47 protein-coding genes and 1 pseudogene (2 of these 48 running past the window's edge) are annotated in these 57,671 nt (G+C 69.1%); 30 read left to right on the top strand and 18 right to left on the bottom strand.

All coding sequences use genetic code 11. From position 1 onward, the window contains the following. The 3 genes in view from AB8M46_RS24330 to AB8M46_RS24320 are tightly spaced (at most 60 nt apart) and all read left to right on the top strand, a layout consistent with a single transcriptional unit that may run on beyond the window. A protein-coding gene (locus tag AB8M46_RS24330; protein WP_394361694.1) for a glycosyl hydrolase family 95 catalytic domain-containing protein crosses the window boundary here: on the top strand, positions 1-1,874 show its 3' portion. Its footprint begins 406 nt before the window's first position; only the last 1,874 of its 2,280 coding nucleotides appear in the window; the start codon falls outside the window, past its left edge; the stop codon is at positions 1,872-1,874. A gap of 2 nt (positions 1,875-1,876) precedes the next feature. Further along, positions 1,877-4,168, top strand: coding sequence for a glycosyl hydrolase family 95 catalytic domain-containing protein (locus AB8M46_RS24325; RefSeq protein ID WP_394361693.1), 2,292 nt, complete (start codon positions 1,877-1,879; stop codon positions 4,166-4,168). 60 nt (positions 4,169-4,228) lie between these two features. Beyond that, complete coding sequence (locus AB8M46_RS24320) at positions 4,229-5,197, top strand: peptidylprolyl isomerase (RefSeq protein ID WP_037348201.1); 969 nt, start codon at positions 4,229-4,231, stop codon at positions 5,195-5,197. A 43-nt stretch (positions 5,198-5,240) separates the two neighbouring features. Here the strand turns inward: AB8M46_RS24320 and AB8M46_RS24315 are convergent, their stop codons facing one another. Beyond that, a complete protein-coding gene (locus AB8M46_RS24315) occupies positions 5,241-5,861 on the bottom strand; it encodes a DUF3159 domain-containing protein (protein ID WP_394361692.1) in 621 nt (206 codons plus the stop codon). Between the two features lie 116 nt (positions 5,862-5,977). Between AB8M46_RS24315 and AB8M46_RS24310 the strand changes: the two genes are divergently transcribed. Then, positions 5,978-6,586 carry a TetR family transcriptional regulator gene (locus AB8M46_RS24310; protein WP_394361691.1) on the top strand — a complete coding sequence of 203 codons (609 nt, stop codon included), beginning with the start codon at positions 5,978-5,980 and terminating at the stop codon, positions 6,584-6,586. A 43-nt stretch (positions 6,587-6,629) separates the two neighbouring features. After that, complete coding sequence (locus AB8M46_RS24305; protein ID WP_125736198.1) at positions 6,630-7,343, top strand: MerR family transcriptional regulator; 714 nt, start codon at positions 6,630-6,632, stop codon at positions 7,341-7,343. Here AB8M46_RS24305 and AB8M46_RS24300 read toward each other — a convergent pair. Continuing rightward, on the bottom strand, positions 7,325-7,759 hold the full coding sequence (locus tag AB8M46_RS24300) for a MarR family winged helix-turn-helix transcriptional regulator (RefSeq protein WP_394361690.1): 435 nt from the start codon (positions 7,757-7,759) through the stop codon (positions 7,325-7,327). The two genes, AB8M46_RS24305 and AB8M46_RS24300, sit on opposite strands and share 19 nt — an antisense overlap. Before the next feature lie 57 nt (positions 7,760-7,816). On the opposite strand from AB8M46_RS24300, the gene AB8M46_RS24295 reads away from it, so the two are divergent. From AB8M46_RS24295 to AB8M46_RS24285, 3 genes are read left to right on the top strand one after another with little or no spacing between them, the layout of a single operon-like run. Further along, a complete protein-coding gene (locus tag AB8M46_RS24295; protein ID WP_394361689.1) occupies positions 7,817-8,323 on the top strand; it encodes a DUF6790 family protein in 507 nt (168 codons plus the stop codon). Positions 8,324-8,345: 22 nt separating this feature from the next. Next, positions 8,346-8,948: a TMEM175 family protein gene (locus tag AB8M46_RS24290; RefSeq protein ID WP_394361688.1), complete on the top strand. Its 603-nt coding sequence runs from the start codon at positions 8,346-8,348 to the stop codon at positions 8,946-8,948. Positions 8,949-8,968: 20 nt separating this feature from the next. Then, complete coding sequence (locus tag AB8M46_RS24285; protein ID WP_394361687.1) at positions 8,969-9,469, top strand: HIT family protein; 501 nt, start codon at positions 8,969-8,971, stop codon at positions 9,467-9,469. Positions 9,470-9,649: 180 nt separating this feature from the next. Here the strand turns inward: AB8M46_RS24285 and AB8M46_RS24280 are convergent, their stop codons facing one another. Beyond that, positions 9,650-10,474: an NAD(P)-dependent oxidoreductase gene (locus AB8M46_RS24280; protein WP_037348212.1), complete on the bottom strand. Its 825-nt coding sequence runs from the start codon at positions 10,472-10,474 to the stop codon at positions 9,650-9,652. A gap of 37 nt (positions 10,475-10,511) precedes the next feature. Then, positions 10,512-11,318: an IclR family transcriptional regulator gene (locus tag AB8M46_RS24275; protein ID WP_037348214.1), complete on the bottom strand. Its 807-nt coding sequence runs from the start codon at positions 11,316-11,318 to the stop codon at positions 10,512-10,514. A 154-nt stretch (positions 11,319-11,472) separates the two neighbouring features. Here AB8M46_RS24275 and AB8M46_RS24270 point away from each other — a divergent pair, with 154 nt between their 5' ends. The 8 genes from AB8M46_RS24270 (at position 11,473) to AB8M46_RS24235 (ending at position 22,788) form a co-directional block, all read left to right on the top strand. Further along, positions 11,473-12,984 carry a sodium:solute symporter family protein gene (locus tag AB8M46_RS24270; protein WP_037348217.1) on the top strand — a complete coding sequence of 504 codons (1,512 nt, stop codon included), beginning with the start codon at positions 11,473-11,475 and terminating at the stop codon, positions 12,982-12,984. A gap of 46 nt (positions 12,985-13,030) precedes the next feature. Next, positions 13,031-13,975, top strand: a complete 945-nt coding sequence (locus AB8M46_RS24265; RefSeq protein WP_037348219.1) for a 5-dehydro-4-deoxyglucarate dehydratase — start codon at positions 13,031-13,033, stop codon at positions 13,973-13,975. 2 nt (positions 13,976-13,977) lie between these two features. Further along, entirely contained in the window at positions 13,978-15,234 is a 1,257-nt protein-coding gene (locus AB8M46_RS24260; protein WP_394361686.1) for a glucarate dehydratase family protein, read from the top strand. A gap of 4 nt (positions 15,235-15,238) precedes the next feature. Beyond that, a complete protein-coding gene (locus tag AB8M46_RS24255) occupies positions 15,239-16,384 on the top strand; it encodes a hypothetical protein (protein WP_378423901.1) in 1,146 nt (381 codons plus the stop codon). Between the two features lie 13 nt (positions 16,385-16,397). Beyond that, entirely contained in the window at positions 16,398-17,858 is a 1,461-nt protein-coding gene (locus tag AB8M46_RS24250; protein ID WP_394361685.1) for an aldehyde dehydrogenase (NADP(+)), read from the top strand. A gap of 106 nt (positions 17,859-17,964) precedes the next feature. Beyond that, positions 17,965-20,307 carry a polysaccharide lyase 8 family protein gene (locus AB8M46_RS24245; RefSeq protein ID WP_394361684.1) on the top strand — a complete coding sequence of 781 codons (2,343 nt, stop codon included), beginning with the start codon at positions 17,965-17,967 and terminating at the stop codon, positions 20,305-20,307. Positions 20,308-20,772: 465 nt separating this feature from the next. Continuing rightward, positions 20,773-21,921, top strand: a complete 1,149-nt coding sequence (locus AB8M46_RS24240; protein WP_394361683.1) for an epoxide hydrolase family protein — start codon at positions 20,773-20,775, stop codon at positions 21,919-21,921. A gap of 69 nt (positions 21,922-21,990) precedes the next feature. Beyond that, positions 21,991-22,788 (top strand): alpha/beta fold hydrolase, encoded by a 798-nt coding sequence (locus tag AB8M46_RS24235; RefSeq protein WP_394361682.1) that lies wholly within the window; start codon positions 21,991-21,993, stop codon positions 22,786-22,788. Here the strand turns inward: AB8M46_RS24235 and AB8M46_RS24230 are convergent. Then, a complete protein-coding gene (locus tag AB8M46_RS24230) occupies positions 22,769-23,680 on the bottom strand; it encodes a LysR family transcriptional regulator (protein WP_394361681.1) in 912 nt (303 codons plus the stop codon). The two genes, AB8M46_RS24235 and AB8M46_RS24230, sit on opposite strands and share 20 nt — an antisense overlap. Positions 23,681-23,776: 96 nt before the next feature. Between AB8M46_RS24230 and AB8M46_RS24225 the strand changes: the two are divergent. Next, a pseudogene (locus AB8M46_RS24225) lies at positions 23,777-24,781 on the top strand (MFS transporter); the annotation flags it as partial. Between the two features lie 20 nt (positions 24,782-24,801). Here AB8M46_RS24225 and AB8M46_RS24220 read toward each other — a convergent pair. After that, positions 24,802-27,609: a BTAD domain-containing putative transcriptional regulator gene (locus tag AB8M46_RS24220; protein WP_394361680.1), complete on the bottom strand. Its 2,808-nt coding sequence runs from the start codon at positions 27,607-27,609 to the stop codon at positions 24,802-24,804. Positions 27,610-27,733: 124 nt separating this feature from the next. On the opposite strand from AB8M46_RS24220, the gene AB8M46_RS24215 reads away from it, so the two are divergent. Beyond that, positions 27,734-28,219 (top strand): hypothetical protein, encoded by a 486-nt coding sequence (locus AB8M46_RS24215; RefSeq protein ID WP_394361679.1) that lies wholly within the window; start codon positions 27,734-27,736, stop codon positions 28,217-28,219. A gap of 84 nt (positions 28,220-28,303) precedes the next feature. On the opposite strand, the gene AB8M46_RS24210 is transcribed toward AB8M46_RS24215, so the two are convergent. Further along, complete coding sequence (locus tag AB8M46_RS24210; protein ID WP_037348237.1) at positions 28,304-29,116, bottom strand: SAM-dependent methyltransferase; 813 nt, start codon at positions 29,114-29,116, stop codon at positions 28,304-28,306. Between the two features lie 171 nt (positions 29,117-29,287). Here AB8M46_RS24210 and AB8M46_RS24205 point away from each other — a divergent pair, with 171 nt between their 5' ends. The 5 genes from AB8M46_RS24205 to AB8M46_RS24185 all read left to right on the top strand — a co-directional run bounded on the left by AB8M46_RS24205 (position 29,288) and on the right by AB8M46_RS24185 (position 37,418). After that, positions 29,288-30,631: a cytochrome P450 gene (locus AB8M46_RS24205; protein ID WP_394361678.1), complete on the top strand. Its 1,344-nt coding sequence runs from the start codon at positions 29,288-29,290 to the stop codon at positions 30,629-30,631. A gap of 76 nt (positions 30,632-30,707) precedes the next feature. After that, positions 30,708-31,757 carry an alpha/beta hydrolase gene (locus AB8M46_RS24200; protein WP_394361677.1) on the top strand — a complete coding sequence of 350 codons (1,050 nt, stop codon included), beginning with the start codon at positions 30,708-30,710 and terminating at the stop codon, positions 31,755-31,757. Positions 31,758-31,862: 105 nt separating this feature from the next. Beyond that, positions 31,863-33,977 (top strand): putative bifunctional diguanylate cyclase/phosphodiesterase, encoded by a 2,115-nt coding sequence (locus AB8M46_RS24195; protein ID WP_394361676.1) that lies wholly within the window; start codon positions 31,863-31,865, stop codon positions 33,975-33,977. Between the two features lie 103 nt (positions 33,978-34,080). After that, positions 34,081-35,664 carry a substrate-binding and VWA domain-containing protein gene (locus AB8M46_RS24190; RefSeq protein ID WP_394361675.1) on the top strand — a complete coding sequence of 528 codons (1,584 nt, stop codon included), beginning with the start codon at positions 34,081-34,083 and terminating at the stop codon, positions 35,662-35,664. Positions 35,665-35,672: 8 nt separating this feature from the next. After that, positions 35,673-37,418, top strand: coding sequence for a hypothetical protein (locus AB8M46_RS24185; RefSeq protein ID WP_394361674.1), 1,746 nt, complete (start codon positions 35,673-35,675; stop codon positions 37,416-37,418). Here AB8M46_RS24185 and AB8M46_RS24180 read toward each other — a convergent pair. Continuing rightward, complete coding sequence (locus tag AB8M46_RS24180) at positions 37,412-38,116, bottom strand: class I SAM-dependent methyltransferase (RefSeq protein WP_394361673.1); 705 nt, start codon at positions 38,114-38,116, stop codon at positions 37,412-37,414. The genes AB8M46_RS24185 and AB8M46_RS24180 overlap by 7 nt on opposite strands. Before the next feature lie 40 nt (positions 38,117-38,156). Here AB8M46_RS24180 and AB8M46_RS24175 point away from each other — a divergent pair, with 40 nt between their 5' ends. Next, on the top strand, positions 38,157-42,083 hold the full coding sequence (locus tag AB8M46_RS24175) for an alpha-(1->3)-arabinofuranosyltransferase (protein ID WP_394361672.1): 3,927 nt from the start codon (positions 38,157-38,159) through the stop codon (positions 42,081-42,083). Here the strand turns inward: AB8M46_RS24175 and AB8M46_RS24170 are convergent. Then, positions 42,051-42,992, bottom strand: a complete 942-nt coding sequence (locus tag AB8M46_RS24170; protein ID WP_394361671.1) for a hypothetical protein — start codon at positions 42,990-42,992, stop codon at positions 42,051-42,053. The genes AB8M46_RS24175 and AB8M46_RS24170 overlap by 33 nt on opposite strands. Before the next feature lie 118 nt (positions 42,993-43,110). Next, positions 43,111-44,322, bottom strand: coding sequence for a lipopolysaccharide biosynthesis protein (locus tag AB8M46_RS24165; RefSeq protein WP_394361670.1), 1,212 nt, complete (start codon positions 44,320-44,322; stop codon positions 43,111-43,113). A 69-nt stretch (positions 44,323-44,391) separates the two neighbouring features. On the opposite strand from AB8M46_RS24165, the gene AB8M46_RS24160 reads away from it, so the two are divergent. Both AB8M46_RS24160 and AB8M46_RS24155 read left to right on the top strand, forming a co-directional pair. Then, positions 44,392-46,083 carry a hypothetical protein gene (locus tag AB8M46_RS24160; RefSeq protein ID WP_394361669.1) on the top strand — a complete coding sequence of 564 codons (1,692 nt, stop codon included), beginning with the start codon at positions 44,392-44,394 and terminating at the stop codon, positions 46,081-46,083. A gap of 3 nt (positions 46,084-46,086) precedes the next feature. Further along, positions 46,087-46,266 (top strand): hypothetical protein, encoded by a 180-nt coding sequence (locus AB8M46_RS24155; RefSeq protein WP_037348252.1) that lies wholly within the window; start codon positions 46,087-46,089, stop codon positions 46,264-46,266. Between the two features lie 925 nt (positions 46,267-47,191). Here the strand turns inward: AB8M46_RS24155 and AB8M46_RS24150 are convergent. Continuing rightward, a complete protein-coding gene (locus AB8M46_RS24150; protein ID WP_394361750.1) occupies positions 47,192-48,424 on the bottom strand; it encodes a glycosyltransferase family 4 protein in 1,233 nt (410 codons plus the stop codon). 163 nt (positions 48,425-48,587) lie between these two features. Here AB8M46_RS24150 and AB8M46_RS24145 point away from each other — a divergent pair, with 163 nt between their 5' ends. Next, positions 48,588-49,283, top strand: a complete 696-nt coding sequence (locus AB8M46_RS24145; protein WP_394361668.1) for a methyltransferase domain-containing protein — start codon at positions 48,588-48,590, stop codon at positions 49,281-49,283. Here AB8M46_RS24145 and AB8M46_RS24140 read toward each other — a convergent pair. Then, complete coding sequence (locus tag AB8M46_RS24140; protein ID WP_394361667.1) at positions 49,280-50,311, bottom strand: DUF3068 domain-containing protein; 1,032 nt, start codon at positions 50,309-50,311, stop codon at positions 49,280-49,282. The genes AB8M46_RS24145 and AB8M46_RS24140 overlap by 4 nt on opposite strands. A 237-nt stretch (positions 50,312-50,548) precedes the next feature. Here AB8M46_RS24140 and AB8M46_RS24135 point away from each other — a divergent pair, with 237 nt between their 5' ends. Then, positions 50,549-50,932 (top strand): hypothetical protein, encoded by a 384-nt coding sequence (locus tag AB8M46_RS24135; RefSeq protein WP_037348260.1) that lies wholly within the window; start codon positions 50,549-50,551, stop codon positions 50,930-50,932. Here the strand turns inward: AB8M46_RS24135 and AB8M46_RS24130 are convergent. Both AB8M46_RS24130 and AB8M46_RS24125 read right to left on the bottom strand, forming a co-directional pair. Next, on the bottom strand, positions 50,929-52,101 hold the full coding sequence (locus AB8M46_RS24130) for a CdaR family transcriptional regulator (RefSeq protein WP_037348262.1): 1,173 nt from the start codon (positions 52,099-52,101) through the stop codon (positions 50,929-50,931). The genes AB8M46_RS24135 and AB8M46_RS24130 overlap by 4 nt on opposite strands. A gap of 60 nt (positions 52,102-52,161) precedes the next feature. Further along, positions 52,162-52,599 (bottom strand): MarR family winged helix-turn-helix transcriptional regulator, encoded by a 438-nt coding sequence (locus AB8M46_RS24125; RefSeq protein WP_037348263.1) that lies wholly within the window; start codon positions 52,597-52,599, stop codon positions 52,162-52,164. 38 nt (positions 52,600-52,637) lie between these two features. Between AB8M46_RS24125 and AB8M46_RS24120 the strand changes: the two genes are divergently transcribed. Then, positions 52,638-53,159 carry a hypothetical protein gene (locus AB8M46_RS24120; RefSeq protein ID WP_394361666.1) on the top strand — a complete coding sequence of 174 codons (522 nt, stop codon included), beginning with the start codon at positions 52,638-52,640 and terminating at the stop codon, positions 53,157-53,159. Here the strand turns inward: AB8M46_RS24120 and AB8M46_RS24115 are convergent. The 4 genes from AB8M46_RS24115 to AB8M46_RS24100 all read right to left on the bottom strand — a co-directional run bounded on the left by AB8M46_RS24115 (position 53,149) and on the right by AB8M46_RS24100 (position 56,509). After that, positions 53,149-53,919: an SH3 domain-containing protein gene (locus AB8M46_RS24115; RefSeq protein ID WP_037348265.1), complete on the bottom strand. Its 771-nt coding sequence runs from the start codon at positions 53,917-53,919 to the stop codon at positions 53,149-53,151. The genes AB8M46_RS24120 and AB8M46_RS24115 overlap by 11 nt on opposite strands. Before the next feature lie 95 nt (positions 53,920-54,014). Then, complete coding sequence (locus tag AB8M46_RS24110) at positions 54,015-54,704, bottom strand: sigma-70 family RNA polymerase sigma factor (RefSeq protein WP_394361665.1); 690 nt, start codon at positions 54,702-54,704, stop codon at positions 54,015-54,017. 147 nt (positions 54,705-54,851) lie between these two features. Continuing rightward, positions 54,852-55,346 (bottom strand): hypothetical protein, encoded by a 495-nt coding sequence (locus AB8M46_RS24105; protein WP_378428185.1) that lies wholly within the window; start codon positions 55,344-55,346, stop codon positions 54,852-54,854. Positions 55,347-55,639: 293 nt separating this feature from the next. Further along, entirely contained in the window at positions 55,640-56,509 is an 870-nt protein-coding gene (locus tag AB8M46_RS24100; RefSeq protein WP_394361664.1) for an alpha/beta fold hydrolase, read from the bottom strand. 117 nt (positions 56,510-56,626) lie between these two features. On the opposite strand from AB8M46_RS24100, the gene AB8M46_RS24095 reads away from it, so the two are divergent. Continuing rightward, a protein-coding gene (locus AB8M46_RS24095; protein ID WP_394361663.1) for a BTAD domain-containing putative transcriptional regulator crosses the window boundary here: on the top strand, positions 56,627-57,671 show its beginning. Its footprint extends 2,036 nt past the window's final position; only the first 1,045 of its 3,081 coding nucleotides appear in the window; its start codon is at positions 56,627-56,629; its stop codon lies off the right edge, out of view.

Here is a 57,671-nt window from a genome sequence, read left to right as displayed (position 1 = left end):
CCACCACCCGCGGCTCCGTGCGCTTCTCCGCGCTGGTCCACAACGACCAGGACCTCCTCCTCGTCTCGCTCACCGGAGAGGCGGCGGCGGACTGGGGGTTCACGCCGCTCACGTCGGCCACCACCCGGACGATCCGCAAACCGCCCGAGTACACGGCCAATCCCGATCCGAAGCTCGGCGGCGCGGGCGCCGTCCGGTACTGCGAGCAGCCACTGCACGCGGGCGGCGGGTACACGACGGCGTGGCGTGAGCGGACCATCGGCACGCGACGGCTCCTGGCGGCGACGGTCGCGTACGGGTTCCCCGAGCCGACGCACACGGCGGAAGCGATCACGAGGGTCGATCGGGCGTCGGCGGCGGACCCGGATCTGCTGGTCGCCGGGCACCGGCGCTGGTGGAACGCCTTCTACCGGCGCAGTTTCGTGTCCATTCCGGACAAGCGGATCCAGCGGTTCTACTGGATCCAGCTGTACAAGACCGCGTGCGCCACCCGCGCGAACGGTCCGGTGGTCGCCGAATGGGGGCCGTGGTTCCCGGAGGTCGGCAACAGCTGGACGGCGGTGTGGTGGAACCTGAACGTCCAGGTCACCTATCCGATCGTCAACAGCAGCAACCATCCCGAACTCGACGCCGTCACCGCGACCTTCCGCCGTGACCACGCCAACCTCGAACTCTCGGTGCCTCCCGCCTACCGGGACGGCGAAACGTACGCGCTTTCGCATCCGGGCGACTGGCGGCTGCGGCCCGGCGGCACCCGCGCGGTCGGGATCCCCGGGCCCGCCACCAAGAACGACCAGACCGGAAACCTGATCTGGGGCCTCCACAACGTCTGGCTCGCGTACCGGCACAGCATGGACCACCGGGTCCTGCGCGACGTCCTGTATCCGACGCTCGCCAAGGCGCTCAACTACTACCGGCATTTCCTCGCGACGGGCCCGGACGGGGCCCTGCACCTGCCGATGACGAGGTCGCCCGAGTACGCCGACGCGGCCGACTGCACCTACGACCTGTCGTTGATCCGCTGGGCCGCGCGTACGCTCGTCGAATCGGCGGCCAAGTTGCGGATCGACGATCCCCGGGTGCCGGCGTGGCGGGAGATCGGCGAGAAACTGGTTCCGTACCACCAGGATCCCGCTCAAGGCGTGCTGATCGGCGACGGCGTCCCGCTGGCCGAATCGCATCGGCACTTCTCGCATCTACTGTGGCTCTACCCGCTGCGCGAGAAACTCTGGGACCGTCCCGGCGACCGGGACATCATGCGCCGGACCTTCGCGCATTGGTCGAGCGCGCAAGAGAAATGGCACGGCTACAGCTTCGCGGCGGCGTCATCGATGAGTTCCGTGATGGACGAGCCCGAGGAAGCCTTGCGCTATCTGAAGATCTTCCTCGACGGAACCGTCGTCGCGAACACCCAGCTGACGCCGAACACGATGTACCGCGAAGGGGCGAACCTCGCGATCGAGAGCCCCATCACCGCCGCACAGTCCGTTGTGGACATGCTTCTGCAGGGTGATCACGGCGTGCTCAAGATCTTCCCGTCGGTCTCGTCGACGTGGCCGGACGCGTCCTTCGAAAGCCTGCGCGCGGAGGGGGCGTTCCTCGTGGACGCGTCGCGGCGGAACGGCGCGACCGAATGGGTCCGCGTCCACAGCGAGGCGGGGGAGCCGCTCGTCCTGCGGCACGGGATCCCCGGAGACATCGAGGTCCGCGACGCGCGCGGAAGGCGGCTTCCTTGGCGTCGAACGGGTCCTGGCACGATCTCGATTCCGCTCCGCCGTGGCGGGACGGCCGTCGTCTCGCGACGCGGCACGCGTCCGGAACCGGAACCGCGGGACGTGCCCGGTGACCGTGGAACTCCGGCTTGGGGGATCTGAGCATGGACATCACTCGCAGGACGGTGCTCGGCGGGGCGTTGGCGGGTGTGGCCGCGGCCGGCCTCACGCCGTCCGCGTCGGCGGTGGAGAACGACTTCGCGCTCGGCGGCCTCGACTGGCCCGGTTTCCTCGGCACGGCCGACCTGATCTGGCGCCGGATGCCGAAGACCTGGTACGAAGGCCCCTTCCTGGGCAACGGTTTCCTCGGGTCGGGCATCTACGCCGAACCCGGCCGGAACGCCGTCCGGTTCAACGTCCAGCACAGCGAGGTGCAGGACCACCGGCCGGAGTTCGGCTCCCTCTTCGGGCTCGCGCGGCTGCCGATCGGGTATTTCACCCTCGAACCGGTCGGCGCCATCACCGGGATCGACTGGCGGATGGACCTCTGGAACGCCGAACTCAGGGGCACGATCACCACGGCTGCGGGCCGCCTTTCGCTGCGCGCGATCGTCCACACCGGACAGTCACTGCTGGCCGTCGAGGTCGAACCGACCGAGGGGGAGCGCGGTTTCGCGTGGGTCTTCCATCCGGCCGAGGCGGTGAGCCCGCGAACGGATCCGAAGTTCGGCAAGCCGCCGCCCGCCGGGTATGTCGCCAACCCGCCCGCGAGTCTGGAGAGCAGCGGTGACAGCAGGCTTTCCGTGCAGAGCCTGCTGGCGGGCGGCGAGCATGTCACGGCGTGGCGAGAGGTCGCCCAAGGCTCGAAGCGGACGCTGTACACGTCCGTGGCCTGGTCGTTTCCGAAGCGGACCGCCGCACGGGAGGCGTTGAAGACGATCCGCCGGGCCGAGCCGTTCTCGGCGTTGGCGGCCGGACACCGCCGCTGGTGGCACGACTACTATCGGCACGGCTTCCTGTCCATTCCGGACACCCGGCTCCAGAGCTTCTACTGGATCCAGCTGTACAAGATCGCTTCCGCCGCGCGCCGGGAAGCTCCGGTGATGGCGACCTGCGGGCCGTGGCTGGAGCCGACCCCGTGGCCCGCGACGTGGTGGAACCTCAACGTCCAGCTCGAGTACTGGCTCATCCACGGGTCGAACCATCTCGAACTGGACGCCGTCGGCCACGCGCTCGGCAAGTACCGGGCGAACCTGACGAGCCAGGTCGCCGAGCCGTACCAGCACGATTCGGCGGGCATCCCGCGGACGACGGACATGAACCTGCTCAACGGCGCGGTCGGGACGAACGCGGGGTTCCCGGTCGGGATCCCGGGCAAGGAGACGCCGACGCCGGAGGTCGGGAACCTCACCTGGGCGCTGCACAACGTCTGGCTGTCCTACCGGCACACGATGGACCGGCGGCTGCTGCGGGAGACCCTGTTCCCGTTGCTGCGCAAGGCGATCAACTACTACCTCCATTTCCTGACGCCCGGCGCGGACGGGAAGCTGCACCTTCCGGCGACGTTCTCCCCGGAGTACGGCGTCAACGCGCCTGACTGCAACTACGACCTCGCACTGATCCGCTGGGGTTGCAAGACCCTGCTGGCGGCGTCGGCGGAACTGCGCGTCGACGATCCGCTCGCGCGACGGTGGCGGGAGGTCCTGGCCACGCTCGTTCCATATCCGGTCGATGCCAACGGCTACATGATCGGCGCGGGTGTGCCGTTCGCGAAGTCGCATCGGCACTATTCGCATCTGCTGCAGATCTACCCGTTGTACGAGATCACCTGGGAGCGACCGGAGCACCGGCGGATCATCGAGACCTCGCTCGATCACTGGGTGGGCTTCGAGGGGGCGTTGCAGGGCTACACGTTCACCGGCGCCGCGTCGATGTCGGCGCAAATGCTGCGCGGCGAGAAGGCGGAGTTCTACCTCGGCGAACTCCAGCGGCGCTACCTCCAGCCGAACACGATGTACAAGGAATCCGGTCCGGTGATCGAGACGCCGCTTTCGGCCGCGCAGTCGCTGCACGACATGCTCGTGCAGAGCTGGGGCGGCGTGATCCGGCTCTTCCCAACGGTGCCCGCGAAATGGGCGGACGCCGCGCTACGCGACTTCCGCACGGAGGGGGCGTTCCTGGTCAGCGCCTCGCGGCAGGGCGGGAAGACGCGGTGGGTCAAGATCACCAGCGAGGCCGGGGCGCCGTGCGTGCTGCGGGCGGATCTCGATGGCGAGCTGACCGCCCGTGACCGGTGGGGAAGGCCGAAACGCTGGCGACGGCTGCCGAACGGGGACGTCCGGATCGACCTGCGGCGCGGTGAAGAGGCCGTCGTGCACCGTGCGGGCGACCGGCCGGATTTCGAGATCCGGCCCGTCCCGGCGAACGGGGACGGCACACCGTGGGGGATGCCGTGACCTGCTGAACGGAGATACGCAAGAGTGTTCCCGTACTTCCTCCGGACGACAGGAGCACAGATGTCCCAGCCGCCGCAGCCGGGCGAGCCCGAAGGCCAGGCGCCCGACCCAGGCCCTCAGCCGGGGCAGCCGTACCCGCAGCAGCCTTATCCGCAGCAGCCGTACCAGCAACAAGGCTGGTACGGCGCGCCGCAGCAGCCGCCGCCGTCTTCGAACAAGACGGCGCTGTGGGTCGGGCTCGGGGTGCTGGGACTCGTCGTGGTGGTCGCCGTCGTGGCGATCCTCGGGTTCGTGGCGCCTGGGTTCTTCCTGTCGGACAAGAAGGGCGAGAGCGCGGTCGCGTCGTCCTCGTCGGCTCCGGCGTCCAGCACCCAGGACACGGCGACGCCGAGCCCAGTGGACATCCCGTCCGCCCGCACCGAACTGCCGAAACGCACGACGCCGCTCGCGGATCCGACGGAGTGCGCCTACCCGGCGGACACCTCCAAGGAGCCGGCGAAGAAGGTGAACCCGCCGGCGGCGGGGCCGACTCCGGCGTCCGGCACGTCGGCGGTCACGGTCAAAACGACCGCGGGTGACATCGGACTGACACTGGACCGAGGTCTAGCACCGTGCACCGTGGCGAACTTCCTTTCGCTGGCGCAACAGGGCTACTACGACGGCTCCTCGTGCCACCGGCTCGGCGTTTCGGGGCTGCAGATGCTCCAGTGCGGCGACCCGGAGGGCACCGGGATGGGCGGACCGGGTTACACGATCCCGGACGAGATCTTCCCCCAGCTCAAATACGGCCGCGGGCTCATCGCCATGGCGAAGACGCAGAACCCGGACTCGGGTGGCAGCCAGTTCTTCATGGTCTTCGGTGAAGCGCCGCTGCCGCCGGAGTACACGGTGTTCGGGAGCATCTCCGACGAGGGCCTCCAGACACTCGACAAGGTCGCGCGCGGTGGCGTGGACGCGGAGAAGGGTTCCGGAGACGGGACGGGCCCGCCCCGGATCGAGGTGAAGTTCCAGTCCATCACGGTGGGCTGAACCCGCGGTTGCCAGGAAAGGACCTTTCCTGGCAACCGTCGTCTCACGCGGCGGTTCGCGGTTCTTCGCGCAGGATCCGCCAGCACAGATAGAGGCAGACACCCGCCGCGGGCGCGCCACCCAGCAGGGTGGCGGCGATGCCGAGCGGGATCACCGTCCCCGCCAGGTACAGCGGCACCAGCGCCGCCGTGGCGATCGCGAACTTCGCCAGGAACACCGTCGTGCACAAGTAATAGCGTCGCCGCCGAGGCCGATCACGCCGCCAGGCGAGGCGCTCGCCCCGCAGCATGCCCAGTGCCAGCCCGATCACCGGCCAGCGCACCAGGATGGACACCAGGAACAGCGCGGTGGCACCCGCCTGCACGAAGACGGTGGTGAGATAGAAGTCGGCCGCTTGCCCGGTGTTCCCGGCCAGCATCGCCGACACACCGACCACGAGCACCCCGATCGCCGGCTGCCAGACCTTGCGGTCGGTGAACAACCGCACCGCGGCCAGCACGACCACGCCGCCGACCGTGATCAGCGCCGACGTCAGCACCTGCCCGGTCGCCAGGTACGCGACGAGGAACACCACCCGTGACGCGACACCTTCGGCGACCGTGCGCCAGCCGCCCACCGCACTGAACAGCGAGAGCGACTTCCGGGTCAGCATGTCGAGACTCATCCGCCCACCTTCGCGAAACCGTTGCGGCGGACCCCATTCTTCACCGCCTGATGAAGAACACGGTACCGGTAAACTTCACCGGGTGGTGAAGAAAACGGTGTTAGGCTTCGGCCGTCATGACGGCACACGAGAACAACCGCCGCTCCGGGCGCTGGCGGACCGGTGCGGAGAGCAAGCAGCGGATCCTGCGCGTCGCTCGTGAGCTGTTCCACGAGCACGGTTACGGCGGCACGACCGTGCGCATGATCGCCACCGCCGCCGAGGTCGACCCGGCGATGGTCTTTTACTTCTTCGGCACGAAACAAGGCTTGTTCAGCGCCGCGATCGAGATCTCCGGCGACGTCCCGCCCGCTGTCGAGGCCCTTTTCGACGGCGGCCTCGACGGCATCGGCGAGCGTCTCGTCCGGACGCTGGTGGAGAACCTCGACAAATCCGACCGCACGCCGCTGATGATGCTGACGCGGTCGGCTCCCACCGACTCTCGGGCCGAAGCGCTGCTGCGCGAGTTCATCGACCGGGAGATCACCGGCAGGCTTGCGGCGCTGCTCGACACACCGGACGCCGCGGTGCGGGCGGGCATGGTCAACGTGCAGATCCTGGGGCTCGCTGTCGCCCGGTACATCATGCGCATCGAGCCGATCGCGTCGTCGTCCGTCGACGAGCTGGTCGCCACGTTCGGCCCGCTCGTGCAGCACTGTCTGACGGGGCCCGCGCCGCGCGCGTGATCGCTCTTGTATCTCCCCCGAGGGGAGGTGCGAGGGTAGGCGAATGGACGATCCCCGGTACTCGATCGGCGAGCTCTCCCGGCGGACCGGGCTGACCGTCAAGACCATCCGCTTCTACTCCGACCGAGGCATCTTGGCCCCGTCCGGGCGCACCGCGTCCGGGCACCGCCGCTACGGCGTCGACGCGCTCGCGCGCCTGGAGCTCGTGCGTACCCTGCGCGAGCTGGGACTCGACCTGGCCACGATCCGGAAGGTCCTCGAAAGCGAAGCCGCTCTTCCCGACGTCGCCGAGGCGCACCTGCGGGCGCTGGAAGCGCAGATCCACGTGCTGCGCCTCCGCCACGCGGTGCTGAAAGCCGTGACCCGGCGCGGAACCACTCCCGAGGAGATCACTCTCATGCACGACCTCGCCAAGCTGACCGAGGAAGAGCGCCGCCGTCTGATCGACGACTTCCTCGACGCCGTCTTCGGCGGTCTCGAGCATCCCGGGTTCGCCGGGATCGCCCGCTCGATGACACCCGAACTACCCGAAAGTCCCGCGGTCGAACAGGTCGACGCCTGGGTGGAACTCGCCGGGCTGACGAGGGATCCGGATTTCCGGGCTCTCATGCGACGCCTCGCCGAAGGGTACGACGCCGCCCCGCGGCGAGATCTGCCCTGGCTGGACATCGCCGACGATCCCCGGCGGGAGCGGTATCTCGAGCTGCTCGCCGTGATCAACGGGTGGGCGGCTCCGGATCAGCGCCGCGTTCCCTGATCGGGGGAGAGGATCTCGGCCAGCCGAAGGGTGTCTTCGAGGTAGCGCTCGTAGGGGAAGCCCGCCGCGATGAGCCCGGCACGGAACTCGTCGTAAAGCGGTTTTCCGGCGGAGTGGAAGGCTTTCCGGCCGACCTCGGTGAGCCGGACGAGCCGTCGGCGCGCGTGCTCGGGGTCGACGGTGATCTGTACCAGGCCGTCCGCCTCGAGTGGTCGTAGCGCCCGGCTGATCGCCGGGTCGGACACCGAAAGCGCCTGCGCGAGCCGATGCTGCGTCGCCGGCTCGATCTCCTCGAGCGTGCCCAGAAGCCGTATCTGGCTGTAGGTCAAGCCGTCGGTGTCTTCGGTGCGCCGCCGGGCGTTCTCGCCTAGCAGCATGACCACGCGGTGCAACAGGTCTGCGAGTCCGTCATCCACGAGGATCACTATACCTGATTGTTGACGAGTTAATATTAACTAGGTAAGACTGAAGATATGGACAGCTTCTCTTACCTCGCCCAATCAGCCTTCCCACTGGTCTGGATGCTGGTACCGGCCGTCGGCGCGTTCTTGCGGGCCCGCCACGCCCCGACGGCCCGGGAACGGCTGGAGATCTGGCAGCGCTGGTGGGCGATCGGCGCTTTGGGCTTCGGCAGCCTGTGGATGACGGTCGCGTTCCTCGCGTTCCCGGACGTCATGGCCACCGCCATCGGCTTCGAGCGGACGCCCTTCCTGTTCGAGATCGCCTTCGCGAACCTCGGACTGGCCGTCATGGGATTCCGCGCCGCCTCGGCGTCCGCGCGCGAACGGGTCACCATCGGGCTCGGAGCCGGGATGTTCCTCTGGGGAGCCCTGGTCGGCCACGTCTACCAGTGGTTCGCCAACGGCGTCCACAGTCCCGGCAACACCGGCGGCGTCCTCGCCAACGACCTGCTCATCCCCGCCGTGATGATCATCCTGGCCGTGTGGTCCCGGAAGCTCCGCGCGGCGACCGTCGCCTGACGCAGAGGGAGATTTCCGCATCATGGCGACTCAAGCCCCTCCTGAGCGGCTCACCATGTTCATCGACGCGGTGATCGCGATCGCGCTCACCCTGCTGGCGCTGGAACTCCCCGTTCCGGCCGGCGACACCACCGAGGCGATGCTGAGTTCGGTGGCGGACCACGGCAAGGAGTATCTGGCGTTCGGCGTCAGCTTCGTGGTGATCGCCGCCCATTGGCGCGCCCACCACGAGATCTTCGGCCATGTCCGCTCGCTGAACAGCCGTCTGATCAGCCTCACGCTGGCCTGGCTGTTCATGCAGGTGCTGACGCCGTTCGCGACCCGGGTGATCACCGCGGACGGCGCCTTCCCGCCCCGGTTCAGCCTGTACGCGATCGTGCAGGTGCTGGCGTCCGCGTCGTTCGCGCTGATCATCCGGGAGATCCGGCGCGAACACCTCTACCGTCCGGACACGCCGCCGTGGGCGTTCCGGCAGAACCTGGTGCGGAGTGTGTGCCTGGCGGCGGTGTTCGGGGTTTCGGTTCCTGTTTCGTTCGTTACTTCGGGCACTTGGGCTTACTTGTGCTGGCTGGCGGCGCCGCTCGTGTTGGCGGTGGCCGGGCGGGTTCAGGGGCGTGCGCGGTGAGGTCGGGTAGGCATGGTGGCATGACCGACCGTGTTCCATGGCAGGCCGACGCCTATCTCGATCTCGCCCGCCGAGCCTGTTTCGTCTGCGAACTTCTCGACGGCAACCCCGATTACCCGCATCACATTGCCTACCGCGATGCCGACGCGGTGGTCTTCGCCAGCCGTTTCCCGTCCGTGCTCGGGCATTTTCTGGTCGCCCCGATCAAACATCTAGAGCACGCCGTCGGCGACTTCACCGCCGACGAGTACCTGGCCATCCAGCGTGTTGTGCACCTTGCGGGCAGCGCATTGAGTGGCTTGCTGACTGTCGAACGGCTCTACGTTTTGTCCTTGGGCAGCCAACAGGCCAACCGGCACGTCCACTGGCACCTCGCGCCCTTGCCGCCCGGCGTTCCGTACGAACGGCAGCAGGCCGCGGTGTTCGATCCCGCGCGTGGCTACTTGGACGTCCCCGATGACGAATCGGCCGATCTCGCGCGCCGGCTCGGTGAACGCATGATCGCCTGCTCGACGATGTAGGAATCGGGACGCTCAACGTCCCGAATCCTCCACACTCGACCGTGCTACGGAGACGACACGCGTGACTGGATGGACGACACGAGTGACTGGATGGACGACACGCGTGTCGCCGGGGCTGAAGGCTCCTTTCGCCGCATCAGACGCGGTGAAGGGAGCCTTCAGCCCATGCGCGACAGGACGTCAGAGCGGGTTGTGCGCCCCCAGCGGCGCGGTGCAGAACGGCCCACCGACGTACTCCGCCGCCACCCCGGTCGGCGCGGGCATGTCCGCCAGTTGCTCGGCGTAGGTCTCCGCGTTGTCGAGCGATTTGTAGCCCAGTTCCTCGGCTTCGGCGAGCGAGTAGATCCGGCGCGTGTTGTCGGAGACGCCCCAGATCAGCCGGTAGCCGGGGGAGGGGTAGCTCAGGCAGGCCTCGAACAGCCGGGCGCCGTCGTCGGGGGAGAGCCACGTCGTGAGTCCGCGCGGGCCGAGGACGAGCGGGCTTTCGAAGCAGGAGCCGATCCGGATGACGATCACATCCATGCCGAACCGCGAGTGGTACAGGCTGCCGAGCGCTTCGATGGCCGCCTTGCTGACGCCGTAGTAGGTGTCGGGGCGGGGCGTCGAGTCGGCGGGGAGGCCGTCGGGGCCTGCCTCGTCGTTGCGGCGGAAACCGACGGAATGGTTGCTGGAAGCCAAGATCACGCGCGGCACGCCGGCGGCACGCGCGGCTTCGAGGACGGTGTGGGTGCCGTTGATGTTCACGTCGAGCGTGGCTTCCCACGAGTTCTCGCGGCTGTGCCCGCCGAGGTGGATCACCGCGTCGACGCCGGCGCAGGCCTTCGCCATCGCTTCCGGGTCGGTCACCGAAGCGGTGATCAGCTCGACGTCCTCGCCGCCCGAGGCTTCGGGCTGCGCGGCCAGGTCGAGCAGGCGCAGCACCCGGCCGGAACGGCGCAGCCGCGGCCGCATCAGGGTGCCGACGATACCCGCCGAGCCGGTGATCAGGACGCGCTGGTCTGCCATGGAAACCCCTTGTCAGTGAAGGAAAGGACGAATCAGGTCAGCGGATGCCGGCGCGGCGCAGTTGCTGGCCGAGTTCCGCGGTGATTTCGGCGAGGAGTTCGCCGACGCGCTGGGCGTCGGCGTCGGTGACTTCGGTGACCGGCATGGAGCAACTGATCGCGTCGGTGCCGGGGATGCGGTACGGGATCACGGCCGCGACGCAGCGGACGCCGAGGCTGCCTTCCTCGATTTCCGAGGCATAGCCGCGTTCGCGGGTCTTCGCGCATTCGGCGTGCAGCGCGTCCGCCGTGGTGATGGTGTTCGGGGTGAGCGCCGACAGCTCTCCGGTCAGGAGGCCGTCGATCTCGTCGTGCGTCAGTTCGGCCAGCAACGCCTTCCCCAGCGCGGTCGCGTGGGTGGGCAGCGTGCGGCCGACGCGGGACACGAGATGCGTCGAGTGCCGGGACTCGCGCGTCTCCAGGTACACGACGTCAGTGCCCTCGCGGCGCGCGAAATGCGCCGTGTAGCCGGTCTTCTCCCGGATCCGCTCCAGTGCTTCGGTCGCGTACGGGACGACCGGGTCGCGGTCCAGATAAGCCGTGCCGCAGATCAGCGCGCGGACGCCGAGGCGGTAGCGGGCGGTGTTGGTGTCCACTTCCAGCCAGCCGGCTTCGAGCAGGGTGCGGAGCAGGCCGTGCAGGCTCGACCTGGGGAAACCGGTCCGCGCGTGGAGATCGGACAGCGAAAGCCACACGTCGTTCGCGGCGAAGGTCTCGATGAGGTCGATCGCGCGCCTGGCGGACTTCACCCCCGCGGGTTCAGGCGCGCCGTTCGCCACCGTGACAGCGGCTTCCTGCTGCGGCATCCGCGCTCCTCCATCCGGCCGTTGACTTGTGACTCCGGCCATATTAGCGTCCCGAACAGCGTTCTTATGGATGAACATAATCACTATAACAGACTCCGTTCATGGATGTGAACAGGTCGGGCTGGGCCTTCGTGAACGCGGAAAGGAGTCAGCGGTGCATTTACTGGACTGGATCATGGTGTCCGCGTACTTCGTCCTGATGGTGGTGATCGGCTTGTGGTCGCACAGCCGGGTCAACACGGTCAGTGACTTCTTCACGGCCGGCGGCAAGATGCCGTGGTGGCTGGCCGGCATCTCCCACCACATGTCCGGCTACAGCGCCGTGCTCTTCGTCGCGTACGCGGGCGTCGCGTACACGGACGGCATCACCGTCTACTTCTGGGGCATGGCCAGTATCGGCATCGGTGTCGGCATCGGCAGCTGGCTGTTCGCCTCGCGGTGGAACCGCCTGCGGTCGAAGCTCGGTGTCGCCTCGCCGCTCGAGTACCTGGCGAAGCGCTTCAACGTGCCCACTCAGCAGGCGCTCGCCTGGAGCGGCAGCCTCCTGAAGATCTTCGACATCGCGGCCAAGTGGTTCGCCGTCGCGACGATCCTCAACGTCTTCGCAGGCGTGCCCTACACCTGGGGCATCATCATCACCGGCACGATCACGCTGATCTACTGCACCGTCGGCGGTCTCTGGGCCGACGCGCTCACCGACTTCGGCCAGTTCGTCATCCAGGCCATCGCGGCGATCGTGATGCTGTGGGTCGTGCTGGACAAGCTCGGCGGCGTTTCCGGGCTGTGGACCGTGTGGGGGGACCTCCCGCCCGCCCACCTGAACCCGACCACTTCGAAGTTCACCACCATCGTGTTGCTCGTCTACGTGCTGGTGAAGACGCTGGAGTACAACGGCGGTATGTGGAACCTGGCGCAGCGCTACATGGCCGCGCCGAACACCTACGAGGCCCGTCGCGGCGCGCGGCTCTCCTCGATCCTGTACCTGGTGTGGCCGCTGGTGATGATGTTCCCGATGTTCGCCGCCCCGCTGCTGATCCCGAACATCTCGAACCCCAACAACGCCTACGCGATCATGACCACGACGTTCCTCCCGCCGGGTCTGGTCGGGCTGGTGCTGGCCGGGATCTTCTCGCACACCATGGCGATGGTCTCCTCGGACGCCAACGCGATCTCCGCGGTCATCACCCGCGACATGATGCCGGTGCTGTGGAAGAAGGCCCGCAACTTCACCGAATCGCAGGGGCTGCTCGCCGCGCGGATCTCGACGGTGATCTTCGTCGTGCTCACCATGGCGGTGGCCACGCAGGCCGAGAAACTCGGCGGTGTGCTCGGTATCGTGGTGCTGTGGGTCGCGGCCCTGATGGGCCCGATCTCGGTGCCGCTGCTGCTCGGCATGCTCCCCGCGTTCCGCCGCTCCGGCTCCCGCGCGGCCCTGATCTCGTGGGCGGGCGGTCTCATCGCCTACGCGATCGCTTACTACGGCTACAACGCCACCCTCGCGGTCACCGTGTCCACCCCGATCCTGGTCTCGCTGGCGCTGTTCATCGGGCTCGGCTACCTCATGCCCGAGCGCAAGGCCTCCACCGACGAGATCATCGACACGATCGACCGCGACGACGACGTCCTACCCCGCAAGTCGCAGGACGGCACCACCGTGCCCGCCTGACCGGGCCCGTACCCGGGACCATCCACAAAGAACGAAAGAGAAATCCATGGCACAGCCCAAGATCGAACTCGACGGCCTACTGGCGTTCCCCTTGACCCCCTTCACCGAGGGGCTGGAACTCAACCTCGACGCGTTCGCGGAAACCGTCGAGAGCCACGTGGCCGCCGGAGCCGGTGCGCTGTTCGTCGCCTGCGGTACGGGCGAATTCAGCTCGCTGTCCCCGGACGAGCACGCAGCGATCCTGCGTAAGGCTCGTGAGGTCGTGGCCGGGCGTGTGCCCGTCTGGGTCGGCGCCGGCGGCGGTGCGGCCTCGGCCCGTGCCGGGATCGCGGCGGCGGAGGCGGGCGGCGCGGACGGCGTCCTCCTCCTGCCGCCGTACCTGGTCACCGGCCCGCCGTCCGGGCTGGTCGACCACGTCCGGTACGCCGTCGGGGATTCCTCGATCCCGGTGATCGTGTACCACCGTTCCACCGGCGTGTTCACCCCGGGCTCGGCGGTGGAACTGCTCGACATCCCGTCGGTGGTGGGCATCAAGGACGGCTTCGGCGACGTCGAACTCATGAGCCGGATCATCACCACGATCCGCTCCGTCGGCACCGACCGGGCCAAGGATTTCCTATTCTTCAACGGTCTTCCGACGGCGGAGGTCTCCGCGCGCGCCTACGCCGCGATCGGCGTGGCGCGGTACTCCTCGGCCGTGCACTGCTTCGCGCCCGAGATCGCGGCCCGGTTCCACCGCGCGCTCGCGGAGAACGACGACGCCGTCATGGAGGCGCTGCTCGCCGGCTTCTACCTCCCGCTGGTCGCGTTGCGGGACGAGGGGCAGGGCTTCGCCGTGTCGCTGGTCAAGGCCGCCGCACGGCTGCGCGGGGACAAGGTCGGCTCGGTGCGCCCGCCGCTGGTCGAGCCCACCGCGGACCAGATCACCCGGCTGGAGAAGATCGTCGACGACGGATTCTCCGTCCTCAAGTCCGTCGAGGCCGGTGCCTGAAGATGAAGGTTCTCGACGTCGTCCTGACCCCGGTCGCCTTCGCCGACCCTCCGCTGCTCAACGCGATGGGCGTGCACGAGCCGTTCGCGCTGCGCGGGGTCGTCCAGCTGATCTGTGAGGACGGGGTGGTCGGCCTGGGCGAGTCCTACGGTGACCTCGCATTCCTCGAACAGGTCCGGAAGGTGCTGCCGGAGCTCAAGGGACACGACGTGTTCGACCTGCCCGGTCTCCGCCGGAAGGTCGCGACCACGCTGGGCGAGGTCGTCTTCGCCGACGCGCACGGGCTCACCGGCGGTTTCTCCGTCAGCAAGACCGTGGCCAGCGTGTACTCGCTGTTCGAGGTGGCCGCGCTCGACGCGCAGGGCCACTACCTCGGCAGGCCGGTCGTGGACCTGCTCGGCGGCAAGGCGCGCGACGCCGTCGACTTCTCCGCCTACCTGTTCTACAAGTTCGGCGCCCACATCGGCGCCGAGGAGGACTCCTGGGGCGAGGTGACCACGCCGGACGCGCTCGTCGGCGAGGCACGCCGCATGGTGGAGGAGTACGGCTTCGGCTCCATCAAGCTCAAGGGCGGCGCCTTCGACCCCGACCAGGAGATGGACGGGATCCGCGCGCTCGCGGACGCCTTCCCGGACCACCCGCTCCGCATCGACCCGAACGCGGCGTGGACCGTCGAGACGGGGATCCGGGTCGCCGAAGAACTCGACGGCGTCCTGGAGTATCTCGAAGACCCGACACCGGGTATCGAGGGCATGGCGCGCGTCGCGGAGAAGGCGAACATGCCGCTGGCCACGAACATGTGCGTCGTGCGGTTCGCGGACATCGAGCCCGCGTTCCGGCAGCGAGCGGTCGGGGTCATACTTTCGGACCATCATTACTGGGGTGGTCTGCGGGACACCCAGGCCCTCTCCACCACGGCGGAATGCTTCGACGTGGGCCTTTCCATGCATTCGAACAGTCATCTCGGGATCAGTCTGGCCGCTATGGTGCACGTGGCCGCGGCGACGCCGCACCTGACCTACGCCTGCGACACCCACTGGCCGTGGAAGACGGCCGACGTCATCGCCCCGGGTGCGCTGGAGTTCGTCGACGGTGCGGTCGCGGTGCCCGACAAGCCGGGGCTGGGGGTCGAACTCGACCCCGACGCGCTGGCACGGGCCCATGAAGACTATGTCCGAAGTGGACAGACCAAACGGGATGACGTGACCTATATGCGGAAGTTCGTGGGAAGCTTCGAACCGAACACGGCACGGTGGTGACGAGGTGAAGGTCACCGGATACGCCTACCCCTGGGACGTCGTCGACGATCCCGGCTTCGTCGAGCGCGTACGGGAACTCGGCGTCGACGAGGTCGCCGTCGCCGTGTCGTACCACAGCGCCCGTGCGGCGACGCCCTGGTCGCCCGAGCGCACCTCGGTCGTCGCGCGCCACGCGGCGCTGTACCGGCCGGTGCGCGACGAGGCGTGGGGTGAGCTGAAGCCCGCCGAGCCGGACTGGGTGGAAAGCCGCGACAGCGCGGGCGACGCCGTCCGGGCGCTGAACGAGGCGGGCATCCCGGCCGCGGCGTGGCTCGTGCTGACGCACAACTCCCAGCTGGGCACGGAATTCCCGGATTTCACCGTGCGCAACTGTTTCGGCGAGCGGTATCCGTGGGCGCTGTGTCCCGGCGTACCCGCGGTCCGCGAGTACGCGGCCAACGTGACGGCGGAGAGCCTCGCCGGGCTCGACTTCGCCACGGTCATCCTCGAAGCCTGCGGTCCGCTCGGCGCCGTGCACCAGCACCAGCACGAGAAGACCGACGGTGTCTGGTCACCGGCGGTGGCGCGGCTGCTGTCGATCTGCTGCTGCGACGACTGTCTCGACGCCTGGGCCGCGGCCGGTCAGGATCCGGCGAAGGCGTTGGGCAAGCTGCGGGCCGAGGTCCGGCGCCTGATCGACAGCGGTGACCTGCGTGCCACCGAGGACAAGATCCTGCCGACGCTGCGGCAGGTCCTGCTCGACACGCGCCAGAACGCGACCGACGCCCTCCGGCGCGCGGTGCTCGAGAAGATCCCGTCCGGGCCCCGGATCGTGCTGCACGGCGCGATGGACCCGTGGGTCACCGGCGCGCTTCCGGGGCTGACGCCGTCGGCCCCGGACGACGTCGACGCGGTGGTGCTGCAGAACTGGGCACCCGGTCACCCCAGCGTGAACGCGGTCGCGGCGGCACGGGCGAAACTGCCGGAAAAGGTCGCCGTCGGCAGCTACATCACCGCGGTGGCGGCGAGCCCGGTGCCCGACATCGAGGCCTACACCACCGAACTCGGCAAGGCAGGCGCCACCGAGCTGCACCTGTACCACCTCGGCCTCGCCGGCCCGGGGCGCTGGGCGGATCTCATCGCCGCCGTCAGCGCCGCGCAAGAACTCTAGGAGACGCAAGAAAATGAGCCAGGCAACGGATCCCGCCACGCTCGAACAGATCCTCGCGGCCGCCGCCGATGCGGCAGGCACGACGGCGGCCGCGACCCCAGCCCAGCGCGCCGGATGGCTGAACGCGGCCGCGGACGCCCTCGACGCGGCGGCCGAAGAGCTGATCGCGCTGGCCAACCAGGAGACGCACCTCCCGGCCTCCCCGCGGCTGCAGGGCGAGCTGAAGCGTACGACGTTCCAGCTTCGCCTGTTCGGCGAGGTGCTGGCGGACGGCGAGTTCCTCGGTGCCACCGTGGACCACGCGGACGCCGCGTGGCCGATGGGGCCGCGGCCGGACATCCGCCGTCTGCTCACCCCGATCGGGCCGGTGCTGGTGTTCGCTGCCAGCAACTTCCCGTTCGCGTTCAGCGTCGCGGGCGGCGACACCGCGTCGGCGCTGGCCGCGGGCTGCCCGGTCGTGCTCAAGGCGCACTCCGGGCACCCGGAGCTGTCCGCCCGCACCGGCGAGGTCCTGCGCGACGCGCTGGTCGGGGCCGGTGCGCCGGAAGGCATCTTCGCGGTCATCTACGGCCAGCAGAACGGCGTCACGGCGCTGAAGGACCCGCGGATCCAGGCGGCGTCGTTCACCGGTTCCGTGCCGGGCGGGCGCGCGCTGTTCGACATCGCGACCTCGCGGCCGTCGCCGATCCCGTTCTACGGCGAACTCGGCAGCGTCAACCCGGTCGTCGTCACCCAGGGCGCGATCGACGCGCGCGGTGAGGCGATCGCCAAGGGTTACGCGGGTTCGTTCACCCTCGGTGCCGGGCAGTTCTGCACCAAGCCCGGCCTGCTGTTCCTGCCCGAGGGTCATGGCCTCGAGGACACGCTGCGCGAGGCGGTCGCGGCTATCCCGGCGCAGCCGATGCTCAACGAGCGTATCGCGGCGGGCTTCGCCGACGGACTGGCGAAGCTCAGCGACGTCGACGGCGTCGAGGTGCTGTCGGAATCCGGTGGCGCGGAAGGGATCTCGCACGGCGCGACATTGCTCGCCACCACCGCCAAGGCGTTCCTAGCCGACGCCGACACGGTTCGCGAGGAGTGCTTCGGACCGGCGTCGCTGATCGTCACCTACACCGACCAGGCCGAGCTGATCAGCCTGCTGGGGGTGATGGAACCGGGGCTCACCGCGACCATCCAGGGTGAAGAGTCCGATGTGGACTGGATCCGCCCGGTCCTCCCGTCGCTGACCAGGGTCGCTGGCCGTCTGCTGTGGAACGACTGGCCGACCGGCGTCACCGTCACCTGGGCACAGGAACACGGTGGTCCCTACCCGGCGACCACCGCGCCGACCAGTACCTCGGTCGGCACCGCCGCGATCGAGCGGTTCCTGCGACCGATCGCCTGGCAGGGCTTCCCCGACGCGCTGCTGCCGGAACCGTTGCAGGAGAACAACCCGTGGGACCTGCCCCGCAGGACCGACGGGAAGCGCCAGTAAACCTCGTGAGTGGCAAGGACGGCTAGAACCGTCCTTGCCACTCACGAGCCGCAGCACCCGCCGCCGCCCTTGATCGCCGTCTTACGACCCTTTGGGAGGCACTGTCATGCCCGGATTCGGTAACTTCGACAGGAGGACGGCCTTGCGGGGAGGCGCGGCAGCGGCCGCTTCGGTGGCGCTCACCTCGGCACTCGCGGGCACTTCGTCCGCGCAGCCCGTCGCTTCGGGCTCGTCGTCCATCGTGACCGGCTATCGCGAACTGCAGACCGGTATCAACCGGCCGTCGGCGGAACGCACGGCCGCGCTGGCGAACCTCGACAGGGTCGCGAAGGCCTACCACGACAGCATGACGGTCGGCGACGGTCCACTGTGGAAAGACCTCCCGCTCGGCCCCGGCAGCGACTTCACGACATCGATGTACGCACGGCTCCGCGCGATCGTGGTCAACTGGGGCACTCCCGGCGGCGCGCTCGCGGGTGACCCCGCCGTGCTCGCCCGGATCAAGGGCGCGCTGGAACTGTTGTACACCAGCGATCAGTACAGCGAGAAGACCGCCGAGATCGGCAACTGGTACACCTACGAGATCGGCATCCCGCTCTACCTGCTGCACATCCTCGCCACGGTCGCCGACGAGCTCACCCAGGACGAGCTCGCCAAGTATCTGAAGCCGGTGCTGAAGTTCTCCGGCGACCCGAACCGCCGCACCAACAACCCGAGTGTCGTCGAAACCGGCGCCAACCGCGCGGACAAGTCGACGATCTCCATCGTCTCCGGCGCGATGCTGGGCGACGCCGAGCGGATCAAGCGCGGTGTCGGCGCGTTCACCGATGTCGAAGGCGGGGGAGCGGCGAGTGTCATCGCCAAGCTCCACCGCTCCGGCGGCGACGGTTTCCACACCGACGGTTCGTTCCTGCAACACGATTCGGTGCCTTATCCCGGGCACTACGGGATCATCCTGCTCACCGCGGTCGCGTCCGCCATCCACGTCACCAAGGGCACGGAGTTCGAACTGCCCGCCGACGTCCGCGACGCGGCGTACGCGCTGGTCGCCGACACGTTCGCGCCATTCGTGTACGCGGGGGCGCTGATGGAGTCGGTCCGCGGCCGGTTCCTTTCCCGGCAAGGGGAATCCGCGCACGACATCGGGCACCAGCTCACCGGCGCGGTGGTCCTGCTGGCCCGGTCGGCGAGCGGGAAGCGCAAGGAGGAGCTCGGCGGTCTCACCGCGAAGTGGATCACCGAGGACACCTTCGCGCCGTATCTCAAGATCCCCGACCCCGAGCGGTTCGCGCCGGGGCCGGACCTCGTCGGCATCCCCGGCATCGAGTTCGCGCAGGAGCTGCTGGCGACCAAGGTGCGGGCGACGCCGACGGTCGCGACGCATCGCGTGTTCGGCCAGCAGGACCGGATGGTGCACATCACCGAAGGCTGGTCGGCCTCGCTCGGCGTCGCCTCGACGCGGATCTCGCGGTACGAGTCGATCAACTCGATGAACCTGCACGGCTGGTACGTCGGTGACGGCTCGCTGTACCTGTTCCTGCCCAAGGCGAAGGGGCACTTCACCGACGCCTACTGGCCGACGGTCGATCCGCAGCTGCTGCCGGGTACGACCACCAAGAGCGGTCCGACCCCCAAACTGGAGTCGGTGCCGCTGACCGGCAAGGACCACTGTGGTGGTGTCCGCTGGGACGCGCGGCACGGCGCGCACGCCCTCGACTTCGTCTCGCAGGACGGCACGCTGACCGCGAAGAAGTCGTGGTTCTACACGCCATCGGGTGTGGTGTGCCTCGGTGCCGGGATCACCGACACCTCCGGCGAGCGGATCCGGACCACGATCGAGAACCGCAACCTCGGCGAGAACGGCACCGGTGTCCTGCTGGCCGACGGGCACCTCGTCGGGGGCTCGGAGTCTTTGCGGCGCAAGCGATGGCTGCATCTCGAACGGGTCGGCGGCTACGTCCTGCTCGACGACGCCGAGGTCACCGCGCTGCGCGAGGACCGGACGGGGACCTGGCGCGACATCGACAAGGGCGCCAACACCAAGGGCACCACGGTGCCGTACACGCGGCGCTACCAGAAGCTGGTCATCGAGCACGGCGAGAAGCCCTCGAACGCGACCTACGCGTACGCCGTCCTGCCGACCGCCTCTGTGGTGCAGACGATCGCTTCGGCCTGGTCGTGGCGCGTGCGGTCCAACACCGCGACCGTGCAGGCGGTCCGGCTGTGGGACGCGACCCTGCTGGCGAACTTCTTCGCCGCCGGCTCGGTCGACGAGGTGTCGGTGTCCGGTCCGGCGTCGGTGGCGCTCGGCCGGACCGGGAACGGTTGGCAGCTGGCGGTTTCGGATCCGACGCAGCGGCAGGAAGTCGTGCGCGTGACCGTGCGGCGGAAGACCTTCGAGGTGCCGGTGAAAGACACCTTCGGCGCCACACAGACCGTCCGCATTTAGCCGACTAAATGCGTGGAGACGGACGGATGCGGATGCGTTTAGTCGACTAAATGCGAGGAGTCGGCCGGTCCGTGAAGGCCTCCTTGAGGGACTCTGGGTCCCTCAAGGAGGCCTTCACGGACGAATGCGGCGATCGCCACGGTGGGCCAAAGACAGTGTTGCGAAGGGGACTTTCGTCGCATCGGATGCAGGGAAAGCTCCCTTCGCCCCTCCGCGATCGCCAGGGGTTGGGTCGCGAAAGCCACTTTCGGGACACCAGATGTCGCGAAAGTGGCTTTCGCGACAAGTCTTGACGAGGAGCACGCCAGGGACGGCGGCGGCCTCGTCGTGAAGGGCCCCTTCGCTACTTTCAGGGTAGGGAAGGAGGCCTTCACGGACGGACGCGAACATGCTTGCGTTTAGTCGACTAAATGCGAAGGGAGATTTAGGTCAGGATCTGGCCTGTATGGCCCTTACGGTCACCTCATGACCGACATCGAGCAGTTCCGCATCGACATCCCGCAGTCCGATCTGGACGACCTGACCGACCGGCTGGCCCGCACCCGCTGGCCGTCGGCGCTGCCCGGTGCCGAGTGGAGCCGGGGCGTCCCGGTCGCGTACCTCAAGGATCTGGCCGAATACTGGCGAGACGGCTACGACTGGCGCGCGTGGGAGAAGCAGCTCAACGAATTCCCGCAGTACGTCACCGAGATCGACGGCCAGCGCGTGCACTTCCTGCACGTCCGGTCGCCGGAACCGGACGCGATCCCGCTGATCATGACGCACAGCTGGCCCAATTCGATCGCCGAGTTCCTGAACGTGATCGGCCCGCTCGCCGACCCGCGAGCCCACGGTCTCGACCCCTCGCGCGCCTTCCACGTCGTCGCGCCGTCCTTGCCGGGCTTCGGTTTCTCGCCGTTCCCGGAGCCGGCCGACGAACGTCCGTGGGACATCGCGCGGGTGGCGCGGACCTGGGCCGAGCTGATGAGCCGCCTCGGTTACGAACGTTATGGCGCCCACGGGAACGACGCCGGCGCGCTGGTGACGCCCTGTCTCGCGGCCCACGCGCGCGAGCACGTCATCGGCTCGCACATCACGTCCGGGCTCGGTGTGCCGATGGGCGATCCGGCCGATTTCGAGGGGCTCACCGAACGGGAACAGGCCGAGCTGGCAGGCCTGATGGAGCGTTTCGCCGGCGGCAGCGGATACGCGCCGTACCTGACGAACAGGCCGCAGACGCTGAGTTTCGGCTTCCTCGATTCGCCGGTCGCGCAGCTGGCGTACCTGGTGGAACGGTTCAAGGAGTTCGACGGCTGGCCCGGCGGCGCGGCGCCCGCCGAGCCGATCGACCGCGACCTGCTCCTCACCAACGCGACGCTGTACTGGCTGACCGGGACCGGCGGCACCTCGCTGTGGCCGTACTACGAGGGGCAGGCCGCGATGCCGATGGACCAGACGGTGGTGCCGACCGGCGTCTCCCACGGCGGGCCGTCCGCGTTGCGCACGATCGCCTCCCGCAAGAACGACGTCGTGCGCTGGGCCGATCACGACAGCCCCAGCCACATGGTCGCGATGGCCGTGCCGGGCGACGTGGTGGCCGAACTCCGCGAATTCTTCGGAAATCTCCGGAAGTGATGTCGAGCGGTGGTCGTCGGCTCCGACCCAGTGCCGAAGCTAGAGTGAAGCGACCCTGCGGAGGACCTGATGACCACCTCGTTCGAGACCGTGACTTCGGCCGACGGCACCCCGATCGCCTTCGACCGCACCGGGGAGGGCACGCCGGTGATCCTGGTCGGCGGCGCGTTCAACGACCGGACGACCGTCGCCGGCCTGGCCGCGACGTTGGCGCCGGAGCACACCGTGATCGCCTATGACCGGCGTGGCCGGGGCGACAGCGGTGCCGGCGCGGTTTATTCGGTGGAGCGCGAGGTCGAGGATCTCGCCGCGCTGATCGAGCACGTGGGTGGTTCGGCGGCCGTGTTCGGGCATTCGTCGGGTGCGGTCCTGGGGCTGGAGGCGGCCGCCAGAGGCGTCGCCATGACCAAACTCGCCGTGTACGAGCCGCCGTACGTCGTCGACGACAGCCGGGAGAGGCCCGCGGCCGACCTCTTCGACCGGGTCCGTGCCCTGATCGCCGACGGCGACCGCGACGGCGCGGCGGAGCTGTTCCTGGTCGAGGGGACGGCGACGCCGGAAGAGGTCGTCAAGGGCATGCGGGACGACCCGTTCTGGGCGTGGTTCACCGGTCTCGCCCACACGCTGCCCTACGACCTCGCGCTCTGCGGTCCCGGAAACGTGCTGCCCGCGGACCGGCTGGCCAAGATCTCGGTGCCTACGCTGGTCATCGACGGCGGGGAGAGCGACGCCTGGATGCGGGCGGGCACCCGCGCGGTCGCCGACACGGTCCCCGGCGCGCGCTACGCCACCGTCGCAGGTCAGGACCACGGCGTCCTGCACCACCCGGACACCTTGCGCGAGCTGCTCACCGGGTTTCTCGGCTGACGGGCTCGGCCTGTTCGAGCAGTTCGGCCAGCGCGGTCAGCGAGGGGCTGACGTGGCCGGTCCGCCAGACGAGACCGAGCTGGCTGGACTCTTCCAGACCGCGAACCGGGACATAACGCAGATCGGTGCGGGTGTGCTGTTCCGTCAACGGACGGCACACCAGCATCGCGTGCGTCCCGGACGCCGCCAGCGCCATGCCCTGCTGGACGGTGGTGATCCCCGCCGTCGAAGGAATCGGCGTGCCCGACGGAGTGGCGGGCGGAGTGCGCGCGGCCTTCCAGTAGCCGGGGCCGTCACCGGCACGGTGGAGCAGGTCGAGTTTCGCGAGATCTTCCGCATCGATCGACTCGCGCTCCGCGACGGGGTGGTCGGCTCCGACCATCACGTACTGGTCTTGCGGCGGGAACCGGAAGCCGACCGTGAGCTCGCTTTCGTGGACCGGGAGTTCGGCGATGACGGCGTCGATCTCGCCGTCCAGTACGGCGGTGAACGGTGAGCCGAGCGGGACGTCGTGGGTGTGCACGGCCACGCCGTGCCGCTCGCGTAGCGCGCGGAAGATCGAAGTGACCTCCTCGTAGACCATGCCGGTGAAGCCGACCCGCAGTTCTTCGACGGCGCCGCGCATCGCCCGTTCACGCGCGCGTTCGAAGGTGCGGAGCAGCGTGCGATAGGCGGGCCGGATCTCTTTGACGAACTGCGCGCCGGCGCGGGTGAGCCCGACCTTGCGGCTGGTGCGCTCGACCAGCCGCGCGCCGACCTTCGTCTCCAACGTGGCGATGAGCTGGCTCACTCGCGATTGCGAGTAGCCGAGCCGTTCCGCCGTACGCCCGAAATGCAGCTCCTCCGCCAGCGTGAGCAGGCATTCGATCTGCTGCAGATGCGCCTGGTGCATCCTCGGAAGATAACACCGGATCGATGAGCTTTCCTCATCGATCGATGAGGAAGACGTCGTTGTTCGCGGGTGCCGCGCGGTGATGGGCTGGACGGCATGAGTTCCTCTGTCTCTCACCCGCATCCGGTCCTGTCGCGATGGGCCGCCGTCGGCGTGCTGACGCTGAGCACGTTCCTGGTGGTGACCGCCGAGATGCTGCCGGTCGGGATGCTCACCCCGATGGCGGACGGTCTCGGCATCTCCGCGGGGGCGACCGGGCTCAGCCTGACCGTCACGGGTCTGGTTTCGGCGGTCACCGCTCCCGTGGTGCCGCGGCTGCTCGGGGATCTCGACCGTCGCAGGGTGCTGGCCGCGGCCGTGGCGGTACTGGCCGTCGGCAACGGGCTGACCGCGATCGCCGTCGATTTCGGGCTGCTCATGGTCGCGCGGATCGTGCTCGGTGTCGGCATGGGCGCCGTTTGGGGAATGGCTTCGGCCGTGGCCATCAGGCTGGTCGCGGCTCGCGACAGCGCGCTCGCGGTTTCGTTCACCGTCGGAGGCGTCGCCGCCGCCTCGGTGCTCGGAGTGCCGTTGGGCACGTTCGTGGGCAACGCTTTCGGCTGGCGAACGGCCTTCTGGTCGCTCGCGGTGTGCGCGTCGCTGCTCGTTCCCGCCTTACTGCTGGCCTTGCCCGAGCTTCGCCGTCCCGCGGTCGTCGAAGAAACCGGAGCCGGACAGCGCCGCTCGTTGTTGCGCCCCACCGTGGTCACCGGTCTCGCCGTGGTGGTTCTGCTGGTGACCGCGCATTTCGCCGCGTACACCTACGTGCGTCCGGTCCTCGAAGAACTGCCGCGGATGCCGGCGGGCGTGATCGCGTCGCTGTTGCTCGTCTACGGCGTCTTCGGGCTGATCGGCAACTTCGTGGCCGGAGCCGCGGCCGGGCGCAAGCCGCGGGCGACCGTGCTGCTGCTGGCGGCCGGAATCGCCGTCGCGCTCGGTCTTCTGGCACTTTTCGGTGCCTCCGCGCTCGTCGCCGGGGTCGCGATCGCCCTGTGGGGGATGGCCTACGGCGGACTGTCGGTCGGCGGGCAACTGTGGATGACCGCCCTCGCGCCGGATCGCGTCGAGCACGTCACCGGTCTCTACGTCGGCGTGTTCACCGGTTCGATAGCCCTCGGCGCTTTCGTCGGCGGCTTGGTCGTCGAGGGCGCGGGTGTCGTGCTGTTGCTGTGGAGTGCGGCGGCGCTCGCCGTGGTCTCCCTGCTGGTGGGTTCCGTGGGCAGGCCCATCGCGGCGTAGTGCTCCCGCGCGGCTGCGGCCTGCCCCAATCCGGCCAGCGCGCGGGCTTCCTGCAACCGGTAGCCGATCCGCTTCGCCGTTTCGAGCGCGAGCCGATGCCGCCTGAGGCCCGTCTCCGTCTCGCCGAGCGCGAGGCAGGCGGTGCCCAGGCTGTTGGCCGCCATCGCCAGCAGCAACGGATGATTGAGCCGCGTGAGGATCACGCACGCGCGTTCGGCCTGGTCGCGCGCGTCGCCAGGGCGATCGGCGAGCAACAGGGCGTCGGCGAGGTCGATCCGGCTCCACGCCTCGCCGAACAGGTAGCCGAGATCCCGCGAGGCGGTGATCGATCGTTCGATGACCTCGAAGGCCTCGCCGAAACGGCCGAGCCGGGACAGGACGAGGCCGAGCTGGGCCGAACTCAGGATCACGCCGCGCTCGTCTTCGCGCAGGTCCACCGCCCGCCGGGCGGAGGCCAGCGCGTCATCCAGCCTGCCGAGGACTTCCTGGGCGTTGCTGAGATTGGTCCACAGCGTGGCGGCGCCGGTCTCGCCGACGACGGCCAGGCCGTCCCGGTAGAACCGGATCGCCTCGGGGTAGCGGCCGAGCATGCCGTGCAGCGCGCCCGCCCTGGACAGCGCGATCGCCTCGGCCTCGCGATCGCCGGACGCGCGGACCACGTCCAGCCGTTCTAGCGCGCAGTCCATTCCCTCGGTGAGCCGCCCGTTCTCCCAGAACGCCAGGGTGAGGCTCGCCAGGCTCAGCTGGATCGCTCGCGGGTCACCGATCCGGCGGGCGGCGGTGATCCCCGTCCGTGCCACGGCGAGCAGTTCGTCGAGATGCCCACTTTCCCGGAGGTGGTCCGCGGTGTCCACGGCGATCCGCCAGGCGTACTCGTCCAGACCGGTGTCGAGCGCGTGCCGGGTCACCGCGACGAGGTTCGCCCGTTCCGTCCGGTACCAGTCGGGGCCGCCTCCGTCGCGGTAGTGATCGAGGAGCCGGCGCACGGCAGGGCCGGATTCCTCGTCGCGGGCGGCGTTGCGGGCGTGCTCGGCGATCAGGTCGTGGAACGCGTAGCGGCCCAGTGCCGGCTGCCTGACCAGGTGGGCGTCGAGCAGGTCCTCCAGCAGGTGTTCGGCCTCGCGCTCCCCGATGCCGGCCAACGCGGCGGCTGCGGGCACTCCGATGTCGGCACCGGGATTGCGCCCCAGCAAACGGAACATGCGCTGTTGCGCGGTATCGAGTTCCCGATAGGACAGTGCGAAGGCCGCGGCCACGTCGCGTCCGGCGACCTTCAGTTCGGCCAGCCGGTCGTGTTCGGAGCCCAGCCGCTCGGCCAACGTCTGCACGGTCCATTGTGGACGATTCTGTAACCGGGCGGCGGCGATGCGGATCGCCAGCGGAAGGTTGCCGCACAACGCGGCCACCCCCGTGTCCGGTCGCCCGGACGCCGCCGCGAACAGGGCACCCGCCTCCTCGTCCGGCAGCACTTCGAGGCTGATCGACGCGGCGCCGTCGACCGCGGCGAGGCGGCGCCTCCCGGTGACCAGCAGGGCGACCGTCGCCGAACCCGGCACCAGCGGTCGCAGCTGTTCCGCGCTCGCGGCGTTGTCGAGCACCACGAGCAGCGACCGGCCCGCCGTCCTGGTCCGCCACAGCTCGGCCCGCCGGTCGACACCGCCGGGAAGCCGCGAAGCCGGGACGTCCAGCTGCCCGAGCAGGGCTTCGAGCGCGGCCTCGGGCGGAAGCGGTTCGCGGGCGGGGGAGTGGCCGTGCAGATCCACGAACAGCTGCCCGTCGGGGAAATCGGCGGCGAGCCGATGCGCGGCGTGGACGGCGAGCGACGTCTTGCCGACACCGGCCATCCCGTCGACGACGACCGGGCGGCCGAGCCGGACGGCGTCGAGCAGACGGCGGATCTCGGCCTCGCGTCCGGTGAAATCCGGGACGTCGTAGGGGAGGAAGCAGCGGGTCTTGCCGTATTCCGGCTCGTCGCGCAGGATCCGTTCGTAGAGCTCGCGCAGCTTCGGGCCCGGATCGATCCCGAGCTCCTCCACCAGTCGCGTTCGCGCCTGCCGGTAGACGTTCAGCGCGTCGGCCTGTCGGCCCTGCTGGTGCAGCGCGCGCATGAGCAAGCCGGCGAACGGTTCCCGGAGCGGGTGTTCGGCGACCAAGGCCGTCAGCTCCGCGACGGAGTCTTCCCCGGCGGAGATCTCTTCGTCGAGGCAACGTTCCACAACGGACAGACGACGCTCGTCGAGTTCCTCGGCTTCGCCTCGCAAAGCGGCACTGTCCACACCGGACAGAGCCGGTCCGCTCCAGCACGCGAGAGCTTCACGGAACTCTCCGCGCGAGATGTGCTCCTCGAACGAGCGCAGATCGAAGGAGCTCGGACGCAGGACGAAGCCGGGCCCTTCGGCGGTCAGGACGTCGTCGGCGGCACCCTCTGCGACGAGCGTGCGCTTCAACGCGGTGGTGAGGTTGCGGATCTGGCGGGTGGCGGTGGCGGGCGGATCCTCGTCCCAGACGACGTCCACCAGCCGCGAGACCGAGACGACGCGATCGGCGCCGAGCAGCAGCGCGGCGAGGATCCGCTCCTGCCGCGGGCCGGCCAGTTTCACCGGCCGTGCCCCGTTCCGGCATTGCACCGGCCCCAAGATCCGGAACTCCATCGCACCCCCTTCCGCGAGGTTAACCGGCCACGCGCCCGGGCCGGTGCGGAAGTGATGCAGCTGTGATGCGCCGTCCGGCGAGCCTTCTCTTGGACGGATTACGGGACGTGATGAGGAGAATCCCATGCGCAAGCGCTATTACGCGGCGTTGGCCGGGCTGGTCGTGGCCGCGGCGGGAATCGGTGTGCCCGCAGCGGCGGCGGGAGAGCAGCAGGCCGAGTCGGAGCGGCAGGCGTGCCAGCGCTCGTTCGACCGCGCGGTCTGGGAGGACATGGACAGCTACAACAAACGCGACGAGGCCCGCTACCGGGCGATCATCCACCAGAACATGGTGACCGTCGGGCGCAAGGGGCAGCTGTTCATCGGCTACGAGGCCAACGTGGAGCCGGTGGTCGACGTGCAGTTCAAGCTCCCGTACGAGTGGAGCATGCCGTGGACGGTGACCCACACCGTCGTCGAGGACTGCAAGATGGGCTACGCGATCCTCGACGCGTACTACAAGGTGCCGTCGCAGAACATCAACCGGCACTACACGATCAGCCTGACGCTGGTGCGCGAGCACGGTAAGTGGCAGGTCATCAAGGACACCGTGACCGACGTGCTGCCCTGAGCCGGGGGAGGCGAGGGGAAACGTCAGGAAAGGGTCGTTCAGGACGAAATATGTCCTGAACGACCCTTTCCTGACATCCTGGGCTCAGGGTTTCCGGCCGACCCCGGCGTACGGCAGCGAGTTGATCTCAGGGTCTTCGGACATGTCACCGGCGCCCTGGGGATTCCACATCGCGCAGCCGACGACGCCGGGCTCGATGACGTCGAACCCCTCGAAGAACGAAAGCACCTGGTCGTGGGTCCGCGGGATGGGGTCGTTCTGGGTGCTCTTGTACGCCTCGATGGCCTCGTCGAGGCCGCTCGAGTTCGCGTCGGCGGCGACGTGCGAGATCGCCAGGAAGCTGCCTGAGGCCATCCGCTCCCGATAACGGGCCAGGATGGCGTGCGGCTCCCACGAATCCGGCACGAAATGCAGCAGCAGCAACATGAACAGGCCGATCGGCTGGTCGAGGTCGAGCAGTTCCCTGGTCTCGGGCGCGTCGAGGATGTCGTTGGCGTCGCGGAGATCGGCCTGGATCGCCGCGCACCGGTCGTTGCCGCGCAGCAGCAGTTTGGCGTGTGCCACGGCGACCGACTCACGGTCGACGTAGACCACCCGGCAGGACGGGTCGATCCCCTGGACGATCTCGTGGAGATTGCCGACGGTCGGGATACCGGAGCCGATGTCGAGGAACTGCCGCACCCCCGCCTCCACCATGTGCAGCGCGGCACGCCGCAGGAAGGCGCGGTTGAGCCGGGCCGCGTCGCGGATACCCGGCATGATCTTGAGGATCTGTTCGCCCAGCTCACGGTCGGCCTGGAAGTTGTGGTCGCCGTTGAGCCAGTAGTCGTAGACCCGGGCGGGATTCGGCACGGTCGTGTCGACCTCGGGAGGCACCCAGCTCAGGTTCGAAGTCACCGTCGTCGCCGCCGTTCGGTTGGGATCCGTGGGGGCACAGGAGTCTAGCGGTCTGGCGGGACCGGGCTGCCATCGTCCGATCGTGTGGATGTGCGGCGGCGGAAGCCTCGCCGCGGCCTCGCGGCCCTAAGGTGGCCGGGTTCACCGTCCAGGCACCGGGAGACGAGCACGATGGCAGCACCTCCGGACGTCGCCGTCGCACCGGGCCGGTGGCCGGTACTGGGGCATACCGTGCCGATGCTCCGAGACCCGCTCAAACTGTTGTCCTCGCTGAGTTCGCACGGCGACGTCGTGCGGCTCGACTTCGGTCCGATGCCGGTCTATCTGGTCACGACGCCGGAGCTGGCGTGGCGGTTGCTCGCCGTCGACGCGGGGAAGTTCGACAAAGGCATCGTGTTCGACAAGATGCGGCCGTTGTTCGGCGACGGCCTCGCGACTTCCAACGGTGCCTTCAACCAGCGGCAACGACGGATGATGCTGCCCGCATTCCAACGGAGCCGGATCGCGCTCTACGCCGAGACGACGATGACGAAGCTCGCCGTAGACCTTGCCGACTCGTGGAAACCGGGCGAGGTCGTCGAATTCGACCGGCGTATGCAGGATCTCGCGCTGACCATCTCCGGGCGCACGCTGTTCTCCACCGAACTCGGCGACGACGCGCTCATCGAGATCCAGCGGTCGATCCCGATCATGTTGAAGTACGTGATGGTCCGGGCGTTCTCGCCGAAGTTCGTGGAACGCCTGCCGATCCCGGCGAACCGCGAGTTCGACGCGGCGGCCGCACGGCTGCGGCGGGTCATCGGCGACGCCGTCATCGAAGCGCGCGAGAAGGGCGGCGATCAGGGCGATCTGCTGTCGATGCTGTTGCTGGCCGAGGACGACGAGACCGGCGAGAAGATGACCGACCGGCAGGTGGAGGACGAGGTCATCACGATCCTCACCACCGGCGCCGAGACCACGGCCGTCGCGCTCGCGTGGTTCTTCCACGAGATCGGGGCGAGGCCGGATATCGAGCGCCGCTTCCACGCCGAGGTCGACGAGGTGCTGGCGGGCGGGCCCGCGCGGTTCGAACACCTGCCGCGGCTGGTCTACACGCAGCGGATCATCAACGAGGTCGTCCGCCGGACGCCGCCGGTGATCCTGATGCGGCGGGCGCGGGAGGACGTCGAACTCGGCGGCGTGCGCATCCCCGCCGGTACCGAGGTCGCGGTCAGTCAGCACACGGTGCATCGCGATCCGCGCTGGTTCCCCGATCCCGAACGGTTCGACCCGGATCGCTGGGAACCCGAGCGTGCCGCCGAGGTGCCGAAGGGCGCGTTCATCCCGTTCGGTGCCGGTGCCCGGCTGTGCCCCGGACATCAGTTCGCTCCCACGGAGATCGCGTTGGTGGCGGCGACGATCGGCGCGCGATGGCGGCTGGAACCGGTGCCGGGGGTGAAGGTGTTCCCCAAGATCAAAGCGACGATGCAGCCGAACCGGTTGCCGATGATCGCGCGTCCGCGAACCCGAGGCTGACGGTGAACGTTCGATCACCAGGTGTAGGGTTCATGCTCCTTCCGAGCGTCCCGATTCCGGAGAGGGTTCTGTGAGAATGCCGCTCAAACTGGCCACGGCGGTGGCCACCTGCTGCGTGCTCCTCGGCGGTTTCCTGGTCGCGGCCCCGGCCGAGGCCGTCGACGTCCGCTGTTCCGATCTGGATCTGCCGGTCACCGGCCCGCTCGGCGAACCCGCCACGGTGCACGGCCGGTTCTGCCTGCCCGAGGGGCCGGCGCCCGAAGCTGTCCAGTTGCTGGTGCACGGCGGCACCTACAACAGCGCCTACTGGGACCTGCCCTACGACCCGGATCGCTATTCCTACCAGCGGGACATGGCCAAACACGGCTACGCGACGTTCGCCGCGGACCAGCTCGGTTCGGGCGGGAGCAGCAAACCGTTGAGCCTTCCGCTCCTGCTGCCGGTGCTGGCGCGGTCGATGCACGAGGTGGTCGGTCACCTCCGCGCGGGACGGGTCGGCGGCACGCCGTTCGAGAAGGTCGTCATCGTCGGGCATTCGGTCGGTTCGGGGATCGTCGCGGCCGAGGCCTCGACGTATCAGGACGTCGACGGCGTGATCCTCACCGGAATGACGCATCTGCCGTCGGTTCCCGCTCTGACGTTCGGGGTGCTTTTCGGCCTTCAGCCCGCGTTCACCGATGGACGACTCGGTTCGCTGGGCAGCGATCCGCTCTATTTCACGACGAAACCGGGAGCGCGTGCCGGACTGTTCTACGCGATGGAAAATACCGACCCCCAGGTCGTCGAGGCGGACGAGGCGACCAAGGATCAGGTTTCGGTCCCGGGAATGGGGACGGTCGCCGTGTTCGGCATCGTGTTGCCCGCGACGAAAGCGATCCGGGTTCCCGTTCTCCAGGCCGTCGGGTCGGAGGACATCCTGTTCTGCGGCCTTTTCTCGCTACGCGACTGTTCGAGCGCCGAGTCGCTGCGTCCGGCGGAAGCGCCGTTCTACCGGCCCGAGGCCGAGCTTTCCACGTATGTTCTGTCCGGTGCCGGACATTCGCTGGCGTTACATCGCAACGCGTCCCAGTATCGGGACGCCACCCGCGATTGGCTGAGGGAAAAGGTCGGTGTTGCAGTACCGTAGGGTCACCACCCGATTGGGTGACCGTCAAACCGTCAGTACGGCTTCAGAATCGTGGAGGATGTTCCTCCACCACGGAATACGAAAGCGACCCCAGGACCGGCGGACGTGACTGCCCCACTTCCGGACGGCGATGAGTTCCCCGTATCGCCGGACGCCCCGAAGCCAACTTCATCCTCCGCGGCACCGAAGCGGAAGAACGCCGCGCCGACCCGCGCCACGCTGGCCCGCAAGTGGGCCTACCTGGTCACCGGTACGGCGTACCTTCCGTATACCCACGCCCAGATCGAAGAGCATTTCGCCGCTCTGCTGGACGAGGTCTTCGACGCGGTGCTGAGCGGCGACGCCGAGCCCGCGCAGGCCACCGAGGCCGGCGCGCGGCTCGTCGCGCTCAGGTGCGTCGGGCCGGACAGCCTGCGTCGCACGATGGACGTACTCGGCAAGGGGCTGTTGCACGAACCGGAGTTGCGGGGCGTGAAGTCGCTCCCCGAACGGGTGTTGCAGGTGCTCGGCGCGCTCGCGTCCGGCTACGGCGAGGCGTTGCGCGAGAGCATCCAGACGCAGCAAGAGGATCTGAGCCGCACGTTGGTCACGCTCGAACGCGAGACGCGGCGTGAGCTGGTGCTGACCCAGGCGCGTTTCGAGCAGCTGTTCACCGGCTCCGCGACCGGCGTGGCCGTCACCAGGGTCGACGGCCGCGTCCAGCGGGTGAACCCGGCGTTCGCCGAAATGCTGAACCGGCCCGTCGCGGATCTGAGCGGGCTCAACCTCTACGACCTCGTGCACCCGGACGACGCCGACGGCCTGCGTGAGGGCTACCGGAAGCTGCTCGAAGGCGAGAGCCAGCGGCTGGAGATGTCGCGAAGACTCGTGACCGAGGACGAGGAACCGCCGTGGGCCGCGTTCACCGGCGCCGTCATCCGCGACCCGGCCGGTGAGGCCCAGCAGCTGATCACCCTGGTCGACGGCGACACGGACGTCTCGTTGCTACAGCGGCAGCTCAGCCGCCAGGCGCTGCACGATCCGCTCACCGGACTGCCGAACCGGCAGTGCTTCGGCACCCGCCTGGAGAAGGCGTTGCGGCACGCCGACCCGTCCTTCGGCGTCACGGTGTACCACCTCGATCTGGACGGGTTCTCGCTGATCGCGGGCGGGCTCGGCCAGAAACAGAGCGACGACCTGCTGAAGAACGTCGCCGCGAAGCTGCGGGCCGTCGTCGGCGGCGAGGACGCGCTCGTCGCCAGGATCGGCGGCGACGAATTCGGCATCCTCATCCAGAACACCGCGACCAGCCCGGACGTCGCCACCGTCATCGGCATGATCAACCAGGAGCTGTCCGAACCGGTCTACCTCGAGAGCGGAAGCGGCGTCGCGGTTTCGGCCTGTGTCGGCGTCGTGCACCGGCCGCCGAGGGACATCGCGCCGAACGAACTGCTGCGCGTGTCGGACATGACGCTGCGGCGGGCGCAGGCCAACGGCTACCGGCAATGGGCGCTGTCCGATTCGGTGCTCGACAGCCGGGAGCGGCATGAGTTCGGCCTCGCCGTCTCCATGGCGGGCGCCTGGGAGACCGGTGAGATCGAGGTCGGCTTCCGGCCGCTGACGTGGCTCGCGGACAGCAGGCCGGCGGGTATCGAGGCGAGGCTCGCGTGGAACCATCCGCGTCACGGCCGGATCGGGCACGACACCTGCGTCCGCTTCGCCGACGAGACCGGCCTGATCGTGCCGCTCGGCGAATGGCTCATCCGCACCGCCTGCGAGGAATCGGACGACAGGCTCCCGATGGTCGTGGGGCTGACCCCGCATCAGGCCGCCGATCCTGATCTCGTCGGGTCGGTGCGGACCATCCTGGCCGCGACCGGCCTCGGGCCGTCACGGCTCCGGCTGGGCTTTCCCACCGAGGCCGTGCTCTCGGATGTGGGCGAGACGGTCGACAATCTGCACCTCCTCGCCGAGATTGGCGTGGACGCGGAACTGCAGGGCTTCGGCGCGGGCGGCGACGTCGTCTGCCTGGTCGACGTGCCCGTGCGGACGGTCCGGATCGCTCCCCGGCTGGTGGAGCGGCGGACGGAACCACTCGCGGAACGCACGCTGCGGAACCTCATCGACACCGCGAACATGGCGGGCGTGACGGTGATCGCGGACGGCATCGACTCGACCGGCGACGCGGGCTGGTGGCAGTCCGTCGGCGCCCACATCGGCGCTGGACGGTATTTCGGCTAGGCCGTTTGCCGCAACGGGAGGCGCTAAGTTACCCGAGGGTTGACGTTCGCGGGCGGATTGGGCAACATCCCAGGTCCTCACCCCGCACCTCGGAGGCACGCACATGCAGGACGGCCCGAGGCGTGCCGGGCGTTTCAACGCGCCCGTCGTCGTCTTGAGCCTGTTGCTGGTGATCGCGCTCGGCGCCTGGTGGGGCGTCGACTACCTGCGGGCCCGGTTGGCGGGCAACGGATGTGACGCGCTGACGCCGGTCGAGATCACCGCGGCGCCCGACGTGGCGCCGGTGCTCACGCGGCTCGCGAAGACCGTGCCGCAGGAAGAATGCTTCAGTGTCAACGTGACCGCGAGCGAGTCGGCCAAGACCGCCGATCTGCTCGGCACCACCGCCTCCGGCGGGCCCGACGTCTGGATTCCCGAGTCGAGCACGATGTTGTCGCAGGCCAGGGACGCCGGCGCGTGGAACCTGCCGGAATCCGGTCAGTCGGTGGCGAATTCCCCGGTGGTGCTGGGACTTCCCGACGAAACCGCGCGGCGGTTCGGCTGGCCGGGGAAAACCCCCTCGTGGCAGGAGATCCTCGACGGCGCACCGATCGGCATCCCGGATCCGGCGCGCGATCCGCTCGGCGTCGGCACGTTGCTCGCGCTGCGGAAGCTGACCGAGAAGGAGCCCGACCCGGCCGCCGCGTTCACCGCCACCATGCGGAAACTGAACCCGGCGCCGGACCGGTTCCCGGCCGCCTTTCCCACGACCGAACAATCCGTCCTCGCGCGGAACCTGGTGGCGGCGTACCCGGGAGTCCCGGTGCAGGGGTTCGACTACCCGTATGTCGTGCTGCCCAAGGCGTCCGAAGCGTCGAGGACCGCGGCGGAACGCTTCCTGCGGCTGCTGCTCGACCCGCTCGCCGGCGGTATCTTCGCCGACGCGGGATTCCGGGCGCCCAACGGTCAGTTCGCCGTGCCGCGGGCGCGGGACAGCCGGACCGATCCGGCACCGCTCCCACCGGGAGCCCCGCCGGTCGCGGAGCTGTACGCCGTCCTGCAGGCCTGGGCGGGGACGAATCTGAGCGCCCGGGTCCAGGTGCTGCTCGACGTCTCCGGTTCGATGGCCGCCGCCGTGCCGGGCACGGGGAAGAGCCGGATGGACCTCACCCTGCAGGCCGCGACGCAGGGGCTCGGCCTGTTCAAACCCACGACAGAACTGGGTTTGTGGCTGTTCTCGACCAAATTGGACGGTGACAAGGACCACCGTGTCCTGTTGCCGATGAAGACGATCGCCGAGCAGAAGGCCTCGGGTGGTGTCGCACAACTCCAAGCCGTGCGGCCGAAAGCCGGTGGCGCGACCGGGCTCTACGATTCGATCCTCGCCGCGTATCAGAACGCCAGGCAGAACTGGAAACCCGGCCGGATCAACCTCGTCGTCGTGCTCACCGACGGGCGCAACGAGGACAGCGAGACGATCGGGCTGCCCCGGTTGCTGGAGGAACTGGGCAAGCTGCAGGATCCGCGGAAACCGTTGCCGGTCATCGGGATCGGTATCGGGCCGGATATCGACGCGTCCGAACTGCGGCAGGTTTCCACCGCCACCGGCGGGGAATCGTTCACCACTCCCGATCCGAGGAAGATCTCGGACGTCTTCTACCAGGCGCTGAGCAAGATCATGTGCCAGCCGCCGACCTGCAAGAATTGAGGCGATCCGTGGCTCTCCGGGGGAAAAGACCTTCGCCGGTCGCGCTCGCCGCGTTCGTGGCCGGCGTGATCCCGTTCGTCCTGCACGTGTGGGCCGCGCTACGCGGCAGCCTCGCGCAGGACGACTTCGTCATCACTTATCACGCCGCGAAGGCGGGCCCGTTCGACTTCGGCTACTTTTTCCAGGACTACCACGGCCATCTCGCGCCCGGCGGATTTCTGCTCGCCGACGTGCTGACCGCGTGGGCACCGCTGAACTTCGCCGTGCTGATGGCACCGGTCCTCCTGATGCAAGCGGCGGCGTCGGTGCTGCTGTGGGCGGTACTGGTGCGCTGTTTCGGGCGCCGGTGGGGGATTCTCGTCCCGTTCACGATGTTCACGACGTCGACCTTGCTGCTCGTCCCGACGTTGTGGTGGGCGTACGCCATCCAGATCGCTCCCGTGCTGCTGGCCGCCACCGCCGCACTGCACGCGCACGTGCGGTATCTCGCCGACGGCGGCCGCTGGGCGATCGCCACCGTGGCCTGGACCGTCTTCGGACTCGCCTTCTACGAAAAGGCAGTTTTCATCCCGGTGCTGATCGCCGGGATCACCGTGCTGCTCGGGATTTCCCTGCGCCGCCACCTCGTCCTGATGGGTGTCCTCGCCGCCGTCCTCGCGGGCTACGCCGCCGTTTTCCTGGCGTTGACCACGAGCCAGGTCGGGCAAGGTGGCGGTCCGGTGACCGTCGGCACGGTCGCGGACATGACGGGCCGGATGCTCGGGGACGCCCTGATCCCCGGGATGGTCGGCGGGCCCTGGTCGGGGCCGGGCCCCGGCGCGACGTTCGCCGCTTCCCCCGTGGTGGTGCGGATCGTGCTGCTGCTCGTGGCCGTCGCGGTGCTGGCCATCGGGATTCGCGTCGGCGGACTCCGGGCCCGGAAGGCGTGGATCCTGCTGGGCCTGGTGTTCGTGGCCGACATCGGGCTTTCGGCGGCCACCAGGCTCACCGAGGTCGGCCCGGAACTGGGCAGCGATCCCCGCTACGTCGCCGATCTGGCACTCGTCGTCGCGCTGTGTCTCGCTTTCGCCTTCCTGGAACCCAAACCGCTCGACCGGCCTTCGGATCCCGTGCTGTCCTCGGCGAAACGCCCGGTCGCCCTGGCGTTGTGTCTCGCCTTGATCGCTAGTTCCGCCGTGGGTTTCACCCGGCTGGCGCCCGGATTACGGTTCGAACATTCCAGGGATTTCCTCGCCAACGCGCGCGCCTCGATCGAACGGGACCCCGACCTCGTCCTGTTCGACACGGCTGTACCGAACGACGTCCTGCACGGCTGGTTCGGTGAGAACGCCCGTGCTTCCCGGGTGGTCGGCCTGATCCCCGGCTTCCAGTTCGATCAGCCGACCAGCCGGATGTCCCTTTTGGACGATTCGGGTACCGCGAGGACGATCACCGGCGTGGAACCGGTTTCCCGCGGCCTGCCCGGTCCGGTGGCGGGCTGTGGCTACACCGTCGGCGAGCAGCTGGTCCGGGTTCCGTTGGACACGCCCGTTCTCGGCCGGTACCTGCTCCGGATCGACTACTTCACCTCGGACGGTGGCGAAGGGTTCGTGGATCGCGACGGAGCCCGAGTGCCGGTGTGGTTCCAACCCGGTCTGCACACGATGTATCTGCCGATCGAGGGCCTGTTCGACAAGGTCGGCTTCCAGTTGTCCGCCAAGGGTGCTCCGGTCTGCCTCGCCAAGGTCGACGTCGGCAGACCGCTCACTCAGTAGGGGTCGTACGGGCTGTCGTGGCCGAAGATCTTCGCGACGGGAGCCAGGCGCAGCCGCAGCAGGATCTTGATCCCGACGTTGCGTACGAACCAGGGCAGCTGCGCGAGCACGCGCAGCCGGTCCTTCGCTGACGGCGGGGTGAGCCGGAACCGGGCCAGTGACGTCGCGCGGTCGAGGTACGTGTACCGCCGTCCGAAGAGGACTTTCACGATCGTGCCCAGCGTGACACCGATCGAGGAAAAGCAGTCGTGGACCAGGATTTCCCCACCGTCGGCCAGGTTCGCCGACCAGCGCAGGTCGTCGGTGTAGGTCCAGTAGTCGTGTTTGCCGTCGATGTAGAGCAACTGGATCGGGCGGTCCCAGCGTGGGCGGAGCTTCGTGCTGTACTCCGCCACGAGCTCGACGACGTCCTCGACGCCTGCCTTTCTCAGGTTCGCCTCGAACCGTTGGCGTGTCGGCGATCCGCCGAACAACCGGCCGTCGACGAACGGGTCGACGGCGACCACCCGCGCCCCGACTGTGCGGGCTGCGCTCGCGAGCACGATCGTCGAACGGCCCTGGTGGCTGCCGATCTCCACGATGAGATCGCCCTTGTCCAGCCGGCACGCGGCGTTCCACAGGGAGAGGCCTTGATCCCGCGTCATCCAGCCCTTGACGGGTTCGGCGAGCGACCACGCTTCTTCGAAACCGTCTGTCATAGGGCGCATAGTAGCCACGTTTCCGCCTAGTATCTACCGGATGGTAACCCCCGGCGCGCTCGTGAAGAGGCCGAGCACGTGGATCGTGCTGGCACTCACCGTGCTGTCCTTTGTGCAGCGTCCCGGCAGGACGACCTTCGACACGAAACTCGACCTCGCGGTGGATCCGCTGGCCTTCCTCGGCCGGGCACTGCATCTGTGGAATCCCCAGGCGACGGCGGGGGAGCTGCAGAACCAGGCGTACGGCTACCTGTTCCCGATGGGGCCGTTCTTCGCGGTGTGCCAAGCCGTCGGGCTACCGGTCTGGATCGCGCAGCGGCTGTGGTGCGCGATCCTGCTCTCGGTCGCGTTCGGCGGCGCCCTGCTCGTGGCCCGCGCGCTGAAAATAGGGAACGAACGGACTCGGCTGATCGGAGCAGTGGGTTACGCCCTCGCGCCGAGGATGGTCACCGAAATCGGTTCGCTGTCCTCGGAAATGCTGCCCGCCGTCCTGCTGCCGTGGGTGCTGCTGCCGTTGATCCTCGCCGATCGCATCGGCTCGCCGCGCCGTGCCGCCGGGCTGTCCGCGCTCGCCGTGTTGTGCATGGGCGGGATCAACGGCGCGATGGTCGTGATGGCGCTCGTGCTCCCGGGATTGTGGCTGCTGACCCGGAAATGGCGGAGCACGCATGTCGCGCTGGTCATCTGGTGGTTCGTCTTCGTCGTCGGCGTGGTGCTGTGGTGGTTCCTGCCGCTGGTGCTGCTCGGCCAGTACAGCCTGCCGTTCCTCGACTACATCGAGTCCGCGACGAACACCACGGCACCGATGTCGTTGTTCGAGGTGCTGCGCGGCACGAACCAGTGGGTCGCCTACGTCGTGCAGGGCACGCCGTGGTGGCCTTCGGGCTGGGCGCTGATCGACAATCCGGTGCTGATGGCGGCGACCGGGCTGGTGGCCGCGGTCGGGCTGTTCGGCCTCGCGCGGCGTGGGCTGCCCGAACGGCGGTTCCTGGTGCTCGGCGTGCTGACCGGGCTGACACTGCTGACCGTCGGCTACGTCGGGACGCTCGACAGCCCGCTGGCGGAACCCGTGCGGCATCTGCTTGACGGCCCGCTCGCGCCGCTGCGGAACGTGCACAAGTTCGAACCGGTGCTGCGGCTGCCGTTGATGCTGGCGTTCGTCCACGGCATCACGAGCTACGCACCAGCGCTGCGGCGGAATCTGCGGCCCGCATTGGGCGCCCTCCTGGTCGTGGCGATGGCCGCGCCGGTGTGGCTGCTGACGTTGCGGCCGGGGCCGGGCTGGGACGAGGTGCCGGGGTATTGGTACGACGCGATGGGCCACGTCGCCAAGACCGACGCGACCGCGCGCACGTTGCTGCTGCCCGCGACCGGGTTCGGCGAGTACGACTGGGGCCGCACGGTGGACGAACCGGCGCAGGCCATCGCGGACAGCCCGTGGGCGGTGCGCAACCAGGTGCCGTTGGGCTCGGAGGGCAACACCCGCCTGATGGACTCGGTCGACGCGGCCTTGGCCGACGGCAGAGGGGATCCCGGGCTCGCGGCGTTGCTCGCGCGGTCGGGCTACCGGTTCCTGCTGCTGCGCGGCGACGTCGACCGGGCCAAGGTCGGCGCGCCCGATTTCACGACGTTGCGCGCCGGGCTGGCGGGATCGCCGGGGATCGAGAAGTCGGCCCAGTTCGGGCCGCTGGAGGTCTTCGAGGTGAAACGTCCGGTGCCGCTCGTCACCGCGACGTCCACGAAGGACGTTCCGACGGTGAGCGGCGGGCCGGAGAACCTGTTGCCGCTGATGAACTCCGGGCAGCTCGAACCCGGCACGCCGACGGTGCTGACCGGGGACGGCGGCTCGCCGACCGGGCCGAGGCTGGTCACCGACGGGCTGCGCCGCGCCGAACGCAACGTCGGCGGCGTGCGGGACAACCTGAGCCAGACCCTGACCGCCGGGGAATCCCCGCGCCAGCAACGAGCCGCGCTGGACGTCCTGCCGTTCCCGGGTGAGCAGCACCAGACCGTGGCCGCGTACCGGGGGATCCGCTCGGTCACCGCGTCGACGGCGGCTTCGTTCGCGGACGCCTTCGGCGGCTCGGATCCGAGCCACCTGCCGTTCGCCGCGCTGGACGGGGATCCGCGTACCGCCTGGCATTCGTCGAGCTTCACCGGCCCGATCGGGGAGTGGCTCGAAGTCGAACTCGACACCCCGCGGCTGGTGAACTCGGTCGATCTCGCGATGGTCGACGACATCCGCGTCGGCTGGCCGCCGACCAGGATCCGGATCACCACGGACAACGGCTCCGTCGATCACCAGGTCGTCCGCGGTGCGGGGGCGCACACCTATCCGGTTCCGGCGGGGGTGACGCGCAAGGTGCGGATCACGTTGCTGTCGCTCGTGGTCGGCAGGCAGGACGGGAACGTCGGGATCTCGGACCTGAAAATCCCCGGCGTCGAACCGCAACGCGCGCTGGAAGTTCCCGCCGACCTCGGGGCGGGAACGCCGCCGGGGTTCGCGTTCACCCGTGGGCAGCAGCCGAGGTACGCGTGCGTGCCCGGCCGCTGCGACCCCAACGCGGGCCGCGACGGTGAGGAACCGGACGGAATCCGGCGGCTGTTCTCGACGACGTCGCCGAGTGCCTACGAGTTCGGTGGCACCGTGCTGCCGGCGGGCGGTGGCCGCGTGCCGGTGGAGCTTCCGGGCTTGCGGGTTTCGGCGACGTCACAACTGGGCGGGGATCCGTCCGCGAGCGCGTTCGCCGCGGTGGACGGGAATCCCGCGACCGCCTGGCAGCCCGACATCACGGACCTGCGGCCGACGATGACGCTGGACTGGGCGAAACCGCAGACGATCTCCGGAATCCGCGTCGCCGCCGACTCGCGTGCTCCCGCGCGCTTGGAACTGACCACGCCCACGTCGAGCCGTTCCGTCGAACTCGACGCTTCCGGCGCGGCGAGCTTCCCGCCCCTGGAGACGTCGCAGCTGAAGATCGCGTTCGCCGGCCTCGACGACGACCAGCGGACCCGGAACTCGCTCGGGATCGGGAGTCTTTCCCTGACCGGGGCGGAACTTCCCGCTCCGGCCGCGGAATTCGCGCTGCCCTGCGGATCGGGTCCGAACGTCCGCCTGGACGGCTTCGACTACGACACCTCGGTGCGCGGCACACTCGCCGACTTCGTCGCGCACCGGCCGCTGACGCTGTCCGCGTGCCCCGATTCGGCGGGCGGCGTGGACCTGGCGGCGGGCGGGCACGAACTGCGGACCGACCGTTCCGACTCCTTCGTGGTCCAAGACCTCTGGCTCAAACCCGCCGGCCGGGCCGTTCCGCCCGCCGCGCATCGCGCCGTCACCGTGGACTCGTGGGACGCGACGTCCCGATCGGTCACCGTGGCGGGCGGCGACGAGTCCGTTTTGGCCGTTCCGGAGAACGCGAACGCGGGCTGGACCGCCTCGCTGAACGGGACCCCGCTGGTGAAGACGCGCGTCGACGGCTGGCAGCAGGCGTGGATCCTGCCCGCGGGTTCCGGGGGTGTGGTGCAACTGGAGTTCACGCCGGACTGGAAGTACCGGTCGGGTCTGCTGATCGGGGCGGTCGCGATCCTGCTGGTGCTGATCGGGGCGCTGTGGCCGGTCCGCCGTCGTCGTATTTCGGTGGAAGCCGGTTCCGGGCCGGTGGTGCCAGTGGTCCTGATCGGACTGCTGGCCGTACTGGGCGGGATGCTGCCGATCGTGCTGCTGATCGCCGTCCTGCTGGCCCGCCAGTTCAGCGAACGCGCGCCGCGATACCTCGCTTTCGGCGGGATGGTCGTGGGAACGCTCGTCGCGGTCGTGGGGCGGCTGCTGGGGCATGGGCAGGAATGGGCCTATGGGCCGGTGACGCAGGCTTCGCTGCTGCTGGCGGCGGCGGCGATGGTGGCGATGTGTGTGCCTTGGTTCGCGGGCCGCTCAGCCGAGCCGGACGTCGGGCCGCGGTCGTAGGCGAGCGCTGTCCAGCGCCGCTCGGAGCTCGGCTACGACTCTGCCGGGCTCCGAACGCAGTCGTGACGGCAGCGTCTGGACGACGATGATCCCGGCCGCGGCATATCGGGCGTTGCGGGCGAGAGTGTCGCGAAAGCCGGTGTCTCCCGTGTGATGCTCGAGGGAATCGATTTCCCAGGCGAAGCCCAGTTCGTCGCACCAGCCGTCGGGCTGCGCGATGTAGGTGCCGTCCGCGCCGAAGATCTTGACGTTCCACCGGCACTCGGGCAGATCCGACCGCTGCCAGAGACGCCAGGCATCGGCCTCGGCGACCGATCGGGCGCCGCCCAGGATCGGGAGAAGCGCGCTTCGCAGAAGTTCCTTGCCTGTCCGGTGGCCTTCGTCGAGTTCGTCGGCGAGGGAACGCGGCAGGCAGAAACCTCGCTGGACGGACTCGGCCATCATCGCCGTGATCTGGTCCTTGTGCGGTGTCCTTCGCGCCGCGTCGATCACCGCGCGGGGCACCGGAGCCGTCGGGATTCCGGATCGCGGTCTGGGATGGGGGAGACGTCGTGACCGTTCGATGTGGACGAACCCGCGGTTCGCGACCGAGCGGTTCGCGGGGACGAGCACGTGGACCTCGTCGGTGTCCGGGAGGTAGCGCAGTCCGTAACGCTCCAACGCCCGAACGCCGGTCAGGATCGAGCCGGGGCCGGAATGCAGGAGCGCGGCGTGAATCCTGTGCTCGTCGGTGGCCTCGCCGTTCTGGAGCAGCACGACGCCGGGCAGCAGCATTCGCCACGTCCCGCCGGGCTCGCACCTTCGCGAGATCGTCCGGCGCGGCATGCCGATGGCTTCGAGCTGTTTCGCCGTGATCACCTTCGGTCCGTTGGTGATCAAGGGGTGGCGTGCCCAATCTCCTCTACGCACTCGACCAGCTTGGAGCCGATCACTGACAGAACCCGGCGGCTTGGCTTCGTGACCGGACCTTTCATGCGTGACCGTGTGGATTTTGGGACATCTGACGTCCCAAAATCCACACGGTGGCTCACCTCCGCGACCGCAGTTCCAACACCGCCCCAGAAAGCCCCAACCCCCCAGCGCAGCAAGCGGCGACAGTCACCACCTGAGCGGCCGAAGCGTGCAGCCAAGTCGTCACCAGCACCGTCTCCGCCACCACGGTCGTCCACATCAGCACGGTCACCCGCCGGTCACCGGCGGCCAGGCGCGAGAACAGCAGGATCTGCACCAGCGCGAGCATCGAGCCGGCGAGGGCGAACGGCCAGACCGGCATGGTGCTGGCGGCGTAGCCGGAGCCGCCGATGAACGAGAGCAGACGCGACCCGAAAGCAAAAGAAACCAACAGCACGAAGGCGTCCAGGGCGGCGCAGACGGCCAGTGCGGCGGGCAGGATTCGGCGCCGGTCGTCGCCGTTCGCGAAGCGGGGCAGCACCAGGACACCGACGGCTTGGGGGAGCCAGTACGCGATCTTCGTGACGATCGCGCCGAGCGCGTATTCACCTGCTTCCCCAGGGGGGAGGGTGTGGCGCGCCAGCACGAGGTCGAGGTTCACCAGCAGGACCAGCGCCAGCATCGCTTGCGCCGCGTGCAGGACCTCGCCCGCGTGCCAGCCCGCCTTGCGGGGCCGCGGCCGTCCACAGAGGACCCAGCCGCAGAAGATCACCAGGTAAGAGCCGATAGCGGTGCCTGCCAGCGCGCCGGTGGCGTCACCGCCGATCAGCAGGCCGAGCAGCGAGCCGCCGACTTTGCCCGCGCCTTCGAGCGACATGAGCCCGGCCAGCAGCGCGAACCGGCCGCTGCCCTGCAGCAGACCGTGGAAGAGGCCGAGCAGCGTGAGCGGTCCGAGTGTGACGGCGAGCAGCAGCGCGGGCACCACCGAATCCAGGTGCAGCACGAAGACCAGCACCGGCGCCAGGATCAGCCCGATGGTCGCGACAACTGCGCTCGTCGTGAGGCCGAGCGCGAGCAGCGTCCCGCTGTCCTGCGACTCCTTAGACGAACGCAGCCGGGCCACCCGCAGCGCGACCACGGTTTGCAGCCCCATCGCGGGCACGACGCCGATCACCAGCACCGCCAGCAGCGAACTCAGCTCACCGAACGCGCTCGGCGCGAGCAGCCGGGCGGCGACGATGCTCAGCGCGTAGGCGCCGGCGTTGTTCGCGGCCAGCGCGAGCGAGACGAGGATCGCCGCGACACGCTTGTCGGTCCTGGTCTGGTCGACCTCGGCGTCTACGCTCAACAGAGCTCCCATTACCGGCGAGTAATCTCCGCGACCATAACCGCGATCGAGGCGGAAAGGGAAGGGCACTTGGACGCACGGCGCGAACGTCTCGTCCTCGCCGCGGTGTCGGCGGGGCTGGCGCTGCTGGTGTTCCTGCCGGTGCTCGGACGGGGCTTCGTCCTGAGCTACGACATGGTGTTCGCCCAGCGTCAGTCGCTGATCCCGGACGCGCTCGGCCTCGGTTCCGCGCTGCCGCGATCGGTCCCCGCCGACGCCGTGATCGCGCTCGCGACCACACTCGTTCCCGGCGACATCGTCCAGAAAATCGTCTTGTTCCTGGCGCTCTTCGGAGCGGCATACGGCGCAGCGCGGCTGGTCCCGACGGAGCAACTCGGTACGCGCGTCGTCGCCGCCACCGGTTACGCGTGGACGGCCTATTTCGCGGAGCGGTTGTTCATCGGGCATTGGCCGCTCCTGCTCACCTACGCGTGCCTCCCGTGGATCGTGCGCTCCGCGCTTTCCCTGCGCCGGAACGAACCGAGGGCGCTCGCCCGGCTGATCCTCGCCTGCGCCCCCGCGGTGCTCACCCCGCCCGGCGGAGTGCTGGCCGCGCTCACCGCGATCGTGCTGGCCGGGCCGCGAAAACTGGTCCACACCCTCGGTCTCGCCGTCGTGCTCAACCTGCCGTGGCTCGTCCCGACGCTCCTGCACGACGGCGGAACGCTGTCCGATCCCGCCGGGGTGGCCGCGTTCAGCGTCCGCGCGGAAAGCTGGGGCCCGGCCATCCTGAGCGTGCTCGGACTCGGCGGGATCTGGAACGGCGACGTCGTTCCCGGCAGCCGGGGCGCGCCGATGGCGCCGGTGCTGATCCTCGTCACGGTCGCCGTGGCCCTGGCCGGGTTCCGCCCGCTGGCGCGGAAGTGGGGCACCCCGCCGGCGAGGGCGTTGCTGCTGCTGGGGGTTCTCGGTGTCGTGCTCGCCGCGCTGGCGACCTTGCCGTTCGGCGAGCCCGTGCTGTCCTGGGCGATGGGGCACGTGCCCGGCGCGGGACTGCTGCGGGACGCGCAGAAATGGGTGGCCTGGTGGGCACTTCCGGTCGCGCTCGGGTTCGCGCTCGCGGTCGAGGCCGCCGCCGCGCGTCTGCGGACCGGCGCGGCGCGTGGGGCGCTCGTCGTGGCCGCCGCGCTCTTTCCCTTGCTCACCATGCCCGATCTCGCGTGGGGCGGCTGGGGAAGGCTCGAAGCGGTGCGCTATCCGGACGACTGGAACGCCGTCCACCGGGTGCTCGCCGAAGACGACCGGTCCGGCGACGTCGTCGCGCTGCCGCTGTCCACGTTCCGGAGTTTCGCCTGGAACCACCACCGGACGCAGCTGGATCCGGCGCCACGCGTACTCCCCGAGACCGTGCTCGTCGACGACACGCTGCGGGTCGGCGGCGAGGAGATCGCCGGCGAGGATTCCAGAATGGACCGTGTCCGCGCGGCGAAGTCGCCGGAAGACCTGTCGGCGGCCGGAATCGGCTGGATCCTCGTCGAACACGGGACGCCGGGGCGGGTCGATCCTCGGTTGCTGACCGGCGCGGAACCGGTGTGGTCCGGTGACTGGCTCACGCTTTACCGCACTCCCGGTGAGCCCGTCGTGACCGGGACGCGATCACCGCTCCCCGTGCTGCTGGCAAACGGAGTAGCGCTGGTGACGATCGCGGCCGCACTGTTGTGCCTCAAGTTACCGGTGCGTACATTGAGCCGACGCAGGAATTCCCTGTCGCGGAAGGAGTAGGTCTTGGGCACCCTCATCGGCGCGGCCGCCGCCGTCATCATCGGGCTCGCAACGGCCGCAGGGGGGAGTTACGCGCTGACGAACTCCGCCGATCCGGACGCCGCACCCCAGGTGCAGGCGAAGATCAAGGAGCAGTTCAACCCGAACTCGAGCCCCGAGCACGTCATTTACGGCAACCGCTGAGCCGGTGTCCGAGCTCGCTTCCGACCACGCCGGCCGGGTCGTCGGGCTCTACGGCGACCCCACCGTTTCCTGGAGCATCCTCCTGGAAGCGAGGCTGTCTTCGGTTCTGGCGCCGGAAAAGGCGCGGATGCGGCTGGCGGTCGCGGTCGGGGAACGACCGTGGCTGGGCGCCGCTCCGGACGTCGAAGCCGTTCGGGGCGAAGAACTTCCGGCGGTCCGCGATCGGTTCGCCGAGGCGGCGTACGAACGCGGCGCCCCGCTGCTCCGGGTCGCCGTCGGCACCGACGAACCGGTCGTGCTGATCGCCGCACACCACGGCGCGCTTGACGGTCTCGGCCTGCTCGCCGTCCTCGGCCTGGCCCTCGACGTCCCGATTTCGTCCGCCGCCAAGGGGATCGGTGCCCGCACGGCGGACCGATCCTTTCTCGTGTCCGCCTTCCAGCGGCTCGCTGAAGCGCTTTTCGCGCCCCCGGCGAGAATCACTCCGGAGAGGTCCGAAAGCGGCCCTGGGGACGTATTCAGCGCCAGGATCCTCCCGCGCTCACGGTTCGGGTCCTCCGCGTTCGCCGCGGCCGCCGCGGATTTGACCGAGACGTGGAATGCCCGGCATGGCGAGGAAGCCGCCCGCGTCGTGGCCGCGGTCGGCGCGTCGTGGCGAGGCGGCGCCGTCCCGGAACCCTTGCACGACAGCGCGTTTTTCCGGTTGCGGCTCGGCGGGAAACCCACGGTCGCCGAAGTCGGCGCGCTGCTGGCCACACAGCCGCCGGAGCCCGATTTCCCCGCCCGCAGCAGCCGGATCGCCCGGCTGGGCACCCGGCTGCTGGCAGGCAGGCTCGGTTCGACCTACCTCGTTTCCAACCTCGGCGTCGTTTCGGCGGCGGACGCGGTCACCTCGATCGCGTTCTATCCCGCCGCCAGCGGCCGCTCAGGCGTGGCGTTCGGCGCGGTGACCGTCGGCGAGACGAGCACCGTCACCGTGCGCGCACGCCGCAAGGACTTCGACGACGCCGCCACGGCCGATCTGGCCGACGGGATCGTGGAAGCCCTGCGCAGTCAGGACCCTGGGATGGGGGATGGCCACCCCGGCCACGTCGCGCACGAGTGATTCGAAGCGGTTCACGCTGTGCTCCCAGTCGAACAGACCGGCCCACGTGACGCCGGCCCGGCCCATCTCGGTCCGCCGTACCCGGTCGGCGAGCAACCCGTCGACCTGTGCGGTGAAGTCGGCGAAGTCGTCGGCCAGCAGACCCGTCTTACCCTCCACAATGGACTCGGCCACGCCACCCGCCGCCCGGTAGGCCACCGACGGCACGCCGTGCGCGGCAGCCTCCATGATGACGATGCCCCAGCCTTCCTTGACCGACGGGCACAGGTGCAGCCAGGAGCGTTCCAGGATCTCGTGTTTCTCGTCCTCGTCCACCCACCCGTGCAGCCGCACACGGTCCTCGACGCCCCTGTCGCGGGCGTGCTTGCGCAAGACCTCTTCCCACGGGCCCTGGCCCACGACCTCCAGCTTCAGCGTCGGCCAGCGCCGGGACAGTTCCGCGACGACGTCGATCGCGTGCTCGATCCGCTTGTGCGGCACCAGCCTGCTGACCGCGACCAGCGTCGGCTCGGTCTCCCGGACGGCCTTGCCGCGCGGGGGAGTGTCCAAACCGTTGGGTACCACCGTGATGCGTGAGCCTTCGATGCCGAGGCCCGCCAGTTCGCCCTTGGTGATCTCGGAAACCGTGACGTAGCGGCAGTGGCGGAACAGCCACGGCGCCAGCCTCGACTCGATCCACCAGCCGATACGGCCCAGTGTCTCGCCGAGTGCGCTGATCCACTGTTCCTTGTGGACGTGGTGCACCAGCACGAGGACCGGGCAGCCCGCGACGAGCCTGGCGAAGAACGGCATCCCGTTCTGCACGTCGACGACGAGGTCGGCGTGCGCCTTCCGGATCGCCCGGAGTGCGTGGAGGTAGACGCCGAACTTGTTGCCACGGCGGCGATAGCGGACACCGTCGCGCCATTCCCCGGCGTTCGCGCCCGGGTACGCCGCGCACTGGATCTCCACCCGGTATCCGGCCTTGGCGAGCCCTTCGGCCATCCGCTCGACGTACCGCTCGGAGCCGCCGCCCTCCGGATGCCCGGTGTCGCGCCAGTTGACGAGCAGCACACGTGGCCTTTCCATCGTGGTTCTCCCAACCTGTTAGCGACAATGCTAGGTTACCGGTGCGTACACGGTAGATGAATCATTCTCGGAAAGCGATGGTTCGATGGTCGGTAATCGGTCGGTGACCCCAGCAACGATGCCTCATCGCGCCACTTTGCGCAGATCGGTGACGTTGTTCCGGGCTTTTCTCGCCGAACAGACGGATCCGGACGGTTTCTACTCGGTGCTCGCCGAGGACTCGGTCCGGCAATTGGCGCAGCACACTCCGTTGAACGGCCGAACCATCGTCGACGTCGGCGGCGGTCCCGGCTATTTCTCCGACGCGTTCCGTGCCGCCGGAGCCACGTATCTCGGCATAGATCCCGACGTCGGAGAGCTGACGGCGCGCGGCGAGGCCGGGGAGAACATGGTGCGCGGCAGCGGGACGAAACTGCCCGTACGCACCGCTTCCGTCGACGTCTGCTATTCGTCGAACGTCCTCGAACACGTTTCCGAACCCGAGGTCATGCTGGCCGAGATGTGCCGGGTGACCAAACCTGGCGGAACGATTTTCGCCTCGTTCACACCGTGGTATTCGCCATGGGGCGGGCACGAGACGGCGCCGTGGCATTTCCTCGGTGGCCACTATGCCCGGCGGCGTTATGTCGAAAAGAACGGAAAGGAGCCGAAGAACAAATTCGGCGAGAGCCTTTTCGCCTTTTCGGCGGGCGCGGCCATCCGGTGGGGGAAGGCCGCGCCGCTCGCCGATCTCCAGGAGGTCTACCCGCGCTACCACCCCTCCTGGGCCCAGTGGATCGCGCATGTCCCGGGAGTCCGGGAGATCGCGTCGTGGAATCTGGTGATGGTGCTGCGCAAGCGTTAGTGGCGCGAGGGGGCGCGGCGCTTCGCCAGCAGGAAGACCCCAAGGGCGAGGAACGCCGCGCCGGTGACGCCGAGCACGATCGGCCCGGTGCTCCCGATGAAGTCCAGCTTGCCCTTGTTCTCGTCGACCTGCTTGACCATCGCGTCCACGGTCGCGTCGGTGAACTCCAGTTTGCCGTCGAAGACCACCGTGGGGGTGGGGTTGGCGGCCGACCGCAGTTCCTGGTGCGACTGCTGTTCCTGCTTGACCTGGATACCCGTCACCGGCTCGATCCAGCTCGTGATGGTGCCTCGGTAGAACTGGCCGGCCTCGACGGAATCTCCGGCGGCCCCGATGAGCGAGCCCGGCACCTTCTTCGTCGAGATCTTCGTGTCGGGGATCTCCTGGACGAACTTGTAGACCTCGACACCCTTGATCTCGTCGACGCCCTTGAACCGGGCCTGGACGGCGCGGCCGGTGTTGTCGTCGTAGACCTGGTAGTCCTTCTTTTCGGTGTCGAAGGGGAACTTGAAGTTCAGGCCGGGCTGCGGCTTGTACTCCTGGACCTCCTCGGGCTTTTCGTTCTCCTTCTCGGCCTTCTCCTTGAGCTTGGTGACGAAGCTGCTGTTGGCCGAGCACTTCGCCTCTTGGTCGCCGCCCGGCGGCACGTAGCCTTCCGCGGTGCGGCGGTCGAAACAGACCTGGCGTTTGCTCGCGCTGACCACGGTTTGGTCGCTGGTGTCGACGACCGACACGGCCATCAGCCACACCGCGACGTCCGTGCCCTCTTGCATCTCCGGCGGCGCGAAGTTCGCCACCACGTGGGCGGTCGCCTTCAGTTTGGCGTCGTCACGGATCTCCGTGACGGTCTTGTCGCCCACCTTCTTCACCGCGAGCACCTTCGACGCGGTGCCTTCGAGGACCGACGTCGATTCCTGGTTCAGCGGCACCTTGGCGAGTTCGGGTTTCACGTAGGTCGGCAGCAACACCGCGCCGGCGACGGAGAACACCCCTAGGGCCAAGAAGATCAGGCTCAACGCTCGACGCAAGGGTCCTCCTGGTGAGACCACGGAAACATCCACATTACCCATCGGTAATCAGTCGCCAGATACTGGCCCGCGCGCCGGTCGGCGTCAAAGGTGTGACCGACGGTCACAGGCACGCCGTGCGACCGGAAGGTGGTACCGGCGCCGCCATTCGGCGCAGTCCGCCAAACATGTTTGTTCCCCGGAACAACGTGATGGGGACCACCATCGGACGACTTCCGGTGCGTGGAAAGGAACTCTGTGCCGCAGGACCCGAACGATCGCCGCGCGCTGGACATCGGCGCGTACTCGGATTCCATCACCGACGTCGAGCTCCGCGACGCCGTCGCCGACGTCGCCGCGCTGCTTTCGTTGCACGGCAACGTGATCCGCGATCTCGACGCCAGGAGATCACGGTGGCGTCCCGGACGGCGGTCGCCGCATCCCGACATCGTCCTGTCCGCGGCCGGACGCCGTCCACAGTGGACGAGATCCGCGAATCCCGAAGTGACCCTGCCGGTCGCCACGACCGCGCGCGGCCGGACGCTCGCGGTGCGGCTCACCGCGCGGCCCGGTCTCGGGCACACGCTGCTGGACCTCGCGAGGATCATCGACGCCGACATGGCGCCGGAAAGAACGGTCTAAGAGTCCGTCAGCCGGACCGCTTCCAGTGCGACGTAGAGCTCGCCGACGTCGACCGGGTCGGACAGGTCGCGCCGGGTCAGTTCCTGTACCCGGCGCAGCCGGTAGCGGACCGTGTTCGGGTGGACGATCAGCCGGTCCGCGGCCTCCTTGGCCGAACCGTGCCCGGCGAACCACGCGTTCAGCGTGTCGAGCAGGACCTGCCGCTCGGCTTGGGGCAGCACCAGCAGTCCGGCCAGCACCGAACGCAGCACGTCCCGCGACATCTCCGGCGCGCTCGCGACCAGCGTGGTGACCGGGGAGTCGCCGAACACGGCGACACCGGCGGCGCCGGTGGCCAGCGAGCGGCGGGCGATCCGGGCCCGGTGGACGGCGTCCGGTACTTCGAGGAATCCGTTGAACGGCCTGCTCATCCCCGCCGCCAGCGGCAGGGTGCCCAGCAGGTCGCGCAGCCGACGGACGTCTTCGACGCGGTCGATCACCACGAGGCCGACCTCGGCGCCCGGCCGCCAGGCCGACTTCCAGCGCCGTGCCCGCAGCAGCGCCTCGACGCCGGGCCGCTCCTCCGGCTCGACGGCTTCCGTCACGACGGCGACGAACGTGCCCGCGGCCGGGAGGTCGAGCTCCTTCGCGGCGTTCTCGAGCTCCGGCTGGGTGGCGAACCGGCCCTGCAGCAGACCGTCGAGCAGGGCGAGCTTCTCCTGCGAGAGCTCGGCGGCGACCTCGCTGTACGCGGTGGTCAGCGCGTCGGAATAGAGATCGATGGTCTTCCACACGTTGGAGTTGATCTCCACCGTGCGCGCCGGGTTGATGAAGCCGGGGCCCGCCAGTTCCAGCAGGCGTTCGTAGACGAAGATCCCGCCGATCCGGAACGCGCGGAGCACGGACGGCAGCGGGATACCCTGCCTGGCCTGGGCCAGCCCGGTCTTGCGGGCCGCGTCGAGCGGCAGCCCCCGTCCCTCGACGAGCGCCGTCAGCGCCCGCTCGAGATTCGCCCGGCAGACCTTGCGCAATTCGTCCGGCGCGGTGCTGTCCACCTGGTGGTAGAACTCGTCCTCGTCGCTGAGCAGCTGGGCGAGGCGATCACTGAACTCGGGCAGCCGGGTGAGCATCGCCTGCATGAGCACACGCTGCTCCCGGGGTGCGGGAGTAGCGAGAGCTTCGGTGCCCATCCGTCAACTCTAACCCGATGGAGCGGCCGCTTTTTATCACGATGCGACGAAAGGGCGGTTTCACGAGCTGAGCGCGGTTGACAACCTGCGCAGGGTTTCGCGGGCCCGCCGCAGGTCATCGAGGGTGACACCGCTGTCGTCGAGCACGTCCCCGCGCCGGGTTTCGCTCGCGTCCCAGAGCCGCTGCAGCAGTCGCTCGCCCTCGGGGGTGATGGCGTACAAGGCGGAGCGGCGATGGGCGGGATTGGGTCGTGCGCACAGTTCGCCGGCTTCGGTGAGGTCGTCCACGACGCGCTGGACGGCTTGGCGGACCTGGCCGAGCCGTCGCGCGATGGCGGGGACGGCCAGTGGTTCTTCGGACACCGCGCTCAGCACGTGCCAGCGGGCGACGGTCGTGCCCTGCCCGGCGGCCTCCCGTTCGCTGATCCGGCGGCTCACTCCCGCCAGCTCGTAGACGTCGGCGATCAGCAACCGGTAGTCGTGGACGAGCTCGCTCATAGTTGACAGCATACTGTCAAAGTGCCCATCCTGACCGCATGGATGTCGCCGAGCAGATCGCCGCCGTGTTCACCGCCGCCGGACCGCGTCCCGAACTCGCCGCACGGTTGAGCGTGTTCGAGCCGCTGATCGGCAGCTGGGACCTGGTGGTGCACAACCACGCCGAGGACGGGAGCGTCCGGACCGTCGACGGCGAATGGCATTTCGGCTGGGCGCTCGACGGCCGTGCGCTGGCCGACGTGTGGATCAGTCCCGCGCGGGCGAGCAGGAGCGGCGGCGTGGACGGCGAGTGGGGGATGAGCCTGCGCTTCTACGACGAGAAGATCGACGCGTTCCGGTCGACCTGGCTCGGCCCCGGCAACGGCTGGGTGATCCCGTTCCTCGGCAAGCCGACGGAGGACGGCTTCGAGATCGAGGCGGACACCGACGGCGTCCGGCGCCGGTGGATCTTCTCCGAGCTGACCGCCGCGAGCTTCTCCTGGCGGGCGGAGGAAACGCTGCCGGACGGGGCCCCCTTCGTCCGGCAGCGTTTCGAGGCCACTCGTGCGGTCAATGGTTGATCTTGAACCACGGCTGCGACCAGCCGAGATAGGTGTAGTTCCAGGCGTTCTTGATCTCCGAGATGGTGGTCTCGGTGAAGCTGCCGGGACCGTGGATGTCGTTCGACAGGAACTTGCCGCCGCCGATCGAGATCATGGTGTGTCCCGTGCCGCCGTTGCTGAAGAACGCGAGCCCGCCCGCGGGGACCTGGGTGTCGCCGGGGTGCTTGTACGAACCCGGGATCTGGGTCCAGTGCACGTAGGCCGTTTCCGAACCGCTCGCGGTCCAGCCGTAGGCCCACGAGTTGATCCGGTCGCACCAGCGGTAGTAGTTCGGGTCGTTGTTCGTGTGCACGTGCGCCTTCGCCCACGCGACGGCTTCGGCGCAGGTCCTCGGGTTGCCGGTGCCCGCGGTGGAGCAGGACAGGGTGCTGCCGGCGCAGTCCGGGGCGACCCGGCCGTCCGAACCGGTGTAGACGTAGGCGTCGCTGATGTAGCCGCCCTTCGACGGCACGTAGTCCCAGATGTCGGTGGTGCCGTACTTCCCGGTCACCGTCGTGCCGTTCGTCTGGCAGTCGATCGTGACGGCGGTGCCGCTCGCGACGGTGCCGACCGAACTCGCGCTCGTGCTCGGGCTCGACCGCACGGTCACCGCCACCCCGGAGTCGGTGTTCACCGTGCCCGTCGCCGCGAGCGCCTCGCCCGCGCCGCCGAGCATGATCGCCCCGGCCAGCGCGATCGTGCCCACGGCGCCTCTGGCGATCCTCGATCGGATCTTCATCTGTGTCCTCCAGTGGTTTCCCCGAATAGAGGGCCAGGATGGAGGAACGTCGTACAAGCGCCGTACAAGAAAACGATCGTCCTAAGTGGACTTTTCTATACCGGGACGAGCTCCGGTTCGGGGATTTGCCCGATGATCGGGACATCGTTCGCGTATCGGGCGTTCCGCTCGGTGAGCAGGACCCGCAGCCGGGTGAGCGCCCTGAACTGGGCCGCGCGGACCGCCCCGGCGCTCGGCAGGCCGAGCCGTTCCGCCGTCTCCTCGGCCGAAAGCCCGAACACGAACCGCAGCGCGAGCACCTGCCGGTGCGGCATCGGCAACCGAGCCAGCAGGACGCCGGCCTGCAACCGGTGCTCCAGCCGTTCGATCTCGTCCGGATCGCGGCGCGCCCACGCCGTCAGCCCGTCGCCGATCTCCGGCACGGAGGCGACCGGTTCGCGGGAACGGCGCCGGTGCTGGTCGGCCACCTTGTGCCCGGCGATCCCGAGGACGAACGCGAGGAACCGGTCCGGGCGGTACCGGTAGCGGGGCAAGGCGATCAGCATCGCCTGCAACACCTCCTGCGCGCAGTCCTGCGCGTCGCAGGCCCCCGTGCCGGCGCTCCCGAGCCTGCTCGCGCAGTAGCGGAACACGTGCGGGGAAAGGAAACGGGTCAACTCCCGGAGCGCGTCCGGGTCACCGGCCACGGCCGCCCGGACCAATCTGCTGTCCGGGTTGGGCAGCCGCCCCGCCGTGGCGGCGGCACGGGAGTCCGCGGGTACCGTCGAGGGCGCTACCTCGTCCAAGTCTGCACTCCTGGTTCGGGGGAACTGGCCGCCAAGGTGCGCCCGTCATCGGGGGCCGGGACTTCGTGCGCGGTTGTCCAGCTTGCCGTTCCGTGCAGGGGATGTCCATACGACGGGCCGGAAGTCATCCGAACCGCGCAATGTCTACTATGGACTGTTATCCGGCGATACCTTGAGACAGGACAGCACCGGGGGATAGGCGGTGGTGTCGGTGCTGAGCAGATCCGACGTCCAGACCACGCAATGCGCGAGCACGCGGATCCGCTGGTCGAGATCCGCGTTCTCGCAGGCTTGCCCGATCTGGTCGGCGCAGGTGTCCCGGTCGTCGCGGACACTGGCGGCGATGGCGCGGACGATCGCCGCCACTCCCGGCTCGAGACGGTCGGGCCGGACCGTCATGCCCGCGTGATCACGCAGGCGCAGCGTGAACGGTTCGCCGATCCGCAGTGAACGGCGGCGATCCTTGGCCGCCAAGGAGAACGTGTCGACCAGTCGTCCGACGACGTCGTCGAGCGCCGGTCCTCTCCGGGTGGTGGAGGCGATGGACATCAGTGCGCTGGCGAGCCGGTCGGCTTCACCTGATCTGGTGAGCGACAGGAGATCGCGTGCGGCGGTGTGCGCGCGTTTGGTGGTGGGTGTCATGTCGGGCCCCTCGTTCGGTGTGCCGACTCCCGATACCCCGCAGGTCGCGGGTTAAACCTGAGGGATCGTCGGATTGGCGCGAGCGGGGGCGCGGGTTGCGCCGTTCGGCTCACTTCGCGGACCGGGAACACAGGGCTCGGCGTGAGCAAAGACGTGACTCGCGTGATCAGGAACGTGACTCGCGTGATTGGAGGCCGCACTCGGGGTGTTCCGCCTCTGATCACGCGAGTCACGCCTTCGATCACGTGAGTGCGGCGTCACGACCCCTCCGCCGCTCACTTGACCAGCGCTTTCTAACGCGTGAGCAGGTCTCGAAGCTCCTTCGCCACCTCCGCGGGCGACTCTTCGGCCATGAAGTGACCCGACGTGACCGTCCGATGGTCCAGGTCGGTCGCCCACGCCTGCCAGAGCGCGACGGCGTCGTACCCGAGCACGGCGCCCCAGTCCTGCTGAAGCACGGTGAGCGGCATCGTGAGCCGGTTGCCTGCCGCGCGGTCCGCTTCGTCGTGCTCGATGTCGATGCCCGCCGACGCGCGGTAGTCGGCGACGATGGAGGGCACCGCGTTCCGTGACGCCTCCAGGTACGCGGCACGGACGTCGGCGGGGATCGCGTCGCCGTCGCGCGTCCACGCGTCGAGGAAGTGACCGAAGAACGCGTCCGGCGCGCCCGCGATCAGCTGTTCCGGCAGTCCGGGCGGCTGGGCCATCAGGTAGAGGTGGAAGCCGACCGCGGCGCCGGCGCCGTGCAGCACGTCCCACATGTCCAGCGTCGGCAGCACGTCGAGGATCGCGAGGTGGCTGACCTTGTCCGCGTGGTCGAGCCCGGCCCGCAGGGCCACCAGCGCGCCCCGGTCGTGCCCGGCGAGGGCGAACCGGTCGTGGCCGAAGGCCTTCGCGACGGCGACGACGTCGGCCGCCATCGATCGCTTCGAGTAGGTCTCGCCGGTGTCGGCGGGCTTGTCGCTTTCGCCGTATCCTCGCAGGTCAGGGCAGAGGACGGTGTGGTCGGCCGCCAGATCCGCCGCGACGTGCCGCCACATGAGGTGGGTCTGGGGGAAGCCGTGGAGCAGCACGATCGGGCTGCCCGTCCCGGCGACGGCGACGTCCAGTGCCACGCCGTCCGCGACGGGCACACGCTGGTAGTCGAATCCGGTGATGCGCATGGGTACCTTCCTGGTCGTTCCGTGACGACCGCCAGCGTTCCCGGCCCGGATCAGCACCCGGTCAGCGACGACCGAGCGGCCGGGGCACGATGATCACCGTCGGTGAAGGAGGTGACGATGCGGTTCGGGGTGCTCGGCCCGCTCCTGGCCGAGGACGCGCGCGGCGAGGTCGGGCTCAAGGGGCCGCGACACCGCGCGGTGCTGGCCAGGCTGCTGATCGCCCGCGGCCGGGTCGTGCCGGTGGAACGGCTGGTCGACGACCTGTGGGAACGTCCGCCCGAGGGCGCGGTCGGCGCGGTGCAGACCTTCGTCGGTGCCCTGCGCCGCGCGCTGGAACCGGATCGCGCGCCTCGTGAGCCCGCGCGGCTGCTCGTCACGGTCGCCCGCGGCTACGCCCTGCGCGCCGATTCCGTCGACGCGTGGGACTTCGAGGCCGCCGTCGCCACGGCCCGTGAACTCCTCGACGCCCGCCGGGCCGACGCGGCACTGTCTCAAGTGGACACCGCGCTCGCGCTGTGGCGCGGCCCCGCGTATGCCGAGTTCGCCGAGGAAGGCTGGGCGCTCGGCGAGGTCTCCCGGCTGACCGAACTCCGATTGCTGGCGGGTGAGCTTCGTGCCGAAGCCCTTCTCGCGCTCGGCCGGGCCGCCGAGGTGGTCCCCGAGCTGGAACCCCGGGTACGCGAGTATCCCTTGCGGGAGAACGGTTCCCGATTGCTGGCGCTGGCGCTCTACCGCTCCGGACGGCAAGGTGACGCCTTGGCGGTGCTGCGCGCGACGCGGGAACGGCTCGCCGACGAACTCGGCATCGATCCCGGCGCCGGCCTGCGAGACCTGGAAGCCGACATCCTCGCGCAAGCGCCCCGGCTGGAGCAGTCCGTGCCCGAGATCCCCGAGCGGCCGCTGATCGGGCGGGACGCGGAATTGGCCAGGCTCGAAGAAGCCTCGGCGGGGTCGGGGCTGGTACTCGTGTCGGGCGAGGCGGGAGTGGGGAAGACCGCGCTCGCCGAGGCGTTCTCCGCCCGTCTCGCCGCGCGCGGCTGGACCACGGCCTGGGGAAGCAACCCCGACGACGAGGGTGCGCCGCCCGCCTACGCCTGGAGCCGGATTTTCGCGACCCTCGCCGAGGCCGGGTACGGCGCGCCACCGACCGCGGATCCGGCGA

It is taken from the genome of Amycolatopsis sp. SB7-3 (assembly GCF_041021335.1).
Lineage (GTDB): Bacteria > Actinomycetota > Actinomycetes > Mycobacteriales > Pseudonocardiaceae > Amycolatopsis > Amycolatopsis japonica.
This window is presented reverse-complemented; position numbering and strand designations above follow the sequence as displayed.

What these genes read in the sequence shown, in the direction of transcription:
- AB8M46_RS24325 (WP_394361693.1), top strand. Translation starts at nt 1,877, where the DNA reads ATGGACATCACTCGCAGGACGGTGCTCGGCGGGGCGTTGGCGGGTGTG.
- AB8M46_RS24320 (WP_037348201.1), top strand. Translation starts at nt 4,229, where the DNA reads ATGTCCCAGCCGCCGCAGCCGGGCGAGCCCGAAGGCCAGGCGCCCGAC.
- AB8M46_RS24315 (WP_394361692.1), bottom strand. Translation starts at nt 5,861, where the DNA reads ATGAGTCTCGACATGCTGACCCGGAAGTCGCTCTCGCTGTTCAGTGCG.
- AB8M46_RS24310 (WP_394361691.1), top strand. Translation starts at nt 5,978, where the DNA reads ATGACGGCACACGAGAACAACCGCCGCTCCGGGCGCTGGCGGACCGGT.
- AB8M46_RS24305 (WP_125736198.1), top strand. Translation starts at nt 6,630, where the DNA reads ATGGACGATCCCCGGTACTCGATCGGCGAGCTCTCCCGGCGGACCGGG.
- AB8M46_RS24295 (WP_394361689.1), top strand. Translation starts at nt 7,817, where the DNA reads ATGGACAGCTTCTCTTACCTCGCCCAATCAGCCTTCCCACTGGTCTGG.
- AB8M46_RS24290 (WP_394361688.1), top strand. Translation starts at nt 8,346, where the DNA reads ATGGCGACTCAAGCCCCTCCTGAGCGGCTCACCATGTTCATCGACGCG.
- AB8M46_RS24285 (WP_394361687.1), top strand. Translation starts at nt 8,969, where the DNA reads ATGACCGACCGTGTTCCATGGCAGGCCGACGCCTATCTCGATCTCGCC.
- AB8M46_RS24280 (WP_037348212.1), bottom strand. Translation starts at nt 10,474, where the DNA reads ATGGCAGACCAGCGCGTCCTGATCACCGGCTCGGCGGGTATCGTCGGC.
- AB8M46_RS24275 (WP_037348214.1), bottom strand. Translation starts at nt 11,318, where the DNA reads ATGCCGCAGCAGGAAGCCGCTGTCACGGTGGCGAACGGCGCGCCTGAA.
- AB8M46_RS24265 (WP_037348219.1), top strand. Translation starts at nt 13,031, where the DNA reads ATGGCACAGCCCAAGATCGAACTCGACGGCCTACTGGCGTTCCCCTTG.
- AB8M46_RS24260 (WP_394361686.1), top strand. Translation starts at nt 13,978, where the DNA reads ATGAAGGTTCTCGACGTCGTCCTGACCCCGGTCGCCTTCGCCGACCCT.
- AB8M46_RS24250 (WP_394361685.1), top strand. Translation starts at nt 16,398, where the DNA reads ATGAGCCAGGCAACGGATCCCGCCACGCTCGAACAGATCCTCGCGGCC.
- AB8M46_RS24245 (WP_394361684.1), top strand. Translation starts at nt 17,965, where the DNA reads ATGCCCGGATTCGGTAACTTCGACAGGAGGACGGCCTTGCGGGGAGGC.
- AB8M46_RS24240 (WP_394361683.1), top strand. Translation starts at nt 20,773, where the DNA reads ATGACCGACATCGAGCAGTTCCGCATCGACATCCCGCAGTCCGATCTG.
- AB8M46_RS24235 (WP_394361682.1), top strand. Translation starts at nt 21,991, where the DNA reads ATGACCACCTCGTTCGAGACCGTGACTTCGGCCGACGGCACCCCGATC.
- AB8M46_RS24230 (WP_394361681.1), bottom strand. Translation starts at nt 23,680, where the DNA reads ATGCACCAGGCGCATCTGCAGCAGATCGAATGCCTGCTCACGCTGGCG.
- AB8M46_RS24220 (WP_394361680.1), bottom strand. Translation starts at nt 27,609, where the DNA reads ATGGAGTTCCGGATCTTGGGGCCGGTGCAATGCCGGAACGGGGCACGG.
- AB8M46_RS24215 (WP_394361679.1), top strand. Translation starts at nt 27,734, where the DNA reads ATGCGCAAGCGCTATTACGCGGCGTTGGCCGGGCTGGTCGTGGCCGCG.
- AB8M46_RS24205 (WP_394361678.1), top strand. Translation starts at nt 29,288, where the DNA reads ATGGCAGCACCTCCGGACGTCGCCGTCGCACCGGGCCGGTGGCCGGTA.
- AB8M46_RS24200 (WP_394361677.1), top strand. Translation starts at nt 30,708, where the DNA reads ATGCCGCTCAAACTGGCCACGGCGGTGGCCACCTGCTGCGTGCTCCTC.
- AB8M46_RS24190 (WP_394361675.1), top strand. Translation starts at nt 34,081, where the DNA reads ATGCAGGACGGCCCGAGGCGTGCCGGGCGTTTCAACGCGCCCGTCGTC.
- AB8M46_RS24180 (WP_394361673.1), bottom strand. Translation starts at nt 38,116, where the DNA reads ATGACAGACGGTTTCGAAGAAGCGTGGTCGCTCGCCGAACCCGTCAAG.
- AB8M46_RS24175 (WP_394361672.1), top strand. Translation starts at nt 38,157, where the DNA reads ATGGTAACCCCCGGCGCGCTCGTGAAGAGGCCGAGCACGTGGATCGTG.
- AB8M46_RS24130 (WP_037348262.1), bottom strand. Translation starts at nt 52,101, where the DNA reads ATGGGCACCGAAGCTCTCGCTACTCCCGCACCCCGGGAGCAGCGTGTG.
- AB8M46_RS24125 (WP_037348263.1), bottom strand. Translation starts at nt 52,599, where the DNA reads ATGAGCGAGCTCGTCCACGACTACCGGTTGCTGATCGCCGACGTCTAC.
- AB8M46_RS24120 (WP_394361666.1), top strand. Translation starts at nt 52,638, where the DNA reads ATGGATGTCGCCGAGCAGATCGCCGCCGTGTTCACCGCCGCCGGACCG.
- AB8M46_RS24115 (WP_037348265.1), bottom strand. Translation starts at nt 53,919, where the DNA reads ATGAAGATCCGATCGAGGATCGCCAGAGGCGCCGTGGGCACGATCGCG.
- AB8M46_RS24105 (WP_378428185.1), bottom strand. Translation starts at nt 55,346, where the DNA reads ATGACACCCACCACCAAACGCGCGCACACCGCCGCACGCGATCTCCTG.
- AB8M46_RS24100 (WP_394361664.1), bottom strand. Translation starts at nt 56,509, where the DNA reads ATGCGCATCACCGGATTCGACTACCAGCGTGTGCCCGTCGCGGACGGC.